The sequence below is a fragment of the Tenacibaculum sp. 1B UA genome, assembly GCF_033978845.1.
Classification (GTDB): Bacteria; Bacteroidota; Bacteroidia; order Flavobacteriales; family Flavobacteriaceae; genus Polaribacter.
Window position 1 is genome coordinate 1 of sequence record NZ_JAKVUA010000016.1, and the last position, 57,671, is coordinate 57,671.

The window sequence follows — 57,671 nt, forward strand, 5'->3', positions numbered from 1 at the left end:
TAAATTCTTCATCAAATCTGACCTAAATAATAATTATTTATCGAAATTAGAGGTGTCCTAAAAAGGGGAAGCCTACATTTTTTGGGAAGCCTACAATGGAATAAAAATCACTTCTGGTTATCTAAAAAATCTAAGGTAATAATATTACAAGATTAGCTACTGCTGAAGTGAACTATTATAATTAGTTGCGAAGCCTTAACGCTCTTTAATTTTAAACAAGTATATTATTAGTAATAACTGTCAGTCAATATAAAAAACTTACTACTTTTGTGTAACTGCTAAAAAAGAATAAATCTAACATTCTTATATTTTGAAGAAGAAAAAGAGCTACTATAAAATTATAGTATGGTAGCAGCCAATTTAAAAGTATAATACAATTCTTTCTTCTTATAACTATAAACGTGTTAGTAGCAGTTTTTAATTAAATTTATATATATGATTTTTAAACTGATATTTAGAAAAAAAATAAAAGAATTAAAAAAGAAAGAGCAAGGAATAGAACTTGAAAGAAACCGTTTAAAAAAAGTTAAGTATTTACTGGACGAACGAGTAGGTGAAGGAATAAAATGTGTAATAGAAACAACCAATAAAGGTATTTCCGTGTTGGTAACTATAAACTCTAAAGAAAATGAAATAGAAGTTTTTGACATCGATACTATGAACACACCTTTAGTAAAAGAATCTGGACTATGGGTAAAAATGTGGGACAAAATTAGAAGTAAAGAAGTTTTTTTACAAGATAGAAATGGAAAAGACAAAGGCTTCGAAGAAATTGCAATGATGTATTTATTTAGTCTTATTGATGAGAATACAAAAGAAAAAGTTAGTTGGAAAGTAAAAGATATTAAAGACTATAATGATAAAGATGAACTCATTACTTTATATGAAAATATGGGATTCAAAATAAAACATTTTTCAAAGACTTAATAAAAAGAAGGTAAAAGTCAACTTAACCAGTACTAGTCTTTGTTTACGAAAGACTGTTGTTTTTTTGAAAAAGAAGATAACAATTTATTTACATAAAAATTTGGAAGTAAGAAAACTATAACATATATTTACATCAGATAAGGCAATATTTGTTATCTTCTTTCTTCTTTATAGAATGGCGCCAAGAAATAAAAAAAGAGAAGGTTTTATATTGTTTAAAGCTTTCTCTTTTTTTATTGAGAAAACTCTAAAAAGTATTTTTAAATTAATTAGTTAACCCAAAAAAAGAAACTATGGGATCATTTAGAGCAAGTTTCGAATTCGGAGGAAAAGAATTCGACGTATTACAAGCTGAGTACAGCTTAAACAGAAACACAGATACAAAAGGTAAACCATCTTCAAGTGTAAATGGAGGAAGAGTTACTTTAACTATCGAATCAACATCAGATACCTCTGTAATTGAGGCAATGGTAAACAGCCAATTTAAAGCTGTAGACGGAAAAATTGTTTTTAAGAAAACAGATGAAGATTCAAAAATGAAAGAAGTGGAATTTAAAAACGCTTACATCGTTTACTTCAAAGAAGATTTAGATGTAAACAACGAAGTTCCAATGAAATTAACAGTTACTTTCTCAGCTGAAGAATTACTTATTGGTAACGCTAACTTAGATAACCGTTGGCCAGTAGCTTAATGAGAAGGACTAAATAACTTTTAGTTTTATATAATTTATTACTAAAGACCTTCTCTTTTTTAAAAGAAAGAAGGTCTTTTTTTGTTTCAAAAAAAGCGTTGATAGTTTTAACTATAACAAAGAAAAAACACCCCATGCATAAGATAAAAGAAGAAGCATTAGATAAACAAATTACCATAGATGGTAACTTTGTAAAGAGTTATAAAACAATTACAATAAACCAATTCTTATACCAGCACCATACTTTTGAAGTAGTGGTAGATATAGAAACTGTAGAAGAAGCAGGAAGCTACACCTTAGAAAAATCAAAAGAATGGTTAGGAAAACAGCTTACCACGAATGTCTCAGGTAAAGCCTTTATAGGAGTTGTGTTAGACGTATCAATGCGCCATAATGAAATAGGATTACATGGCGAGTTAATACTAAAAGGATTGTCTCAAACAGTTTTACTAGAAAATGGAAAACAACAGAAATCTTGGTTAGAAAAAGACTTAGGAAGTATTGTTTCAGAGATCATGGATACTACCGCCATAAAAAACAAGATTAATCCAGCATATACTACAGTAATTCCTTACCAATGTCAATACGCAGAGAGTGACTACAAATACCTGCAAAGATTAGCATATCAATATAACGAATGGTTTTATTTTGATGGAGTAGATGTTGTTTTTGGAAAACCCGAATCTGAAGGTCAAAAGCCAATAGAGCTAGAATACAGTAAAGATTTAAAAGAACTACAAATAAAAACGAAAACGTACAATCCTACTTTAGCAACCTACAGTTACGATTCGTTAAACGATCAATTCTTTGAAGGCGATTTAAAAGCAACTAATGAAGGGCTAAACGATTTAGCAAATACAGCACTTAAAGCATCAGAACAAGTTTATAAAGAAGTAAAAGACTTTGGAGTAAGCGATGTGTTTTTACAAGACAAATCATCATTAGATGAGTATTTACAAAAACGTTTACAAGGTTTAAGTGCAGGAGGTAATGTACTTAAGGCAAGTGGAGGAGCGAAAGGATTAAGTTTAGGAAGCGTAATAAAAGTAAGTGCAGCAAAGTATGACGAAGGAAAATATACTGTAAAACAGTATGGAGAATATATTATAACTCAAATAAGCCACTTTGCAGATGTAGGAGGAGCATATTCTAATACTTTTGAAGCTATCCCTGCAAACACAAAAAGTTTACCATTAAACGAAAACATAGCACTAGCAGTAGCTAACAATCAAGTAGCAACGGTGGTAAGTAATAACGACCCAGAAAGTAAAGGACGCGTACAAGTCCAGTTTTACTGGCAAGAAGCTATTGGAGCAAAAACAGACTTTATTCGTGTAATGACTCCTGATGCAGGAAGCAGTGATCTTACTAAAACTAATAGAGGTTTTGTTTTCATACCAGAAGTAGGAGACCAAGTAATGGTAGGTTTTGAGCATAACGATCCTAACCGTCCTTTTGTAATGGGAAGCATGTTTACAGGTAAAAATGGAGCAGGAGGAGATGAAGAAAATGTACGAAAGAGTATTATTACACGTGGTGGACACACTATTGAGTTAGATGACACAAAAGATAAAGAGAAAATAACTATAAAAGATAAAGATGGAAGTATCATAACCTTTGATACTAAAGAAAAATCATTGTTTGTTCAGTCTGCTGAAACTATGGAGTTTTCTGCAAAAAATGTAAAAATAATTGCAGAAGAGAACATTGAGCTACAAGCAAAAGGAGAGATTAAAACAGCATCAGAAAAAGATACTTCAATTTTGTCAAAAGGAGCAATTAACGCACAAGCTGACAAAGATACCAGTATTACAAGTAGTGCGAATATAACTATAGAAGCAAGTAGTAATACTGATATAAAAGGACAAAATACTACAATTGAGGGGCAAGCAGCAGCCGAGTTAAAAGGACAACAAACCAAAGTGCAAGGACAGATGACTGTTGTACAAGGAGCAAGTGGTAAGTTTGATATAATGTAATTTTAAAACATAATAATTATGCCAGGACCAGTTGCAACAGTAGGAAGCATGCACGTATGCCCTATGTGTAGTGGAACCGTACCTCATGTGGGCGGTCCTATTGCACAAGGAGAAGCAAATGTATTAGCCAACGGAAAACCTGTGGCCACTATAGGTAGTATATGTACCTGTGTAGGCCCACCAGATACCATAGCGCAAGGATTTCCTAATATTTTAATTAACGGAAAACCCGTAGCATGTTTGGGAGACTTGACAGCTCATGGAGGAACAATAACAGCAGGAGAAGCTAATATTATAGTAGGTAGTGCTGCACCAGTTCCTTCAGTTAATATGCCTGTAAACAAGATACCGTTTCCTAAAATTAGCATTGTAGATAGATTAGCCCATAATAGTAAAATAAAAGAAGCGGAAGAAAATCAAGAAAAGTTAAAAGAAGAAGAGCAAGGAGAACCACGAATTTATAACTTGCAATGGCTAAAAGAAAAGAATATAATACGTAAATCAAAAGTATTAAAAGAAGTAACACTACGAGCTTATGTGTACAATATACCTGACGGTGAAAGTATTACTTTTAAGGTGAAAAAACCTGTTGAAACTACCAATGAAAATGGTAGTACAACCACAAATGAAGAAGAAGTGGTAGAATTAACAGGAACAGTACAAGATAAAAAAGTAGAAGTTACTTGGGAGGTTGAAGATGCTACAGAAAAGGAAAAAGAATCTTCTAAAAATTAAAGAAACAAAAAATGGCTGACGATTTATTAGTAGAATATCAAGAAAAGGAATATCAAGAAGTAATTGCAGAATATTTTTTTGAATGTACAGGAGGTGGAGTTACAGAACCAGTAGCAAGTCCCAAAAAAGAAGCTTTGAAAAAAGGAATCAAACTTCACCTTTTTAGGTATGGTTTTTTTGAAAAAAAATCTACCGAAGATACTGCTATAGATATAGATGGTATATTGGAAGGAAAGAAAAAGTATAGTGTTGATGAGGTAAAAGTAGCTAATAATAAAATACCAGAAATTGAAAACTTTTACTTAGCTCGTACATTTTTAAGACTAGGATATATTTATATTATTAATAAGAGTGATAATAATAAATATAAAGAGTATCAAGTAAACGAATCAGGAAAATTAAAGGGTATTGTCTGGACTAAAGATAATAATGGAGATATAAGAAAAGCTACAGGTAATGCTAGATCCTTTATTACTATAAATACTCCAGGAGAATATTACATAGCTTATTCACCAGTTCAGTGGAGCAAGGCTTTTTTTAATGAAGTTAACGGTAGTGATGAAAAGAAGCAAAAGTTTATGCAAACTATTAATTGTGTAGGCATTGAAGTAGGATGTAACCCCGAGTCAGACGAAGTAGTTTCGTATAAAGATGTAAAAGTAGTTTCGTTTAAAAATCATCTTCAAGGTGGAGAGTTTAGAGATGATTTAAGAGAAATTCATGTTGATGAAAAAGAACAAACAGATGAAGGAAATAATGACTTTTATGAAGATATGTTTGTTACATTAAATGACCCTATTGGTTGTGCTAATGATATTGGAAGTGTACTTGTTACAAAACATCAGAAACATGAAGCGATTATTGAATCTATACAAACAGGACAAAGTAAAGAAGACATTTTTACTAGAATAGAAAAAGGAGAAAATAGATCTAGCACTTTTTCTGATTACGAAGAACAAGTAAGTGGACTCTTTTCAACAGCATTAACCACCTATCAACTTATCTATAATGATGAGAAAATGAAAGAAGAGTATGCTGAAACTACAGATAAAGACAAGTTATTAAAAATTTTAGCTGTTAAGGAAAGAAAAGAGTTACGAAAAGTAATTTCAAACATAAGAGGAGACTTTGGAACTTTTTTGTCAAATGATTATTATAAATGTTACTTGCCACTGTATACTGAAGGAGGGAATCAAGCAGTATTTGAAGGTAATTATATTCTAGCTTCTCATTTAGAGGTCTTATCTGCACATCCGCATGATAAAGATAGACATTTAGACCTAAAAAAAGATTACACAGGAAAAGAAGATAGTTGGAAAGATTTTTATATTAAAACGTTGGAAAATGATGATGATGAAATTTCAAAGTTATTAAGTAAAAAAGTTAAATTAGAAGAATTACAGGAAACAATTTTAGATGTTAGTAAAGGTTTTTCGCTGTCTAAAAAATTTATAGATACTCTTAAAAGTATAACAGAGAGTTATGCAAAATATGCAACTTCAGAATCAAGTTTTGAGGTAGTTTTAGGATATATAAAATCTTTTGAGTACGAAAATGAAGTTGTTATTCAGATAAAAAGAAAAGAGCTTGAAAACAGTATTTCAAAAAAAGGTTTTTTTCTAAATATGTCAAAATGGGTAGAAGAAGATCAGTTAGCAAATTATAGAAGTGGACATAGGCATATAAGGATAAAGGCTTCAGCGTTACAGGGAACACCAGAAGAAATTGTAGCAAATAAACGTTTTGAAGTTCCTATTAAAGGGGCGGGTAATAAAGCTAGTGAATGGATAACGAAAGCTCTAGAACACCCTAAGTTTAGAGCCTTTATGGCAGGTTTAGAAGTAATAAGTACTGCTGTTAGTGTAAATAAATTAAGTTCTCAAGCTAATATTAAAAATGGAATAGATACTACAGGTGGAGTGTTAAGTTTAATATCTGCTTCAACCAGTTATGCTGAGGCTAAAATGCTAGCAAATAAAGGAGGGGGGAGTGTAAGTGCTTTGAGATCAATAGGTAACATATCTAAAATAACAGGGTTTGTTGGGTCTGGTGTAGGTGTTACTATGTGTGTATGGGATAGTATAGAAACCTACCAAGCGCGAGATTATGATGCCTCACTTACATGGGCAATCACTGGAGCATTAAGTGCGGTGTTATTGGCAGATAGTATTGTTGCTTTTGCAACTGGAGCTGCGTTTGGTTTTTTAACTTTTTGGCCATTAGCTATTTTATTTGTCTTAGTGTTGGTAGGAGTAGCACTAGCTATTTACTTTACTGATACACCTCTAGAAAAGTTTTTGAAAAATAATGTATTAGGAAGCGAACATCAATTAGTTGCAGGAAATGAAGCTCCTTCTGTTTATATACAGCAAATATATAATGAACGAGATCGTCTGGTGGAGAGCGATTTTAAAGAGTGGCGTGATTTTAAAAAGGCTTCACAATTATTATATGATTTATTAATTAGCTATCGTGTAAAAGAAAATGTTACACAATTTTTCTACGAAGATAAACCAGATAAATCTTGGGGAGATTATATAAGAGATGCAATTCAATTGAGTGCGGGAGTTAAGTATAAAAAAGTAAAAAAAGTAACTCTAAAAGTACACTTACGTAAATTCTTATACAATAAGAGTAGCTTTGATTTTGCGATGAGACTTTTTGTAAAAGGTACTAAAGAAGTTTCAAGTTCAGATGAAATGTTGATTGCTGATAAAGTAGAAGTTACTTCAGATGATAATGGAGCAGATGTGCTTGAAGTTTCGTATACTTTATCCAAGGCTATTCTTAATAAAATTTCTTTAAGCTCAGAATTTGTATTTATAAGTAGAACCATTATAAACGAACAGTTAAATGAATATTGGCCACATAAAAATGGTAATGACCGTTATATGGGGTATAAATTATCAGCTACCGATTGGGTAGCTCCTACAGGTGATATGATTATAGCGGATAGGATTAATGATGTTTTAGATGAAGTGTGGGGAACAAATATTAGAATTGGAACTGAAGATGAAGTGTATAACCCTAATACTTGGAAAAGATAATGGAGTACTTATCAAAGACAATTAAAGAGAAACCGAAAGGTATTACGCAAGAAACAGTAGAAAGTAATAAGTATTTTATAGAGGAAGCCAACGATTTGTTTTACAAAGAAAAAAGAACAGCAAGAGGCTGGATGTCTTGGGGTATTGGTATAGTGTTAATAATTGTACCAATAATAATTTCTTTCTTTTTTAAGAGTGACGATTTTTGGCCAAAAATTATAATACTGACGATTTTTGGAATCCCAGGAGTTGTAACGGTTATCTATGGTTTTGTTGCACCTATTAAATACTTAGTCTTTGATAGGATGAATGGGGTTATAGTTATGCCTAGAAATTTTAGAAGTACAGTAACTATTCCTTTTAGTTCTGGTTTTGCAAGGGTTAAGCATATAAATTCTAGTCCAGGAGTTATTAGTGGTATGTTAGCTTTTGTATCAAGTAAAAGTAAAGATAGAGTTGGAGGTTTATTAACGGAATATAACATAAAGAACTATTGGGCATTTACTATTTGGTATATGGATAAAAATAGGCCTTTGCCTCCAGGAGATGCTTTTGATCCATATCGTCAACAAGATTTTGAACGTAGAAAGGCGGAAGGGTTTCCTAAACCTTTGTATCCAAGTAAAATTTCCACACCAGAGGCTACAAAAGAACAACAAGTAGAACGTAAACGTATTGGTGGTTGGTAATACTATACTTAGATAAATAACAGTTTTAATGGAGTACTTATCAAAGATAATTAAAGAGAAACCACAAGAGACAACACAAAAAAGCGTAGAGAGCAATAAATATTTTACAGAAGAAGCCACTGATTTATTCTACAAAGAAAAAAGAACAGCAAGAGGTTGGATGTCTTGGATTATAGGTGTTTTTTTTATTTTGATGTCTTTTTTTGGGTTGATTTCTGATGATTTCTGGACAAGAACTATCATATTAATAACTTTTGGGATTCCCGGAGTTGTAACGATTATCTATGGTTTTGTAGCCCCTATTAAGTACTTAGTTTTTGATAGGATAAATGGAGTTATAGTTATGCCTAGAAATTTTAGAAGTGCTGTAAGCATTCCTTTTAGTACAGGATATGCCAAAGTAAAATATATAAATTCTAGTCCAGGAGTAATTAGTGCCTTATTAGGTTTCGAATCAAGTAAAAAAAAAGGTAAAGTTGGAGGTTTACTAACAGAATACAATATAAAGAACTATTGGACATTTACTATTTGGTATATGGATAAAAATAGGCCTTTGCCTCCAGGAGATGCTTTTGATCCATATCGTCAACAAGATTTTGAACGTAGAAAGGCGGAAGGGTTTCCTAAACCTTTATATCCAAGTAAAATATCAACACCCGAAGCCATACCAGAACAGCAAGCAGAACGTAAACGTATAGGTGGATGGTAAAGAGATAAAATAGTAAAAGCCTAAGATTAGTAAAAAACAAAGTTTTAAAAATTTGTATCTTTGCAAGGCATGAAGAAATATTTTTCTAAAATAACAGCTATAACCTTAGCACTAACAGTGTTGCTATCTACATTCTCTTTTAATGTAGAAAAACATTTTTGTGGTGATTTTTTAGTAGCTGTTTCTTATGTAGGAAGTGTAGTCAGCTGTGATGATGTAGAAGAGGATAGTTGTGAGAGTAAAGCAATAGAAGCATCATGTTGTAAAGATGATGTAGAGCTTATAAAAGGGCAAACTCAAATTCAAAAATCTTCTGTAGAAAAAATAACTTTTATAAAGGTTGCTACAGCGGTTACGTCATATGTTTTTAACAATCTGTTATTTCAAGATTTAGAAAAACAGTTTGTTCCACATAAATTTTATATACCACCCAAACTGTTTTTTAATATACAGGTACTTCACGAAGTCTTTATCATATGATTTACAATTCTTACTTAAAAAAATAAGAATTGTATAATGTAGTATGATAAAATAAACAATGAGAAAAAACTTTATAATCAGTATTTTTTTACTGATTTCTCTATCACTTTTTGCTCAAGAAGAGTTAAAGGGAGTGATAAAAGATAATAATAATTTAGAAATATTAGGAGCCAATGTGTATTGGTTAAATACAAGTGTAGGAACAACCACTAATGAAACAGGAACGTTTAGTATTCCGTATAAAAAGGAGTACAAAAAATTAATAATAAGCTTTGTAGGATATAAAACAGACACAATAACTGTTAGTAGTACAAAGCCAATCAATCATTATTTAACAGAAAGTAATACGTTAGAAGAGGTCGCTATTTCAGCTAAAAAAAATGCTACTCAACGTTCGTATTTACAAACACAAAACTTGGTAACTATTAATAGTGATGAATTGTTAAAAGCGGCTTGCTGTAATCTGTCAGAAAGTTTTGAAACCAATCCGTCAATAGACGTTAACTTTTCTGATGCGTTAACAGGAACGAAACAAATTCAAATGTTAGGATTAACAAGTCCGTATTTGTTAATTACCCAAGAAAATATTCCGTCAATTAGAGGAGCTGCACAAGCATTCGGATTAACATTTACACCTGGAACCTGGGTAGAAAGTATTCAAATAACTAAAGGTGCTGGAAGTGTTGTAAATGGTTTTGAGAGTATTTCAGGTCAAATAAATACTGAGTTAGTAAAACCATCAACCAATCATAAATTTTACCTTAACGCTTATGGAGCAGTAGGAGGTAGATTAGAGTTTAATACGCATTTTAACCAAAAAGTGAGCGAAAAATGGCAAACAGGTTTGTATGTACATGGAGATTATAGAGGAGAGAAGTTTGATAAAAATAATGATAACTTTTTAGACAACCCATTAGCAGAACAAATTAATGTGATGAATCGTTGGCAATATACCGATGCCGAAAAAGGTTGGGTAAGTTTTATCAATTTTAGGTATTTAGACGATTCAAAACAAGTAGGAGAAGTTGGTTTTGACCCAGAAGTAGATAAAGGCTCAAGTACAGTTTGGGGAAGCGAAATTAAAACCAAACGTTTTGATACTTCTGTAAAAGTAGGTTATGTATTTCCTGATATGCCATTTCAAAATATGGGCTTTCAAGCAGCCTATAGTAGCCACAAACAAGATTCGTATTTTGGATTGAGAGATTACAATATTCAGCATCAAAGTTTTTATAGCAGTTTTATGTTTAGCTCTATTATTGGAGATACTCGTAACAAATTCAAAACAGGTGCTAGCTTTACCTATGATAACTACGAAGAGTTTATTAGTGAGATGTTGTCTCCGAATTTTAATAGAAAAGAAAACTCTGTAGGAACTTTTTTTGAATATGCTTATGATAATGCAGATAATTTAAGTGTTACAGCAGGCGTTCGATTAGATCATCATAACCTATTAGGAACTTTTGTAACACCAAGATTGCACATGCGTTATGTTCCTTGGGGAAGAGCAGTGCTAAGAGCTTCTGTAGGAAGAGGAAAACGAAGCGCTAATATTTTTGCAGAGAATCAACAACTTTTTGCTTCATCACGAGCAATTACTATTGAAAATACAGGAGGGAATATTTATGGTTTAGATCCAGAAGTGGCTTGGAATTATGGAGTGTCATTTTTACAAGGATATAAATTCTTTGGAAGAAAAGGAGATGTTACATTTGATTTTTATCAAACAAACTTTTCAAACCAAGTAGTAGTCGATTGGGAGAATCCACAAGAAATTTCTTTTTATAATTTAGAAGGACAAAGCATAGCGAATAGTTTCCAGATAGAAATGAATCAAAATATTATTCCATATTTCAATACCCGATTCTCGTATAAGTTTTACGATGTTTCTACAGATTATAAATCAGGAAACTTAGCGAAAGCTTTACAAGCAAAACATCGTTTTTTTGCCAATGTATCTTACGAAACTAAAAAAGAGGAAAGTGATGCCAGTTGGAAGTTTGATGTAACCTATAACTGGATAGGAGAGCAACGATTACCTAATACAAACAACCAGTTGCCAACATATTCAGATAGCTATAATTTGTTAAACACTCAAATAACAAAAGTGTTTTCAAAAAAGTTTGAAATGTATGCTGGAGCAGAAAACATTACAAATTACAAACAAAAAAATCCTATACTGGGAAGTGATAACCCTTTTGGAGCAAATTTTGATACCACTATTATATATGCACCAGTTTTTGGAAGTAACTTCTACGCAGGATTACGATTTAAAATAGATTAATTAATTCAATAAATAAAAACAAAGAACTTATGAAAAATATATTATTATTATTAGCAGTTGTTTTATTATTAAGCACATCAGCATTTGCTCAGAAAAAAAATGCAAAAGTATCTTTTGAAGTAGACGGTGTTTGTATGATGTGTAAACAACGTATAGAAAAAGCAGCATTAAAAACCAAAGGAGTAAAATTTGCAAAATGGGATGTAAACACTCATAAATTAAGCTTAATTATAGATGAACGTAAAACAACTGCAGAAACGGTTAAGAAAAGTGTGGCAGGTGTAGGGCATGATACGAAAGAGTTTAAAGCAACTAAAGAAGCCTATGACAATTTACATGAATGTTGTAAATATCGAGATGAAGAGGTACAGGAAGACCATAAAAAACCAAAAAAATAATCAAAAAGAAATCCCGAGCGTTAAACTCGGGATTTTTATTTTACAACATTTGTAATGTGTTAATTTCTTGTTGTGTTAATTCACGCCATCTACCACGAGGTAAATTCTTTTTGGTTAAACCAGCAAAGATAACTCTGTCTAGTTTTGTAACGGTATATCCGAAGTGTTCAAAAATTTTACGAACAATACGGTTTCTACCAGAGTGAATCTCAATACCAACCTCAGTTTTACGTTCGCCTTCAACATAAGAAACAGCATCAATAAATACTTTTCTACCTTCTATAATTACATCACCACGTAATTTTTCTAAATCAGCAATGCTTAATTTTTTATCTAAAGAAGCATGGTATAATTTACGAACATTATGTTTAGGGTGCGTTAATTTTTTTGCCAACTCACCATCGTTAGTAAATAATAATAATCCAGTAGTATTTCTGTCTAATCTTCCAACAGGATATATACGTTCTTTTGTGGCGTTTCCTACTAGTTCCATTACAGTTTTACGACCACGGTCATCTTCCATAGTAGTAATGTAATTTTTAGGTTTGTTTAATAAAACGTAACGCTTCTGCTCCATAGAAATTAAAGTTCCGTCAAAACGAACTTCATCACCAGGTTGTACTTTATAACCCATTTCGGTAACTAATTCCCCGTTAACAGAAACACTTCCGTGCTCAATGTAAGTATCTGCTTCTCTACGAGAACAAATTCCTGAGTTAGAGATGAATTTGTTTAAGCGGATTCCAGTACTTTCAGTTTTTTTCTGAGTAGGTTTGTTGCTTTTTGGTTTTCTGAAATCTTTTTTGAATTGATTTTTTTCTTGAGGATTGCTGTTGCGTCCAGCTTGTCGTCCTCTCGACGAGTTTTTTGAATTCATAATTAAATTTTAAAAAGTGGACAAAGTTACAGTAATTATTTGGTTTTTAATCTAAAACCTGTACTACTTTATCTACGATTAAAGATTTATCAATAAATAATAAGCTAAAAACACCTATTAATAATAATGCTTTTAAAATATTATGAGCTAATCGATATTGGTTGTTTTTTGTTGACTTCCATGTGTGAAAACCAACAAATATTAAGGTAATAGCAGCTAAATAAAAATAGTACTTCATATACTCAATAGCAGGATAATTAAATAAAACTCCAATTGGAACTAAAGTCAATACCATTAGTAAAATAATTAGTTTTTTGGTGTTCTGTTCTCCATATTTTACAGGAAAAGTAGTGTAATTATTAACAATAGCTCCTTTAATATTTTCTAAATCTTTCATGAGTTCACGAATCATAATGACTAAAAAAAGAAATATAGCATGCACAAAAATTACTTTAGAAAAATTTTTGTAGTGTACAAATATCACAAAAAAAGGAAGTATGGTTAATGTTGTGGCAGTTATTAAGCCTATTAACGGATGTTTTTTTAGCTTATGAGAGTAGAACCAAATTCCAAAAATATATATTGAAAAAAATAAGGCTGCACGCCATGATACCAACCACCCGAAGAAAAAACCAATAAAGTTTAGTGTAAAATATAAAGTTAGTTTAGTTTCTTGTTTTACGTAAGAGTCTAATCCTGTTTTTATGGGTCTGTTAATAATGTCGGCCTTTTTATCGTAAAAATTATTGATAATATACCCAGAAGCAACTACGCAAACGGTAGCAATAACTAAATAGAGTAAATGCCAGTCAAAAACTACAGGTTTAACTGATTTCGTATCAGAGAAAATAAAAATAGCAGCCAAATATTGGGCTGCTATTAATACTAAAATGTTGTAACCTCTTATAACAGATAAAAGGCTAAATATTTTTAAGAAAAATGTATTATTTTTAAATGTACTCATAGTAGCATTTTAAAAGCGATACACCAATTCTAATTTGTAATCTTTTAAACTGTTTTTTGCTTTTTCATAATCTTCAGTAAAACCCAAGATGTAACCTCCGCCACCTGAACCACAAAGTTTTAAGTAATAGTCGTTGGTTTGTATGCCTTGTTCCCAAACTTTATGAAAAGCTGATGGAATCATAGGTTTAAAGTTGGCTAAAACTACTTTTGATAATTTTTTTACGTTACCAAATAACGACTTAACATTCCCTTGTAAAAAATCTTCGATACAAGCGTCAGTATGTGTTGCGAATTCTTCACTAACCATTTTACGGAAACCTTCATTTTTCATCTTGTTCATAAAGATGTTAACCATAGGTTCAGTTTCACCAATTTGTTCAGAATCTAATAAGAAAACAGCACCTTTTCCTTCTTTTTGAGATGGAATCCCAGCAGGCTCAATATGCTCTTTTGAATTGATTAAAATAGGCAAACTTAAATAAGAGTTTAAAGGATCTAATCCAGAACTTTTACCGTGGAAAAAAGATTCCATCAAAGAGAAAACTTGTTTTAAGGTTAAAAGTTTATCTCTTGTTAAGTTCTCTAAAACTGTAATTTTATTATTAGCATACTTATCGTAAATAGAAGCTACTAAAGCACCCGAACTCCCTACACCATATCCTTGAGGTATTGAAGAGTCGAAATACATTCCGTCGTCAATATCATTTTTCAAAGAATCTAAATCAAAAGAAACTGTATTAGAGTTTAAGTTAGCTAAATATGTGTAGAAATTAGCCAAACTTTCATTTGATTTTTTGGCTTCTCCTGTTAAATTTCGTGCAGATTTTAACGCTCCTTTATAAGAACTAAAAGGTATTGCTAATCCTTTAGAATCTTTAATAATTCCGTACTCACCAAAGAGTAATATTTTTGCGTAAAATAAGGGTCCTTTCATAGGTGTTTTAATTACGATACAAACATACGAGTAAAACCACTAGTTTACAAACTAGTATACGTTTTTGTAAAAAGTTTTCCAAACACCAACTTTTTCATTATTACGGTATTTACCTTTTGTTTCTATTTTACCGTTTTTGTAAAAAGTTTTCCATACACCTTCTCTTTCACCTTCCTCATACTTTCCTTCCTCTTTTAACTCACCAGATTCATAATATACTTTTCGAATTCCGTGAAGTTTTCCTTTTTTGTAATTAGCTCTGTGAAAAGGCTTTCCATTTGCGTGATAATATAGTACTAAACCATCAAAGACTTCTTCGTTAGGAGTGTTCACTGTACTAAAACCTTCCATTTGAATCTGTCCATCTTTGTAGTAATCTACAATCCAAAATCCGTCGTTCATCCTTTTAGGAGCTGGTCTATAAAATTCATGCTCTCCTTTTGCTGTTTCGTGCCAATTTTTATCGAACCAAATAGTATCTTGTGCGATAACTGAATTGGTTATAAAGCCAATAAAAATGGCTATTATTAATGTTGAAGTTTTCATAATAGTAGGGAATTTAGGTTAAAATAGGTCTCGCGCCAAAACCCACACTATCACAAATATAATGATTTTTTTGGCAGTATGCAGCTAAATTATTCTTAATAAACACTTCAATTTCAGTCTTTTCCGATTCAGGGTATAATACATGTACGTTTGCGCCAGCATCTAAGGTAAAGCAAACATAGCTATCATTCTCTTGTCTGTATTCCCATATTTTATTGATAATTTCTAATGTGTTAGGTTTCATTAAAATAAAAAATGGATTACTTGTTAGCATCATTGCATGTAATGTTAAAGCTTCGCTTTCAACAAGGTTGATAAATGCTTTGATGTCTCCGTTTTGAAGAATTTTTGAAATTTTTTCCAGGTTTTCATTAGCTTGGGTAAAACGATTTTCAGCATACGGATGATCGTGCATTAAATTGTGACCAACAGTACTCGAAACTTGTTTTTCTCCTTTGTCTACTAACAAAATAGCGTCTTGGTAATTTTCAAAAATAGGATGAATTTTATATGGGAATTTTATACCGAATAAATCTGAACTTCCTTTAATTTCAGGATGACTTCCCCAAACAACTAAAGGTCCTTCAATACTTCTACTAGCGCTTCCTGATCCTAAACGAGCTAAAAAAGAAGCCTTTTTGTTAATATATTCATCAGTTAAATTCGGGTTTAACTCTTTTTCTAAATTCATTAAACACATAGCGATAGCACTCATCCCGCTTGCAGAAGAAGCAATACCACTACTATGAGGAAAAGAGTTTTCAGAGGAAATAACCATGTTATACTCTAAAATATAGGTACAGTATTTTTGAATTCTTTCAAAGAACTTGGCTATTTTAGGTTTAAAATCATCTTTCTTTTTTCCTTCAAAGTACAACTCAAATTCTGCTTGGTTTTTTGGTAATGTCTTTGTGAATTCAATTTTTGTAGTTGTATGACAATTATTTAATGTAAAACTTATTGAGGCATTTTTAGGAATTTGAGGCTCACTTTTCCCCCAATATTTTACCAAAGCAATATTACTAGGTGTTTGCCATGTAACGGTTAGGCTATCTACTTTTTTATCTTGAGAAAGAAATAAGAAATCTGATGTATTCAACGTGTAAAAATTTTGCCGTAAAGATAGAATTTCGCTTACACTTGTGCTAATGAATTTTTAATTAGGTATTTTTGTTCTATGAGAAAAATTAAACTGATTTGGGATTTTAAAGGTCCTGATGGATTGGAAACAGCAAAACACCATTGCATACATTTAAAAGAATTTGCTCAGATGGATAGTTTGCCTTACCATGAAGTAAATTTTGTATCTTTAAACGAAATGCACACCATTGCCTATATTGTGGTTGATGAGGAATATATGAAAATATTTAGAGATGCATTAAAACCTCACAGAGGAGAATTAGCTTAATTAACAGTAAAAAAAAATAGACCTATGTTTTTAATTAATGCCTTAGCAAAACCTAAAAAATCTTCTGAACATTACGATGAAGTTATCGGAGCTTACGTAAGCTTATATATCGATTATAAAGATATTGAAGGAGCTATGCGATTAGCGAAATTTTACATCAAAAATGAAGACTGGAAAGTAGTTGAAATAGAAGACGAATATTTTACGTTAGATTCTGTGGATGATGTAGAAGATGATGAACAAAAAGAATTATATGAAGAAGCTGTAGAGTACGGATATTCTATCATTTTTAACTGTTACGAAGAAGAAGGAGAAGACGAAGACTAAAAAAGTAAAGTCATTTCGAACGAAGAACTTTTAAAACTTTGTTCGAAATGATTTTTTATTTAGCAATCGCATTTGCACAAATAAAACCACCTGTCCAAGCATTTTGAAAGTTGAAGCCACCAGTAACGGCATCAATATTTAATACTTCACCTACAAAAAACAAGTTTTTATGTTTTTTACTTTCAAAACGTTTAAAGTTAATTTCTTTTAAATCTACACCACCAGCAGTAACAAACTCTTCTTTAAAAGTAGTACGTCCATTTGCATTAAATAATCCCTTGTTTAGCTCGTTTGCTAAGTTTTGAAGCTGTTTGTTGCTTAAATCTGCCCAATTTTGGTTGTTTTTTATTTCTGAAGCCGTAACCAAACGTTCCCACAATCGGCGAGGAATATCACTAAAAGGAGATTTTAAACTAACTTGTTTTTTAGCTTGTGATTTCTTTAGTCCTTGTAACTCTTCGAAAACAGAATTTGTATCTTGTCCTAGCCAATTTACCAGTACGTTGTATTGATAGTTTTTGTCGGCTAAAATACGAGCGCCAAAAGCGGATAATTTTAAAATAGCAGGACCACTCAAGCCCCAGTGGGTAATTAGTAACGGACCAGAGTTTTCTAAATTCGTTCCAACAAGTGTTACTTCAGCATTTGGCACAGAAATTCCACCTAAATCAATAATTCGTTTATCTTTAATATTAAAAGTAAATAAAGACGGAACAGGTTCTATAATTGTATGATCTAGCGTTTTACATAAATCCCATACTTTTTTACTGCTTCCTGCAGCAACCACTACGAAATCTGCTTCAAAATCTTGATTTTTTGTGTTGATAATCCATTTCTCATCTTGTTGATAAACAGAATTCACACCATGATTTTTTAACACTATGATTCCGAGGTTATCAACAGCATTTTGAAAACAATCTATAATTGCTTGTGATGTATTAGCTTCTGGGAATACTCGATTATCTTCTTCAATTTTTAAAGGAACTCCGCGATTTTCAAACCATTCAAAAGTATCACCCGTCATGAATTTATGAAAAGGGCCCAATAACTCTTTTTCCCCTCTTGGGTAGAATTTTGTTAGTTCTTTGGGTTCAAAACAAGCATGCGTAACATTACAACGACCTCCACCAGAAATTTTTACTTTTTGTAAAACCTCTTTTCCTTTCTCAAGAATAGTAATGTCCAATTCAGGATTAAGTTCTTTTGCATTAATTGCTGTAAAATAACCTGCAGCTCCGCCACCAATAATAATAACTTTTTTCATCTTTTTTATGTCAGTTCGAGTAATTTTCGGTAGAAAATTGTATCGAGAACCTTTTTTAAATCATCTCGATACAAATTTATTTCATTCTTCAATAAATTCACTCGATGTGACAGACTTAATTTTATAAAATCATTTCTTTATAGGTGAGGATAGTATTGAATCCTTTTTGTTGAAAATAGCTTGTAGTATCTTCATTTCCTGTAGCTAAAATAAAATCACCACCCCAAGCGCCTAAACTTTTTACTTCACCAAAATAGTCAGAAAATAATCGTTGTTTTACAGTGTCTTGTTTTATAATTGAACTAATGATGTGCTCATGCTCAATAATGATTTTTTCTAAATCTTTAGAAGTGTTAGCTTTTAAAAATTCTTGAGTTAAATTGTCAATCTCAGGAATTAATGTTTTTCCTTCTTCTTTGTGTTTTTTATAGTGAGCAATCCCTTCTCTGCTATTCTGTTTTTGGTTCAAATGCACAAAAAACAATTCTTCAGAAAAACGTGGATTTAAATTTACTTCTTTGACTATTGGTTGGTGACGGAGCGTAGGCGAAGTCACTTTTAATTGATATAAAATTGGTGTATTGTGTTTTGCACAAGCAATATCGTAACCACTCCCAGAAAAAGCGTTCCAAAGCAAAGTAAACGGATTTACATTTGCCCATGTAGCAATATTGTTAATTAAGGTTGATGAACTCCCTAACCCCCAGTTTTGAGGGAATGTTAGATTCGTTTTTACAACAAAACCGTGTTCAGTATTTAAAAACTTTGGATTTAAACGTTTAGCTTCTTTTAAAATATCTCGTAAAGTCTCAGCAATAAGTTCAGCACTTCCTTCTTTGTCAGAATTAAACGTTGCTGAGGTTAAACGTAGTTTTGGCAAATCAAAAGAAGCCTCGAACCAACATTCTCCAGTATGCGTAAAACTTCCCCAGATAAGTTGTGGTTCTTTGATAAGTTCAACGATTAAATCTTGTCCAAACTTAGTTGGGACAGCTAACGATGTTGCACCATCTAAAACAGCATATTCTCCAGTGAGTAATAATTTTCCGTTAGAATAGCTTCGACTACGCTCAGCTACCCATTGGTTTGTGTCTTCTTCCATGTTTAAACTAAACCTTTTCTTTTTTTAATTCTATAATGACTTTCGTTTTGACATTCGGAAAGTTTAGGTAGTATTTCATAATTATTATCGATTAAAGCTATCTTTTTAGCTCTAGACCAACCTTGAATTTGTTTTTCTCTATAAAAAGCTTGATGTATTTGTAGGAACTCTTCAACATAAACTAAGCTAAGAGGTGATCTTTTTTGAGTGTGGCGAGCACCTTCACCATTTTGGTGTTCGCTAAGTCTTTTTTCTAGATTAATAGTACTACCGGTATAGAAACTTCCGTCTGAGCACTCTAGTATGTAAACAAAACCTTTAGGCATTTAATAATTTTGATGTTAACCCGTGACTGAGCGTAGTCGAAGTCACAATCCAAATTGTTTAAAATGATGTGTAAAGTGTTTTACTTGAAACTTTTTCCAGTATTCGTAATCTAGTTCTCCAAAAAAAGGATGTACAACTGTTCGGTTTGGGTTTTCATTAAAAACACTTTCGAAGTGCTGCACTTGCTCAATCAAATCATCAATAGCTTCTTCCATTGAATTAAACTTCAAAGGAGTTGGGTCTTCAGATAAAAATGGAGCTTTAAACCCGATTTGTAATTCGCTATCAGAGTTTAAAAACGGCTTTCTTCGAGCCGCTTTATCGTCTGGAACATAAATATCAACATTCCAATTTCCGTTAGCAATTTGAGTAACTATGCTTAAATGCTCTACCATGTGTTGTCCTTTCATTTTTCCAAATAAAGGTTTAGCATCAGTTTTTAAATTAGCAAGTGTACTACGTACTCCTTCCTCACTTAAAAAATCTACCCATTGTACTTTGGGCTTACGTAACTCGTTGAGCTTTTCAACCACAGCACTATGTGAGGCTGTTCTGTCTTCAAAATAGGTAGCTACAACTTCTTTTTCTTCATTAGTAGCTTTGTGTTGATTTAAAATATTCATCAAGTGCATTTTCATATGCCCATGTTGAATTCCTTTAGTAGTTAAGGCACGTAAAGCAGCAAAATTCTGAGCTAAACCAGCGGAAGCAATAATTTGCATTAAGATGCGTGCGCTTGGTTTTTGCATCATGTCTAACGATAATTTTGCCATTGGGTGTAAGGCAGTTAAACCACCCACAGTTCCTAACGCTAAAGGAATTTCAATCCAAAATTTAAAAATTCCGTCTTTTACTTCACAGTGAGTTAGGCTTTTATATTGTCCGTCTTTTGATGCATACGCATGTGCACCCGCTTCAATCGCTCTAAAATCGTTACCTGTAGCCAATACAACAGCATCTATTCCGTTCATAATACCTTTGTTGTGCGTAACTGCACGGTAGGGTTCTACTTCTGCGATTTTAACAGCCTGTTCAAAATTTTGAGCAAACTTCTCAGGATTCTTTCCGCCTAATTCGGTTACTTTACAGCTTACTTCCGCTCTAACTAAACATTCAGGAACGTAGTTAGAAAGAATACTCATAACTATTTCAATATCGTCTTTTCTAAAAGTTCTTGCAATAGCTTCTAAACAAGAGTTGATGAAATTGGCTCCCATACTATCTTTTGTTTCAAAAGTAACATGTAATTGATAGTAATTTGCAAGCTTATCTGTTTTATCAACTAGTTGAATATCTAATATTCCGCCACCACGTTTTTCCATGTTTTTGGTAATGGATGCGGTAGCTGCGTATAATTCTGTTTTTTGTTGATTAAAATAGGTTTCTAACTCTTTTTTGTTACCAGCATACATAAAATGCACTTGACCAATTTTGGTAGTAGAAATCACCTCGGTTTTAAACCCACCACGAGTACTCCAAAATTTAGCAACTAAAGAAGCAGCAGCAACCACAGAGCTTTCTTCAACTACCATTGGTATTACGTAACTGCGTCCGTTAATAATAAAATTAGGAGCAATACCGTAAGGCATATAAAAGTTAGAAATTGTATTTTCAATAAAATCATCATGCAATTGTTGTAGCTTATCATCTACATTCCAATATTGCTTAATAGTTTGTGTAATTTCTGGTTGATTGTTAAAGTAAGTTTTTGCCAACCAGTCTATTTTTTCTTCTTTGGTAAGTTTAGAAAAACCAGAGATCGTTTTAGACATTCTCAATTCTTTTTTGATGGCTCAAAGATACGTGAATCATGTTAAAATGGTTGTGTTATTTGGTTTTTATGATTTTTTTGAGGGGATTTTTGGCTATTTTTCCGTAAACTTGGCAAACTTTTTAGATAAACAACAACTTAACATGAAGAAATTATTACTATTGTTTATAGGAATATCTTCGCTGGTACAAGCTCAAAAAAAAGATATTTCTTTAGAGGATATATGGCGAAAAGGCACGTTTAGAGCCGATTATATGAACTCTTTAAATTCTATGAATGGAGATTTTTATTCGCTATTGAATTATGGAGAAGGTAGTTCTACTGTAGATAAATATAGCTACGAAACTTTAGGAAAAGTAGCAACTATAGTTGATAGTAAAGATTTAGCTGGATTAGAATATTTTCAATCATATAGCTTTAACAACGATGAGACTAAGTTAATTTTAGGAACAAACTTCAAACAAATTTTTCGTCATTCATATTTAGGTACATTCTATGTGTATGATATAGCTACAAAATCATTAGACTTAATAGGAGAAGATATTCAGGAGCCAACTTTTTCTCCTGACAGTAAAAAAATAGCGTACGCTAAAGACAACAATTTATTTATTAAAGATTATTCAGACGCCAATATTGTAATTCAAATTACCAATAGTGGTAAAAAGAATGAAATCATTAACGGTATTACTGATTGGGTTTATGAAGAGGAATTTGGTTTCGTAAAAGCATTTGAATGGAGTAAAGACAGTAAAAATTTAGCATATTTACGTTTTGATGAAAGTAAAGTTAAAACTTTTTCAATGGACGTATATGGAAAAGAAAAGTATCCAACACAGCATGTGTTTAAATATCCAAAGGCTGGTGAAGAAAATGCTAAAGTAGCTTTGCGTATATTTTCATTAGCAACTAATAAAACGGCTGAAATTAGAGTTGGAGATTATGAATATATTCCAAGAATAAATTGGACAAACAATCCAAATATTTTAGCAGTTAGAACATTAAACCGTCATCAAAACGATTTAAAAATGTATTTTGTTGACGCAACTACTTTTAATAGTTCAGTTGTTTTAAATGAAACTGATAAAGCTTATGTAGATATTACAGATGATTTAACTTTCTTAGATGATAATAGTTTTATTTGGACAAGTGAAAAAGATGGATACAACCATATTTATCACTATGATAAGGACGGTGAGTTATTAAATCAGGTAACGAAAGGAAATTGGGAGGTTACTTCATACTACGGATATAATGCAGATAAGAAAACTATTTATTATCAATCAGTAGAAAATGGTTCTATCAATAGAGGAGTATATAGTGTTTCTTTAGAAGGAAAAAACAAAAAGTTGTTAAGCAACTCTTCAGGAACAAACAATGCTGCCTTTAGTAAAAATATGCACTATTTTATTAATACCTTTTCTGACGTAAATACACCACCAGTGTATACGTTAAGAAATGATGAAGGAAAGGTGTTAAAAACTATAAAAGATAATGCAGCTTTAAAAGAAACTATTGCAGGATATAATTTAAGTAAAAAAGAGTTTTCTACAATTAATGTAAATGGAAACGACTTAAATATGTACACTATTAAGCCTGCAAACTTTGATACTAATAAAAAGTACCCAGTTTTAATGTATCAATATTCAGGACCAGGTTCTCAAAATGTAAAAAATAGTTGGAATGGTTCAAATGATTATTGGCACCAAATGTTAGCACAAAATGGTTACATAGTTGTTTGCGTAGATGGTAGAGGTACAGGTTTTAAAGGTCGTGACTTTAAGAAAGTTACTTACATGAATTTAGTAAAGTATGAAACTGAAGACCAAATTTCTGTGGCTAAAGAGTTAGCAAAATTATCTTATGTTGACGCGAATAGAATTGGTATTTGGGGATGGTCTTTTGGAGGTCATATGAGTACAAACTGTTTATTAAAAGGAAATGATGTGTTTGCTGCAGCAATTGCAGTAGCACCAGTTACTACATGGCGTTTTTATGACACAATTTATACAGAACGTTACATGCGTACACCAGAAGAAAACCCAACAGGATATGATGATAACTCACCATTAAATTATCCAGAGTTATTAAAAGGGAAATACTTATTAATTCACGGAACAGGTGATGATAATGTACATGTGCAAAATGCTTATAGAATGGCAGAAGCGTTAATTCAAGCAAACAAGCAGTTTGAATGGGGAATGTATCCAGATAAGAATCATGGTATTTATGGAGGCAACACTCGTTTACACCTGTATACCAAAATGACCAACTTTATTAAAAACAACTTATAAACTAAAACAATATATTATGGCTAAAAATGTAGCAACCGAACGGGAAATATTTGGACACCCAGTAGGATTATTTATGTTGTTCTTTACAGAAATGTGGGAACGTTTTTCATACTACGGTATGAGAGCTTTACTGGTTTTATATTTAATTAGCGAAGTAGCAAGTGATAATCCAGGTTTAGGATGGACTAAAAGCGACGCTAGTAGTTTATACGGTTGGTATACAATGCTTGTTTATATTACTCCAATTATTGGAGGAATTATAGCCGATAAAATTTTAGGATTTAGAAAGGCAATTATCATAGGTGCTATATTAATGACTTTAGGGCACCTATCGTTAGCTTTTGAACCGATGCCAGCGTTTTACCTAGGACTTGGTTTATTAATTATAGGAAATGGTTTTTTTAAGCCAAATATTTCTTCAATTGTAGGGCAATTATACCCAGAAGGAAGTGATAAAAAAGATTCAGGATATACTATTTTTTATCAAGGAATTAACGTAGGAGCTTTCTTGGGATCAATTTTATGTGGTTATTTAGGAGAAACCCTAGGTTGGCATTATGGTTTTGGATTAGCAGGTATATTTATGTTTATAGGATTAATCCAGTTTCATTTAGCACAAAAAATGTTTGGAGAAATTGGATTAGCACCAAAGAAAGAAGTTTCTAAAGAAACTACAGAAACAGAAAAAAAGCCATTAACAAAAGTTGAAACTCAGAGGTTAATAGTTGTTGGTGTTTTAGCATTTTTCTCTATCTTTTTCTGGGCAGCTTTTGAGCAAGCAGGTTCAAGTATGAATATTTTTGCAAGTGAATATACCGATAGAAGTTTAGAAGGAACAGGAGTAATTGTTTTTAAAATTTTCGGAGCTTTACTATCAGCTTTACCAGTAATAATTTTAACATGGTTATTTATAGGAATGTTTAAAGCAATTGGTAAAATGTATGCTACAGCAATGATGTTTATGGCACTAAGTGTTGTTATTTTGTGGGGAATTATTGGGTATATGATTTATAATCAATTTTTTAACGAAAACCCTGAGGTGCCAGCAACATGGTTTCAAAGTTTAAATGCGTTATTTATCTTCACTTTAGCGCCATTATTTTCTTGGGTTTGGCAAAAATTAGCAAAAACAAAATACAACCCTAACGGACCTCAAAAGTTTGCTATTGGATTAATATTACTTGGATTAGGTTTTATACCAATGGTGTTTGGAGCAGCAAATGTTGGAGGAGATTCCATACAAAAGGCTAGTATGATCTTTTTAGTTTTAGCTTACCTATTACATACTATGGGAGAGTTAAGTTTATCACCAGTTGGACTTTCTTATGTAAATAAATTATCACCAAAAAGATTATTAGGTATTATGTTTGGTATTTGGTTTTTTGCCTCTGCCATGGGTAATATGATTGCAGGTACTTTTTCAAGTTATATGGAAAAGATAGCTCAAGAATCTTCTATGTCTGATTTCTTTAACATCTTAGTTTGGATTCCAATAGGAGGAGGTATAGTACTATTCCTTTTAAGTTTCCCACTTAAAAAGTTAATGCACGGAGTAAAATAATAAGGAACATTTAACCTCATGATAGTTTTTATCATGAGGTTTGTTATATATAAACGATAAATAAATATGAGTTCAGTTACATCAAATGATTTTTTTAAATCTAAGGTATTAGGTCATCCATCTGGGTTATTTGTCCTGTTTTTTACAGAAATGTGGGAGCGTTTTTCGTTTTATGGAATGCGTGTATTATTAATAAACTTTTTAACAGCAGCAGCAGTTGGAGCTAACCCAGGTTGGGAATGGTCTGCAGAAAACGCAGGGGCATTATTTGGTACCTATGCAATGTTGTTGTACTTAACACCAATTTTAGGAGGTATTATAGCTGATAAATTAACAGGATATCGTTGGGCAGTGGTTATAGGGTCGATAATTATGACTTTAGGGCATGCTGCTATGGCAATTGAAACAGAGTTTTGGCTATACGTAGGGTTGGCTTTATTAGTAATAGGTACAGGTTTCTTTAAACCTAATATGACTTCTATTATTTCTGAAATGTATAAAGATTTACCAGAAAAGAAAGATGGTGCTTATACCATTTTCTATATGGGAGTTAATGCGGGAGCATTTTTCGGAATGATGTTATGCGGATATTTAGCTGAAAAAGTAGGTTGGTCTTGGGGATTCGGTTTAGCAGGAATTTTTATGTTATTTGGGACTCTACAATTTTGGTTAGCGAAACCATTATTTGGTACTATTGGCGATGTTCCTTCTACAGAAGAAAAGGAAGAAAGTAGTGAAGTGTCTGTTGTAGAAACGACTAATGAAAGTGACAAAGCAAACCCTTTTACAAGCTTAGATAAAATTTTAATCGTTATTTCTTCAGTAATTGGTTTAGGGTATGCAATTAATGATCCATTATCAAAAATTGGAGGAATAGATGTTTTCGGTGCGTTAAAAGTAGGAGATTTTGATGGACAGTATGTAGCAGTGTTGTTTGGTTTAGCTGTCTTTTTGTTTTTAACAATTTCTCGTATATCTCGATATACAAAAGTTGTTAGAGACAGGATGATAGCAGTAATTATTTTCGCATTTTTCACAGTTTTCTTTTGGATGAGTTTCGAGCAAGGGGCAACTTCATTAATACTTTTTGCTCGTGATAATGTTGACAGAGTTTTAACAGGAAATGCACAAACAATTTTTAACATCGTAAATACATTATTAACAGTAATTCCTTTAGTAATTATTACATGGGTGTTGTATTTATTAGGAAAAGAGACAGGTAAAAGAATTCCAGTATCAAACTTTGTTTTAGCTATATGTTTCTTAGGAGTTTGGGTGTTAGTAGGATGGATGTTATATGCTGAGTTTTCTGCAGAAGCTTCAGAAATTACAGTATCATGGTTCTCAATCTTAAACTCATTTTTTATCATAGCCTTTGCTAATTTATTCTCTAAGTGGTGGGATTCAAAATACAATCCGTCTGCAGCTGTTAAATATGGCTTAGGTTTAATTATTATGGCTGTCGGATTCGGTTTGTTAGCTTTTGGAGCTTATGGAATTACCGATGGAGTAAAAGTAAGTATGGTATGGTTAATCTTAGCATATCTATTCCATACATTAGGTGAATTATGCTTGTCACCAGTAGGACTTTCTTATGTTTCTAAATTAGTACCAGCACGTATGATTGCATTTATGTTTGGTATGTGGTACTTAGCTATTGCAATAGGAAACAAGTTAGCAGCAGTATTTGGAGGTCAAATCGAAAATATTACTAAAGAATACAGTTTATCAACGTTCTTTTTAATTTTTACGATAGTACCAACAATAGCAGGTTTATTAGTTATAGCTTTAAATCCAGTAATTAAAAAATTAATGCATGGAGTTAAATAACTCTAAATAAACGTTAAAAGAATATTTTACAACCTGTCAACTTTAAATATTGGCAGGTTTTTTTGTAAATTTGGAACACTTATTGAGACTTAAGAAGTATGAAAAAAATAATATTAGTAGTAGTTTTAACCGTTATTTCACTAGGGGTAAAGGCACAGGATAAAGTAAATTGGTTAAGCTTTGAAAAGGCAATGGAAATGAGCAAGAAAGATCCAAAACCAATTTTAGTAGATATTTATACCGATTGGTGTGGTTGGTGTAAAAAAATGGATAAAACCACTTATAAAAATAAAACAATTGTTGAATATATCAATACGCATTATTATCCAGTAAAATTAAACGGAGAAGCAAAACACGATATTACTTTTCAAGGAAAAACTTTTAAGTTTGAAGCTCAAGGGAGAAGAGGATATCATCAATTAGCAGCAGCGATTATGAAAGGGCAGTTAAGCTACCCGTCAACAGCTTTTTTTAATGCTGAAAGACAATTGTTACAAAATGTACCTGGGTACTTAGAAGAAAAAAGATTTGAAAAAATACTAGCATATTTTAATAAGGATAATTACAAGAATACACCTTGGAAAGAGTTTGAAAAAAGCTTTAAAAGCGCTATGTAAAATCTATTCTTTAAAAATATAAGCACCATTTTGGCCAGTATACCAAAATGGTGTTTTTTGTTTATAACAAGTTTCTTTCCATCTAATAACATACGATTTGTAGTTACTGCCATCAGCAATAATTTGTTGAGGTTTTAGCGTAGAAATAAGTCTAGTTAAATTTATTTTGGGACTGTTTTGTAGAATAACTATTGGATTTTGAACGCCATTTATTTGATACACTCCTAAACTATCCACAATCAAAATTTGTTTGTTTTTGTATGAGATGATGTTAAAAACTGAATCAATACTTTTTGAGGAAACATCTTCACCAACCCTGTAAGATTGTAATAGTTTTTGCTGCAGAAGAACAGAGTCATTTAAAGAACTAAAAATTGATAATTCCTTACCACTTCTTTTTCCTAAAACAGACTGGCGGCTTTTATGAAACACAATGAACTCATCTTTGTTACTAATTTGATATTTTTCATAAAAATAGACTCCTTGTAGAACTATAATTGAAGTCAATAAGAAAATAGTACTTTTTAAAGTTTTTCGAACCCAAACTCGATATAAGAAAACAATAAAAACATACCAAGCTACCATAGTTGTTAAAGGCATAGAAATTTCCTTCAATAAAAAATGTTCTTGATGTGAAACCCAATCGACAAAACGATTCATTAAAGAAATAATAGATCCATAAACATCAGCGATGAATTGAGGTAAGCTGTTTAAGACAGCTAAAAGAATTACAACAATTCCTAGGAGTAAAATACTACTTAAAAAAGGAATGATAATTAAGTTTGATACAATAAACAACCCAGGAAATTGATGAAAGTAATATAAACTAATAGGTAAGATTCCTACTTGTGCTGCTACTGAAACCGTAAACAAGCTCCAACCTTTATCAAGTAACCAAAACTTAGGATTCCAAAGATTATAGAGTAAAGGCTGTACCCAAACAATGCCAAAAACGGCTAAATAACTCAATTGAAATCCGACATCAAATAAAAACATTGGCTTTATCAAAAGCAGGAAGAGCATAGAGCTGATTAAGGAGTACTCTATAATTTTTTTACGTTTAAACGATTGCCCGATAGCCACAAAAGTAAACATGGTTACGGCTCTAACTACTGACGCGGATAAACCAGCTATAAAAGCAAAACTCCAAAGAAACAATACTATGCAAACGGTTTTTATAAGCACCCCGTAAGGAAGCTTTTCTATAGGTTTAAACAAATAGGAGAGGAGTAACAGTAAAATACCAATATGTAGCCCAGAAATAGCTAGAATATGAATAGCGCCAGCATTTGTGTAGCTTTCTAACAAATCTTTTGAAATTTCTTGTCGTTGTCCTAACAACAAAGCATTAATTACAGCAAACTCATTATTTGAAAAATGATATTTTTTTAAAGAAGCCTGTACTTTCTCTCTGATATTAGCTGATAAACCAACTAAAGAAAAGTTAGTATTCTCTAATTGTTTGAACTGCTGCTTGTTTAAAAATACTTGATTATAAATATATTGTTTGGCTAAATACTGTTTATAATCAAACTGATGTGGATTTAAAGGCGGAATCAATTCTTTAAAAGGAGTTTTAATAAAAATTTGATAACCAACTTTTAAAGGATGGGATAAACTATCCTTTTGAATATTTAGAAGAATATATCCAGTGGTTTTAGTAGAATCAACTTGTGAAACTTTGGCAACATACTTTGTGTAGTAATTCCCGGGTTTTAATACTTTTTGTACATCAAGTATATAGGTAGAACTCTCAGTTAATTGATGTTCATAATAACTCGCATAATTTTTCGGATTGTGAATATACGTAGCGCTAATTCCTGTAAAAACAAAGAACAGCAGTCCAGCTATACTAAATGCTTTTCGCATTTCAGTTTTTTTTAAAAGATATAAAACAACTAGAAAACTTATTAAAAAGAAACTTAGGTATATAAAATTAAAGTGCCAAACTTGTATATAAAACTGGAGTGTTATACCAACAATAAGGCACACCAAAAAGTGAAAAGGAGAGTATTCTAACAATTTTTTCATAGTTCTTTAAAGTTATGAAAAATTGTTTAAAAGGAGAATCTCACTACTGGTAAAGAATATAAGTAGTAACTTGGATTGGTACTTAAACTTTATAAAGCTAAGAAATATACAGAAAAAAACAAGAAAATATTTTGTTACCTAATACAATTAGAATAGATTTGGTTTTATGAAGAGAAAAGATATAAAATTGCTGACTTCTCATTTATTAAAAATCAAGATTAAAATTTTATTATGATAATAGGCGGAAACCGAAAAGCCTTTTCATAGAGTAGGTACAATTAAATAATCGAAAAATAATGAAAAAAAAGATTTATTATTAGAACAATTTAGTCAATTTGAATGTAAAAGAACAAGTTTGAAGAACATTAATGGTGGAGTTGAACCTACTGAACACACGGAATGCACACAAACTAAAGAAGGGTCTGATGACTATACTTGGAGAGATAACTATCCAACATGGAATGATTTTAAAAAACTTTTCGAGTAAAGTAAATTAGTTAAAGTAATAGTAAAGTCGTTACTTTACTATTACTTTTTTTGTAAAAGATATATGCATGGTTTTAATTTTATCGGAAGAGAATGATACTTCCACCAATTTGGTTTTAGACCATTTTATTCACAATAAAAAATTAGTTAAAAGACATAATGGTGAAAATCAAAAACAGTTCGGATATATTTCTTTGTTTATCAATGATTTAAGTTTTAGTATAAAGTTAGAACAAGGATCAATAAAATTAACAGATAATAAAAGTAATAAAGAGTTAGATATAACTAGTGTTTGGTTTCGTAGACCATATAGTGGGGTAAATGATTTTAATATTTCATTAAACTCTAAAGATTCAATAAATAGTGAATCCGCTTACAGAAGTATATTGAATAATTATAAAATTTTTAAAGATTATCTTTTTAATAATATTGTTAAAAAATCATTGGGTAGTTATAATATAACAGGGTTAAATAAAATTAAGACACTTTCATTAGCTAAAGGGGTAGGTTTAACAATACCTAAAACAATTATTACGAATAATCGTGAAGAGGTAGTAAGATTTTTAAGTGTTTCTAGTAATGGGTTGATTTGTAAAGCGATTCATGAAGCTTTCCATGATAAGTCTTATCTAAATGAAGGGTTTTGGATATCTAATAAAACTACAGCCATATATGACATAAATGATGTTCCAGACTCGTTTGGCCCTTCAATTTTTCAAGAAAATATTTTTAAAGAATATGAAATTAGGACTTTCTACCTAAATGGTGAGTTTTTCTCATCATGTATATTTAGTCAGAATAATGAAAAAACCAAAATTGATTTCAGGAATTATGATGAAAAAAAGCCAAATAGAATGGTACCATATAAGTTGCCAAAAGAAATACAAAATCAAATAAAGAAATTGATGGAGTTATCTAAATTAAATACTGGTTCAATTGATTTTATTAAAAATAAAAAAGGGCAGTATATATTTCTAGAAATTAATCCAGTGGGTCAATTTGACTTTGTTTCGAAGAGTTGTAATTTCAATATTGATAAACGAATTTATAATTATTTAAGTAATGAGTGATGACTTTATAAAACTTGAGAGAAATTCTTCTATACCAGCAAATTTCTATTTTTTAAAAAAAGAAAAAATTAACAAAAATAAACCTACACATATTGCTTATTCTAAAAAGCATTCAGGAAACATTATAGTAGGAACTTTTTATAAACGAAACTCAAATATTTTTATTGATGATTGATAATGAGAAGTATTTCAAATTATTTGAATGCTGTCAGCCTGTTAAAGGTATTTCTTTTAGTGTAATAATGGATTTACAAAGAGATGAATATATAGAAATCCCGAATCTTTTATATAATACATTAGAAGTGAATAAAAAAAATAACTTTTCTATTGAAAAGTTAAAACTTTTTTTTTAAAAATGAGATTGATTTAGGGATTGATAAGTATTTAAAATTTTTAATTGATGAAGAGTATGGTTTTATTACATCTGAACCAGATAGTTTTCCAGAGTTGAGTACTGAGTTTAGTCAGCCCAATCAAGTAATATCTTCAGTTATTAATGTAACCAACGATAGTTCTTTTTCATTATCTAAATTGATTAAAGAACTTGATGAATTGGGCTGTTTAACCCTTCAAATCAGATTTTTTGAAGAGTCCTTTAAAAAGTTTTTTGTTGAAGTGATGAAGAAGTTTAATAAATCAGGTATTAAAGTTATTGAGTTGTATATAGAAGATAGTATTAATTTGAAGGAAAGTATACTTGAGGAGTTAATTAGAGAAAACTTAAGAGTTACTGTAGTAATATTTTCGTCTAAAAAAGAGATTAATTTGTCAAAGGGAAATCCTGAAAGTAAGATAATATATACTAGGAAAAAAATAGACAAGCGAGGGGAAGAGATTTACGATAAAAGATTACTGACTTCGAATACTAAATTTTTTTGTGAAGCTAAAAATTTTAATGTAGGCTTAAATAAAAAAGTATGTATAGATGAAACAGGAGCTTTTAAAAATTATATTTCTCATGAAAAAATATTTGGTAATGTGAGAGATTCCAAAATAACTGATATAATTAAATTAAAAGAATTTAAAAAAAAATGGAGAATTAGTAATGATATGGTAGAAAAGTGTAAAGATTGTCAGTTTAGATATATGTGTTTAAGTAATTCCGATATTAAAGAAGAAGAAGGGAAAATAATTAAATTGAATTATTGTAATTATGATCTTTGAAAACAAAAAACATCTATTGTTAGTTATTTTATTTGTATTAATCTTTTCATCATGCTCAAAATATAGAGAAAATAAACATGAATTAGTAATTAATGATTTAATTCAAAATTACGAGAAACCAAAAATTGATTTTGACTTATATGATATAGATTGTGAAAAAATAGATGATTTATTAACTGAAATATATAAAAATGACCAAGATGTTAGAAATAATGGAGTTGGAAATATGGAGGATGTTGATGATAAAAATTTACAAATATTCACATCTATAGTACTTAAATGTGGGTTTCCAAATAAACAACAGATAAAGAGTAAGGAAAGTGAAATTGCAATATTTTTAGTTATTCAACACTCTTCTCCAGAATGGATAGCATATTACTATAAGCAATTTATAAGCGCTGTAGAATCAGGTGTCTTAAATAAGAATTTTTTACCTTTTATACAGGATAGATTTTTATCATATAATAATAAACCTCAAATTTATGGGACTCAAATAAAAGATGAACATTTATACATGTTGTCTGACCCATATGGAGTTAATAAAAGGAGAAAAAAAATGGGGTTAGGAGAAATAGAAAGTTATTTGGAATCTTTTGGGTTAGATTTTGAAACAGAAATTAAGAGGTTTCAAAATAATTCGACTTTTAATTAAGAACATGTTTTTACTTTATATATACAATGTATAACTCTACTAAAAAGCAATCTTACTTCGGCTACGTTCAGTAACCAGTAAGATTGCTTTTCAATTCTATTTAGTTTTTGAAACCCCTTCGACTACGCTCAGGGTAAATTTATACAATTTCTACAAACAAACCTTCCTCAGTTTTTTCAACTTTTGCAAGACTATTTTTAGTTAATCCTTTAATGGTTTTATCCCATTTTTTATTAGATAAACCGCTTTGTGCTTTTAATTCGTTTAAATCTATTTTTTCTGCTTTTTCTAATAAGGTTAACAACGCTTTTTCATCATCGTTTAATTCAACCGAAGGAGCTTGCTTCTCAGGCTTCATTTGTGGGAAGAATAACACTTCTTGAATTGACGGATTGTTTGTTAAATACATAATCAAACGATCCATTCCAATTCCTAATCCAGAAGTAGGAGGCATACCATATTCTAACGCACGTAAGAAATCTTGATCGATAAATTCTCCTGCTTCGTCATCTCCACGAGCTGCTAATTTTAACTGTGCTTCAAAACGTTCACGTTGGTCGATTGGGTCGTTTAACTCAGAATATGCGTTGGCAATTTCTTTACCACATACCATTAACTCAAAACGCTCAGTTAATTCAGGGTTGTCACGGTGCTCTTTACATAACGGAGACATTTCCTTTGGGTAATCAGTAATAAACGTAGGCTGTATGTAGTTCCCTTCACATTTTTCACCAAAAATTTCATCAATTAACTTTCCTTTACCCATGGTATCATCTACTTCAATACCCATGTCTTGAGCAGCTTTACGAATTTCATCTTCTGATTTTCCGTTGATGTCAAAACCAGTAAAGTGTTTGATAGAATCTGCCATCGTAACACGTGCATATGGAGCTTTAAAGTTAACGTTATATTCTCCAAAAGTTGCTTCTGTAGTTCCGTTTACTGCCAAAGCACAATGCTCTAACAATTTTTCAGTGAATTCCATCATCCAGTTGTAGTCTTTATAAGCTACATAAATTTCCATTGCAGTAAATTCTGGATTGTGTGTTCTGTCCATTCCTTCATTACGGAAGTTTTTAGAAAACTCATATACACCATCAAAACCACCAACAATCAAACGTTTTAAGTATAACTCATTCGCTATACGCATGTATAATGGAATATCTAATGCATTGTGATGTGTAATAAATGGTCTTGCAGCGGCGCCACCTGGAATAGGTTGTAAAATAGGTGTTTCTACTTCAAAATATCCTGCATCATTAAAAAACTGACGCATGGCGTTGAATAACTTTGTACGTTTTACAAACACGTCCTTTACTTGCGGATTTACCACTAAATCAGCATAACGCTGACGGTAACGCATTTCAGGATCAGTAAAACCATCAAACATATTTCCTTCCGAATCTACTTTAGGTAGTGGTAATGGTTTTAAAGATTTACTTAATAATTTAAAATCTTTTACCATTACAGTGATTTCTCCAACTTGAGTTTTAAACAACTCTCCTTCAATACCTACAAAATCACCAATATCTAATAACTTTTTGTATACCTCGTTGTACAAAGTTTTGTCTTCACCTGTACAAATTTCATCTCTGTTAAAATATACCTGAATGCGTCCTTCACTATCTTGCAATTCAGCAAAAGAAGCTTTTCCTTGAATACGACGAGACATTAATCTACCAGCAATTACTACCTTTTTACCTTCCTTAAATTCCTGTTTAATCTGTTTGGAATTTGAATTGAATGGAAATAAATCTGCTGGATATGGATTGATACCCAGTTCACGTAATTTTGATAGTTTTTCTCTACGTACAACTTCTTGTTCTGATAATTGCATTGACTTAATTTTTAAGTAATTTTAATTTAAAGGTGCAAAGATACAATCAATTACAAAATTAGACAATGGTAGTATCACATAGATTTTATAAAAAAGTAAATTTTTATTTGTGAGTTTCTAAAAAGGATGTATATTTGCAGGCTGTCTAATTTTAAAAAGACAGCATTTAGTTGTGTTGTTAGATACTTTAAATAGTATCATGGTTTTGTTAACCAATGGAAAGCTTCCCTTAGATGGGTTGCTTTTTTTTTGCAGTTTAGTTACGTGTTTTAGTGACTATTTCCCACTTTCCGTACTCTCTCTTTTTGAGGAACTCAAATAAATGCTCCAATCGGGGCTAAGTGTATTTGCTAACTTTTTAAATTATGAATACCTGTCATTCCGAACGAGGTACGAGGAGGAATCTCATGATTGGAAGTAAAAAGCTAAATATAATGAGCTTATTCCTAAAAGAAAGCGGCTTTATACTCCCAGAACTTAACAAAAAACAGTACTAAGAATACTATAGATATAGAAAACTTAATAGTTGCAGAAGCTAAAAAACCTAAAAAGGCACCAAATGATGCCTTGATAGCTCTGTTAGTATCTTTACTATCATAAATTAATTCACCAACCAAAGCACCTACGAAAGCGCCAATTAAAATCCCGAAAGGAATAGGAGAGAGTAATCCAATAATTAAACCAATAGTAGTACCGTATACTCCATATTTCGTACCTCCAAAACGTTTGGTCCCCATAGCTGGAATAAAATAATCAAGAAAAAATATAATGACAGCAATGGCTAAAGTGATTCCTAAAAATGTCCAATTTTGAGGGATAGCTTCTGTTAAGTGTAATAATAACAAACCTACCCAGCTAGTAATAGGGCCAGGTAACACTGGTAAAAATGAACCAATAATCCCTAAACAAGCAAATACAAAACCGAGTATAACTAAAAATATATCCATTAACTTTTTTATAGATAAGACGAAGATAAGAAAGCTTTGTTACATATTTATTAACTAAAAAATTAGTTTAAACTAATTTTTTAGTTATATTTGTTTCAGAACATTTCATAAAAATATATAATGAGTAAACAATTAACGAAGGCAGAAGAGCAAATAATGCAGGTGTTATGGGAGTTGAAAAAAGCTTCAGTAAAAGAAGTTATAATAGAATTACCAGAACCAAAACCAGCATACAATACAGTTTCAACTATTATAAGAATTTTGGAGACTAAAGAATTTGTAGGGCATGAGCCAAAGGGTAGAGGTTATGTGTATTATCCGTTAGTGGAAAAGTCAGAGTATAGCAATGAGAGTTTGCACAAGTTAATGAATGGTTATTTTGGAGGGTCATTTAAGAGTATGGTATCATTTTTTATGAAAGAAAACAAAATGGATATTCAAGAATTAGAAAGTATTTTAAAAGAGGTGAATAAAAACAAGAAGCCATGATTAATTATATCATTCAAGTCATATTATTTCAAGTACTTTTTGTAGCAGTGTATGATTTCTTTTTAAGTAAAGAAACCTTTTTTGTAAAAAACAGATGGTATTTGTTAGGTACAGCAATACTTTCTTTCATATTACCATTGTTAAAAATTTCTACAGTTCAAAAAGCGGTGCCGCAAGAGTACTATATTTTATTACCAGAAGTAGTTTTATCTCCACAAAAAGTGATTGAAAAAGCTGCTTGGTATCAATCCTTCAATTATTTAGAGATATTGTTTTGGAGTGGTTGTATCTTCTTTTTTGTAGTGTTTTTAGTAAAGCTGGAGCGCATCGTCCGATTAGTTTTACAATATGGCGTTGCAAGAAAAGAAAATTATAAGTTGGTTTTATTGCCAAAAGAAACGAAGGCGTTTTCATTCTTCAATTATATTTTTTTAGGAAATGACATTTCTTCTCCAAAAAGAGAAAAAATCATTCAGCATGAGTTAGTGCATAGTGACCAAAAGCATACGATAGATTTATTGTTTTTTGAGTTTTTGAAAATAGTTATGTGGTTTAATCCTATGGTGTATGTGTATCAGAGTCGTATATCGTTAGTTCATGAATATATTTCAGATGCTGTTGCTAGTAAATCTGACCAAAAAGAAAATTATATCAACCATTTACTCTCTGATATTTTTCAGGTCGAGCATATTTCATTCATTAATCAATTTTATAAACATTCATTAATCAAAAAACGAATTATTATGATGACGAAAACACAATCAAAAAAAGTAAAACAACTAAAGTATTTGTTGTTAATTCCACTCTTAGGAAGCATGATTTTATATACGGCTTGCTCAGACGAGAATAAAAGTAGTGAAGCTATTGCGAAAAAAGAATTAGTAACAATTTATAACAGTAAAGATGGAGAAATTACTTCAGTTAAAGGAGAAAAAAGTACGTATTTAGATCGTTACTTTGGAGAGAAGATAGACTTAGGTAAAGAATTGTCAATTAATGATTTGTCTGAAGAAGAGAAGAATGAGTTTTTAGCTCTTAAAGAGAGTTTAGAGGACGAGGGTTCAGTGTTGGGAGTTAAAGTATATAAAGGAACAAGTAATAGGAAGATTATAGCTTATGACTTAGTTAAAATAAAAATAAAGGAAATGGTTGATAAAGGTGGAAGTATACCTTTTTCACTTTTAGAAAAAGTACCAACTTTCCCAGGATGTGCTGAAGGCGATAAAGATTGTTTTAATAGAAGTTTACAGGAGTTTGTAAAAGAGAATTTTGATACATCTATAGCAAATGAATTAGGTTTAGATTCAGGTAAGAAAAGACTTTATGTTCAATTTAAAATTGATAAAGAAGGTAACGTAATTGATGTAAAGGCAAGAGCACCACATTCAATACTACAACAGTATGCCGAAGAATTGGTACAAAAATTGCCACAAATGCAGCCAGGAGAGCAAAGAGGGAAAAAGGTACGAGTAGGCTATACATTACCCATCACATTTAACATCCAATAAATTAAGTATCTTGGTCACCAACAACCAACGAATAATATCAAAAATAGAAACGTGAGAAATAAAATTTTACTTATTGTTTTCGTAATAGTATTTCTAAAAGTCGAAGCGCAAGTTTCGACTTTTAAAACTATTGATAGTTTAGTGAATATAGGACGCTATCAAACAGCGTTATTAAAGTTACAGGAGTTGCCGTCTACATTTCAATCAACTTCAAAGGTAGCATCAATTTATGCTTCAATTGATAATTATAAAAAAGCCTCTTTATATTATGAAAAGGCATTAGAATTACAGGATAATTACTCAGTAAAAGTAAAGTTAGCGAAAGCTTATAAAAAAGAGAAAAAACCACAAAAAGCTATTGATGTTTATGAAGGTGTTATAAATAATGATGCTGAAAACTTACTTATTAAGTATCAGCTAGGGAAATTGTACGCACAAACAAAACAACCAGCCAAAGCAATAGATATTTTTAAGAACATCATTCAACAAGATAGTACGAATGCAAATTACCATTACCGGTTAGGAGTTGCTTATGGAATGTTAAAAAAGAGAAATCTAAAAATAAATAGTTTTTTAGAAGCCTATAAAAATGATACAACCCACATTAAATCTATTCACCACTTAGCATTAGCCTATACTTTATTACACGATAAAGATTCAGCAAATATTTTTATAAATAGAGGTTTGGCGGTAGATCCGAATCATATTAATTTGAATAAGTTAAAAATCAATAATTTATATAGAGAAGAAAAGTTTACAGAAGCTATTCAATTTTTACAACGATTAGATACTTTGGAACCCAACGAACATTACACGCAAAAAATGCTAGGGCGTAGTTATTTTAATCTAAAGAAATACGAAGAGGCAAAAAAGTATTTTAATAAGGCCATAAGAATAGATAAATCAGATTTTAAAGCATATACCTATCTAGGTGATATTAATTTTGAAAAGAAAAAATTTTACAAAGCCCAGTTAGACTATATGGTGGCAACTTTTGCTGGTAAAGAACCCAGAGATGTTGAATATTATCAATTAGCAAGAGTCTATAAAGAATTAGGTAACCCTAAAGAAGAACTTAAATCATATAAAAAAGCTTTTGAGGAAAATAGGAAAAATTATAAGGCTTTATATCAATTAGCTAAAACTAGCGAGGATTATTATAAAGATAAAAGAATAGCTTATAAACACTATAAAAATTATATAAATCGTTTTGAAAGAAAAGATTCAGTTTTAACGAAATATGCAAAAACGCGACTAAAAGAAATTAAAAAGTACTATTTCTTACAAGGAGAGATTTTACAATAGTATTTAATTTTGTATATTCATCTTAAAATCAACAAGATGAGTTTTCGCTATGTGACTTTTTTAGTTTGTGCTTTGCTATGTTTTTCTTGCGACTTTTTTTCATACTCAAAAAAGGATAGCGCTCAAGTTGTAGATACAGTAGTTGATTTTACAAAAGTAGATGAGTCTCCTTCTTTTAGTAAATGCAAAAACTTACTTAAAGAAGATAGAGTTAGTTGTTTTAGGGATGAAATTCATAAAAGAGTAACAGCGAGTTTAAAGGAATATAACTTTGTCACTAAAAATAGCCTAGATGAAGAAGTTTTAATTGATATTCTGATTAATAAAGAGGGAAAGTTTGTTTTAGGAAAGGTCACTACTTCTGATGTTGTTATCAATCAATTACCAGAATTAGATAGCATAATAAAGTTGGCAATAGAAAAATTACCAATTATAAGTCCAGCTACAAAAAGAGGGATTCCTGTAGTGACGAAATATCAGTTACCTATTAAAATTAAAATAGAATAGAGCGCTTATAATTTTAAAAGTTCTTCAACAAAATCACGATTATTTGATAAACGAGGAATTTTATGTTGTCCACCAAGTTTTCCTTTTTCTTTCATCCAATCGTAAAATAAGTCTTCACGAGCTTGATGTATTTTAGGCATTGCTAAAGTCATATTATTATAACGTTTAGCTTCATAGTCAGAATTATAGTTTTTTAAAGCATTATCTAACTCTTCAGTAAAAACGGTAAGGTTTTCAGGAGCTTTTTTAAACTCAATAATCCATTCATGGGCACCATTCTCTTTACCATTCATAAAAATAGGGCCAACAGTGTATTCTTTAATTTCACAGTTGGTTTTATCACTCGCTACTTTTAAAGCATCTTCAGCATTTTCAATAATTAACTCTTCACCGAAAACATTGATATGGTGTTTAGTACGTCCTGTAATTTTTACACGATAAGGTTTGGTTGAGGTAAACTTAACAGTATCACCAATTAAATAACGCCATAAACCACCATTAGTGGTAATAATAATGGCGTAATTAACATCTTTTTTTACTTCTGAAAGAGGAATTGCTACAGAGTTTTCTCCATTATAGTCACTCATAGGAATAAACTCATAAAAAATCCCATAGTCTAGCATGAGTAACATTTCATCGGAATTGTTTCTGTCTTGAATAGCAAAAAAACCTTCGGAAGCATTATAAGTTTCGTAATATTTAAAATCGTCTCTTGGAATGAGTTTCTTATACTGTTCTCTGTATGGGTTGAAGTTTATTCCTCCGTGAAAGTAAACCTCCAAATTAGGCCATACTTCCAAAATATTATCCTTACCAGTTTTTTCTAATACTCTATTCAATAAAACCAACATCCATGAAGGAACACCAACTAAGCTTGTAATATTTTCATGAATGGTTTCGTTAATAATAGCTTCCATTTTTGCCTCCCATTCACCCATCAATGCAGTTTCTTGTCTTGGAGCAGAGCTAAAATCTGCCCAAAAAGGCATGTTCTCAATGATTATGGCCGATAAATCACCAAAGTAAGTATTGTTATCTTCATATACAGCTGAGCTTCCACCTAAACGTAGTCCCTTACCAGTAAAAAGCTTTGCGTTTTCGTTATTGTTTATATATAAACATAACATGTCTTTTCCTGCTTTAAAATGACAATACTCAATGGCTTCATCACTTACAGGGATAAACTTACTTTTTGCATTAGTAGTACCACTTGATTTTGCAAACCAACGTATAGGCGTAGGCCAAAATAAGTTTTGCTCTCCTTTTCTACAACGTTCAATAAGCGGTTCAATACTTTCATAACGTTGAATGGGAACACTGTTAGCGAAGTCAGTATAATTTTTAATAGAAGAGAAATCTTGTTGTTTCCCAAACTCAGTATTTTTAGCAGCACTTACAAGCTTTAGTAATAGCTCATTTTGAACATCAATGGGGTATTTTAAAAATAGCTCTACTTGATGTTTGCGCTTTTTTAGGAACCAAGAAATGATTGAATTTATAAATGGAAACGTCATAGATTAACTCTTAATTCAATTTTTTTACTGTAATTTTGTGAAGCTAAATGTAACAAAATTTAAGACATGCAGTACCAAGGAGTTTTAAAAAAAATGCCCACTGAAAATTTAAGCACAGTTCAATATTATTTAAACATGGGGGCTGATTTTTTGAATATGAACCAGTTATTGAATAAAGAGTTAACCTTAAGTTTTGTTACTTACGAGTGTTTAAATTGCCATTTAGAAAAAAAAATATATCGTCAAGGATTTTGTAAAAAATGCTTTTTTGAAATTCCAACTGCAGGAGATTGGATTATGCGTCCTGAATTGAGTAAAGCGCATTTAGGAGAGGAAGATAGGGATTTAGAATATGAAAAAAAGGTACAGTTACAACCGCATATTGTGTATTTAGCAAACTCCAGCAATGTAAAGGTAGGGGTGACGAGAAAGCAACAAGTTCCGACTCGTTGGATAGATCAAGGAGCACATGAAGCTATTGAGATTGTAGAAGTACCTAATCGTTATTTAGCAGGAATTACCGAGGTAGCTTTAAAAGAACATGTAGCTGATAAAACAAATTGGAGAACCATGTTGAAAAATGATATTAAGGATGAAAACTTGGTGGAGTGGCGAGAAAAACTAAAAGAATTTATTCCTGATGAAGCAAAAGAATATTATATAGCCAATAATACTGAAACTAATATTCAGTTTCCTGTTGAAAAATTTCCTAAAAAACCTAAAAGTTTAAATTTAGAAAAAGAAGAAACATATACAGGGAAATTGGTGGGTGTTAAGGGACAATACTTGATTTTTGAGGACGAAACAGTGTTTAATGTCCGTTCTAATGAAGGATTGGTCGTTAAAATTGAATTATTATAATAACTCAATTTCTCGTTGAATATTTTTGCGAGCAGTTTCTTCGAACTTTTGATAAAAATATTCGGTTTTGAATATATTTTCCATTGTTAAAAAATGTTGTAGTGCTTTTTTACGCCCTGAGTTATAAACTAAATTAGGGTAAAGAGCATATTCTTTTCGAACATTTTTGTAATACTGGGTATATACTTCCCAGTCTTGCCCCAAGATAGATAAATCCGCATCAGTAAAGTAGTTGGTATCTAAATCTTCGGAGTTTTTATGAGATTTAGTTGCTAAAATCTGAGCATAACAATTGTCTATAATTTCTTTAGGAACTGAAAGTTGATTCATTCTTTTGTAAGCTAATTCTGCACTTTTTTCTTCATTATTGCTCTTTAAAGAGCTGTAGATACTATCGTGATAAAATAGCGTGAAAAGAATTGTGTTCCAACTACTTATTTTGGTTCTTATAGGAGTTAATTGAAAAAGTAAGTTTTCAAGATGTTCTAATGTGTGATAATGTCTTTTTTTACTGGTATAATGCTCTTCTATTTCTTGCCACAATAAAATATTGAAGCTATTATCGTTTGAGCAAGTAGCCAACAAGTTTAAAAAAGTGTTCTTTAACATAAAATGAGTAAAAAAGAAAAAGGGTTCGAAAGAACCCTTTTTTTAATGTTTTACAGCAACATGATTGTTGTTCATTTTTAATTCGCTTAGTACGTTTAGCGCTTCATTTACATAAATATCTTTCTGAAGATTTTTATGCCATGCAACTCGCTTTCCTTCTAAAACAGTATCCTTTTTAAATAAATTTAATTCGTATTTAGGAGATACAAATGTTAAGTTAGAATCAAACTTAAAAATATCTTTAAACTGTTTTCCTTCTTTAGTTTTTGTTTCACTTTCTTTTTTAAAGGTGTCGTAGTTTAAAGAATACACTCTTTCATCTTGGTTTTTCTTTAACCACTTAGCGTAGTCGTTTATTTTATTAAACCTATTGTTATTCATAACACGTTGCTTACTGTTGTAAACTACATCAGCAAAATTACTGTAAGAATTAGTAGCGGTATATTTTGCTTGTTGTACCTTATCCCAAGGTAAAGCGCCATCTAAATCACGCTCCCCAAAATCCATATAACTATATCGGGTAGGTAAAGAAATATCAGAATAAACTCCTTCAATTTGAGTAGAACCACCATTAATTCTATAAAACTTTTGAATCGTCATTTTTAAAGCCCCTAAATCGTTAGGATACTGTTCGTAAAAGCGGTTTATAGGTAACACGTTTTGTACAGTTCCTTTACCATAAGTTTGTTTACCTCCAATTATAACACCACGCTTATAGTCTTGCATAGCAGCAGCAAAAATTTCAGAAGCAGAAGCAGAAAATTCATTTACCATTACTACCAAAGGTCCTTCCCATTGAATTTTTGGATCAGTATCAGCTTTTACCAAAGGATCTTCACCACGATATTTTACTTGAACAATTGGTCCTTTGTTAATGAATAAACCACCAATTTCAATAGCTGTTTTTAATGACCCACCACCATTGTCACGTAAATCAACAATTAAACCTTGAACATCTTCTTCTTTTAAACGTTCAATTTCTTTTTCCATGTCTTTGGCAGCATCTCTACGGCTCAAGTCATTAAAATCTATATAGAATCTCGGAAGGTTGATAACTCCGTATTTTTTACCATTCTTTTCAACAATACTCGACTTCACAAAAGTTTCTTCAAGCTCAACCACATCTCTAATAATTGGAATAATTTTAATAGATCCATCAATTTTTTTCTTTACGGTTAAACGAACTTCTGTCCCTTTTTTTCCTTTGATAAATTTTATGGCATCATCTAAACGCATTCCAACAATATCTAAAGGCTCCTCATCACCTTGTGCAACTTTTAAAATAATATCGTCAGCTTCTAATTCACCTTGTTTCCAAGCAGGTCCCCCAGAAATTAACTCAACAACATGAGTGTAAATTCCTTTTTTTTGTAAACGAGCTCCAATACCCTCTAGTTTACCAGACATTTCTTGGTCGAAACGTGTTTTAATACGAGGAGACATGTAGGTTGTATGCGGATCAAAACCACTAACAACACTGTTTAAAAAAGTAGAATACCAATCAGAATTCTCAAGTTCACCAATACGCATGTACAAGTCATCCATATTTTTTAAGACCTTTTTTCTTGCTTCAGATTCTAATTCTTTAAAGCTTTTCTTTTTAAAGATTTTATCTTTTTTAAATTTTTCGTTCTGTTGATTTTCAGCATCTTCAATATTACTTAAAATCGATAATTTTAATTGTTTTCTCCAATAATTGATCAATTCAGTTTCGTTTTTAGCATACGGAACCTTATCATAATCAACATCAATAACCTCTTTCTTTTTATAATTGAAAGGTTGTTTTAATAAAGAACGATAGGTCTTTTTACCTGATTCCATCTTTTCTAAAAAACGTTTATACACCAATTTGTAAAAATCAATGTTAGATTCTTTTAATTGATTGTCGATTTGATATTTGTATTGAGAAAACTCTTTTAAATCTTCTTGAGTAAAATAACGTTTACTAGGATCTAATCCATCAATAAATGTAGTATATACATGCTCAGAAAAATCATCATTTAAGTTTTTTTGAACGTAATGATATCTACTTAAAATATTTTTTAAAACGTAAACAATTACACGATCTTTTTCTGGATCGCTGTTAGGAACTGTATTTGAACTAACAGAATTAGAAAATAAAAGTGTGATTGCTAAAAATGGTATAATAAACTTCGTCTTCATAAAACCTTCTGTCTTTTTAATTTGTGTTGAGTCGTTGTGTTGCTAAGCTACTAAAATAATGCCAATTTTTTAACATTATTACTTTTTATAAATGCCTCTAAAAACTTCTTTAATCTTTTTATCATCTTTCATTAAGAAAACTCTAAACTTGAGTTACAGAACCATCTTAATTTTTTGTCCATGTAAATTTATTGTAATAATTGTAACTAATTATTTTTCTTTTAAATGTTTTTGAGTTCCAATTTTTTGAACAGCACAAGCATTTGGCATTTTTATAACGTTGTTATTACCAATTAATTCTCCTTCAGTGTTATAAATATTCCCATTTTCGACCCAAAAATCAAATTGGGTATAATCTATTTCGTTACATGGTATTGTGGGGACGTTTTGTGCTGAAATGATTGAAAAAAAAGAAGAAATTATAAAAATAGTTATATAAACAATAATCCGTACCATAATGCTTGGGTTTGATTACCACAATTTTACACATAAAATGAACCAATTTGTCTTTACAAAATGTTAAAAAAAGAATCCAATTTTTATGTTACATTTGTTGTAAAACTTACTTACTATGCAAGATAGACCTTTGATTTTAGTTACGAACGATGACGGAATTACAGCTCCTGGTATTCGAATGTTGATTGAAATTATGAATAAAATAGGAGATGTAGTAGTGGTGGCTCCTGATAGTCCACAAAGTGGAATGGGACATGCAATTACGGTGAATAACGTGTTGCATTGTAATCCTATAACCATTGATGAAGGTCCGCAAATTGAATATAGTTGTTCTGGTACACCAGCAGATTGTGTTAAAATGGCAAAGAATGAGATTTTAAACCGTACACCCGATTTATGTGTTTCAGGAATTAATCATGGAGCAAACTCATCAATTAATGTTATTTATTCAGGGACAATGAGTGCTGCAGTAGAGGCAGGAATTGAAGGAATTCCTGCAATAGGTTTTTCGTTGTTAGATTTTGATTGGCATGCTGATTTTAGAGCTGCACGTAAGTTTATAGAAAAAATAGCGTTGAATGTTTTATTAAACGGATTACCAGATGGTGTAATTTTAAATGTAAACATTCCGAAGTTAAAAGAAGACGAAATTAAAGGGGTTCGTATATGCAGACAAGCGAATGGTTATTGGAAAGAAACGTTTGATAAACGTAAAAGTCCGTTTGGTAAAGAGTACTATTGGCTTTCAGGAGAGTTTATTAATAGAGATAAAGGACAAGATACTGATATTTGGGCATTAGAAAATGGTTTTATATCGGTAGTGCCTGTTCAATTTGATATGACAGCGCATCACGCAATTCAAAAGTTACACACATGGGACATATAAAAAAAGAAATACTAATAGGAATCATAGTCTCATTGTTGGCAACAACTTGCGGCTTCTTTATTTATTTAGAGTACATTTCAGAACTCAGTATTTCAGAAACGATCTCTAAAATAAGAGAAGGAGGCGTATTAGGGTCTGTAATAGCTCTGGCAGCAATACCTAACTTATTTGTTTTTTGGGTGTTTTTAAAGAAAAAACAAGACTATAGAGCGAGAGGAGTATTAATAACTACAATTGCTGTAGCTTTATTAACAGCATTTTTAAAGTTTTTCTAATTTTAATACATGAAATATTACATTCTTGTAGGTGAAGCTTCGGGTGATTTGCACGGAGCTAATTTGATGAAGGCCTTGTTAAAGGAAGATCCGAAAGCAGACATTCGTTTTTGGGGAGGTGACCTAATGCAAGAAGTTGGCGGTACACTTGTTAAGCATTACAAAGAGCGTGCTTTTATGGGCTTTGTTGAGGTGTTGATGAATTTACGAAAGATTTTAGGAATGATTTCTTTTTGTAAAAAAGATATTACTCAATTTAACCCTGATGTAATAATTTTTATTGATAACTCAGGTTTTAACCTTCGTATAGCTAAGTGGGCAAAAAAACAAGGTTTTAGAACCAACTATTATATTTCACCTCAAGTTTGGGCAAGTAGAGCGGGCAGAGTAAAAGATATTAAGCGAGACATTGATCAAATGTTTGTTATTCTTCCGTTTGAAAAAGAGTTTTACAAAAAACATGGTTATAATGTTCGTTTTGTAGGGCATCCTTTAATTGATGGAATTGCAGGAAGGGAACAAGTTTCTATCGAAAAGTTTAGAAAAGAATACAACTTGGGTCATAAAGAGGTGATAGCACTGTTACCAGGAAGTAGAAAGCAGGAAATAACAAAAATGCTATCGGTAATGCTTTCATTGGTAAAAGATTTTCCACAGTATCAGTTTGTAGTGGCAGGAGCACCAAGTCAATCGTATGAGTTTTACAAAGAAATTATTGGAGATATGAATGTGAAATTCATCAATAATAAGACTTATGATTTGTTAAGTGTTTCACATGCTGCTTTAGTGGCTTCAGGTACAGCAACTTTAGAGACAGCTTTGTTTAAAGTGCCTCAGGTAGTGTGCTATAAAGGAAGTAATATTTCTTATCAAATAGCTAAGCGAATAATAACATTAAAATATATATCGTTAGTAAATTTAATAATGGATAGAGAAGTGGTAAAAGAGTTGATACAAAATGATTTTACCAAAGAGAATTTAGAGCACGAATTAACACGTATTTTAGAATCAGAGCATCGTCAGAAATTATTTTTGTCATACTTTGATTTGGAGCAAAAATTAGGAGGTAAAGGAGCCTCCGAAAAAACAGCGAAGTCGATTGTTGCTGGATTAAAAAGTAAAGAATAGCATGATAAAAAAAATCTTATTTATATGTATAGTATCATTTTTAATGATTTCTTGTGGGTCATCAAAAAATGTAAGTAATACATACCAAACAAGAACAAAAAAAGTAGCAAAAGTTAAGAAAAAGACACATTTAGCAACAACTAAATCGTCAAGTAAAGTTACAGTTGCAGATAAAATAGTATGGACAGCAGTTACTTATAAAGGTGTGCCATATCGTTTTGGAGGAATGACAAAAAGAGGAATGGATTGTTCAGGATTGATTTTTACTTCGTTTAAGCAACGAAACATGCCTATCGCAAGAACGTCTCATCAAATGTATTTACAAGGAGAAAATATTTCTTTACGAGAAGTTCAAAGAGGAGATTTGTTATTTTTTAAAACCTCAAGAAAAAGAGGAAGAGTAAATCATGTAGGGTTGGTAACTTCTGTAGATAATGGAGATATTCGTTTTATACACTCAACTACATCACGAGGGGTAATTGTAACCTCACTACATGAGAATTATTGGAAACGTGCTTTTATTAAAGCAAAGCGAGTGTTGTAATTTATCTTTTATAACTGTACTACTACTCTTTAAAAATATAACTATATCATTTTTAAAGCTTCATTCTTTTTTGGACAGTGTTATGTGTTGTAGTAAACTATTTTAGTTTCGTACATAATCTGGTATTTTTACTTTATGAAATTTACAGAATTTTAAAACTTTTTGATTAAAATCTTCGTATTTGTTCATCATTTCTAAAAAATCGTCAATCAATATTTTGGATTCAGAGAAACTTTCACCTAGCTTGTTAATTTCTGTGTTAATACTGTCTGTATTGACATCAGACATAGATTCATTATTCTGTTGTTCTATTTTCGAAATCAATAGCTGACTTTCTTTTACAAATTTTTTAAAAGATAAAAGTATTTGAATGCTTTCATGCTTAAGACCAAAATCATTTTTTATATCCTCTAGGCTTTCAAGTTCTTTTAAGCTTTTGTCTATAGTGCTATTGATTTTATTAAATGAAGTAGAAGTTTTTTGTTCTTGAATTATAGTATTTAAAAAATTAGTATCAAAATTATTTATAAGACTAACAGTTATAACATTTAAATATTCTTCTTTAGTTAGTTTTTGTTGTGACATGCAGGACACAAAACAAATTGATAAGAGTAAATTAATAATTTTCATAGTATTTATTTAGTTTTTATGGTTGACTCAACCATACTTAATGGTTTTATATAGTAAATTTAATTTTTAATTAGAGCTGGTAGAACCATCACTATACATAATAAAATCTAAATTAGATAATTCTCCAAATGATATATGTATATTCTCTAAAGGAGACTCAATAGATAAATATTCCCTTTCTACGGCAGGAACTCCTTCAAACTTTTGTGTAAACGTTCTTTTTTTTGCCTTTGCCAGTATTCTGTTAAAAACTTCAATATCGGTGTCTTTATTAAGAGGTACACCGTCAATTAACATATAATCGTTATCTAAAATTTTAAGAGGAAACCCCCACGTTTCATTATCTGATTTATGATTAAGCATTTCTTGGTTGTAATAATACAGTTCTATACGAATGTTGTCTACTTGATCGTCAATACCTTTATTCATAGAAATGGGGAGGTTTTTATAATCTATAATTCTACCTCGATCGTTAACCAAATAATCTTTTCCAAATATGGCTTCATAGTACGCCATATTTTGGTCTAGCTTTACATGTGTATCATTATAAAATAGTTTTTCTTCTTTAAACTCTAAACGATGTTGTTGGTTGTTAAAGTGTTTAAGTTGATTTTTTATACTGTTAGCTTCTTTGTTTTGTCCGTTGCACTGGGTGCATATAATGGCGCAAAAGAAAATAAAAAGTTTTTTCATAGGGATACTATTTAATTTTTAATCAGAACTGGTAGAACCATCACTATAGGATACGTAGTCTAAAGAAGATAGTTCTCCAAAGGATATTGAAATGGTTTCACCATAACTATCAGGTTTGTAGTATTGTCTAACAACTGCATTAACCCCCTCAAACTTTTGTGTAAACGTTCTTTTTTTAGCATCAATAAGTAGTCTGTTAAAAGCTTCAATATCGGTGTTTTTATTAAGAGGTACACCGTCAATTAACATATAATCGTTATCTAAAATTTTAGGAGGAAACCCCCACGTTTCATTATCTGATTTATGATTAAGCATTTCTTGGTTGTAATAATACAGTTCAATACGAATGTTGTCAATAATGTCATCGGCACCTTTGTTTATGGAAATGGGAATGTTGTTGTATTTAATTATATCTCCGTATGAATCACCAAGAATATAATCTTTACCAAAAATAGCTTCATAGTACGCCATATTTTGGTCTAGTTTTACATGTGTGTTATTATAAAATAGTTTTTCCTCCTTAAATTCTAAACGATGTTGTTGGTTGTTAAAGTGTTTAAGTTGATTTTTTATACTGTTGACTTCTTTGGTTTGTCCGTTGCACTGGGTGCATATAATGGCGCAAAAGAAAATAAAAAGTTTTTTCATAGGGATACTATTTAATTTTTAATCAGAACTGGTAGAACCATCACTATAGGATACGTAGTCTAAAGAAGATAGTTCTCCAAAGGATATTGAAATGGTTTCACCATAACTATCAGGTTTGTAGTATTGTCTAACAACTGCATTAACCCCCTCAAACTTTTGTGTAAACGTTCTTTTTTTAGCATCAATAAGTAGTCTGTTAAAGGTTTCAATATCGGTGTCTTTATTAAGAGGTACACCATCAATTAACATATAATCGTTATCTAAAATTTTAGGAGGAAACCCCCAAGTTTCGTTATCTGATTTATGATTAAGCATCTCTTGGTTGTAATAATACAGTTCTATACGAATGTTGTCTACTTGATCGTCAATACCTTTATTCATAGAAATGGGGAGGTTATTATAAACTACAATGTCAATTGAGTTAATTGTATAATCTTTACCAAAAACAGCTTCGTAGTACGCCATATTTTGGTCTAATTTTACATGCGTGTCATTATAAAATAGTTTTTCTTCTTTAAACTCTAAACGATGTTGTTGGTTGTTAAAATGTTTAAGTTGATTTTTTATAGTGTTAGCTTTCATATTATTTTTTTTTGTTTGTCCGTTGCATTGAGTAAGTAGCCCAATGACACAAAAGAAAATAAAAAGTTTTTTCATAGTACTAATAGCTGTTTTTTAATCAGAAGTTGTTGCACCATCACTATACATAATAAAGTCTAAATTAGATAATTCTCCAAATGATATATGTATATTCTCTAAAGGAGACTCAATAGATAAATATTCCCTTTCTACGGCAGGAACTCCTTCAAATTTTTGTGTAAACGTTCTTTTTTTTGTTTTGGCAAGTATTTTGTTAAAGATTTCAATATCGGTGTCTTTATTAAGAGGTACACCATCAATCAAAATATAATCGTTACCTAAAATTTTAGGAGGAAACCCCCACGTTTCGTTATCTGATTTATGATTAAGCATCTCTTGGTTGTAATAATACAGTTCTATACGAATGTTGTCTACTTGATCGTCAATACCTTTATTCATAGAAATGGGGAGGTTTTTATAATCTATAATTCTACCTCGATCGTTAACCAAATAATCTTTTCCAAATATGGCTTCGTAGTACGCCATATTTTGGTCTAGTTTTACATGCTGGTTGTTGTAAAAAAGTTTTTCTTCTTTAAACTCTAAACGATGTTGTTGGTTGTTAAAGTGTTTAAGTTGATTTTTTATACTGTTAGCTTCTTTGTTTTGTCCGTTGCACTGGGTGCACATAATGGCGCAAAATAATATAAAAATTTTTTTCATAACAAAATGTTTTCTAATCAGAAGTTGTCGCACCATCACTATACATAATAAAATCTAAATTAGATAATTCTCCAAATGATACGTATATGTTTTTATCTCCTAAATAACCTCTTTGAACAGAATTTGCTCCTTCAAACTTTTGTTTAAACGTTCTTTTTTTTGCCTTTGCCAGTAGTCTGTTAAAAGCTTCAATATCGGTGTCTTTATTAAGAGGTACACCGTCAATTAACATATAATCGTTATCTAAAATTTTAGGAGGAAACCCCCAAGTTTCGTTATCTGATTTATGATTAAGCATTTCTTGGTTGTAATAATACAGTTCTATGCGAATGTTGTCTACTTGGTCGTCAATGCCTTTGTTCATAGATATGGGAATGTTTTTGTAACGAATAATTGTTCCGTATCTCTTTGTATCATAATCCTTACCAAAAATAGCTTCGTAGTATGCCATGTTTTGGTCTAGTTTGACATGCTGGTTGTTGTAAAATAGTTTTTCTTCTTTAAACTCTAAACGATGTTGTTGGTTGTTAAAGTGTTTAAGTTGATTTTTTATACTGTTAGCTTCCATATTATTTTTTTTTGTTTGTCCGTTACATTGGGTAAACAGTCCAATAATTAAGAGGTACGATAAATATTTGTACATAGTTACTTAAATAATTTTTTAATGTTGTTTAATTGTTCGTTTATGGTTTTCGATATTTTTAAATCTTCTTCCATATCTTTTGCTTTTTCATACAATTTTTTTAACTCTTCCATTCCTTCTGAAATTTCTTCTAAAATTTTGTAGCTACTATCCTTTAACTTTTCAATATGTTCGTGGTGCTTTTTTTGAAAAGCGTCGAGATAGCCTTTGTTCTCAGAATCTTTTATCTTACCTATATGAGTACTTGCCCACTTCATAGTGGTTACATTCATCCAATCTACATCAGCAGGATGTGATAAATATTCTCTAGCAATATTGAGTACATTATCACTAGTAGTAAATCCAAGTTTAAATTTTTCATACTGCATACCAATATCAGCAACTGCAATTCGCGCCAAATTCCCTGCTAATAGATGTAGGGGATGTTCCATTTCGTCTTTGGCAATTTGTGTATGGGTAGGGTTGGTATCTAATTTTTGTAAGTTTTGTGTTTCTCTTATGCCAATAGCTATACCGTGTATAATATATTGTATTGTTTTTTTAACTACATTCAGTAACGCTTTTTCTAAGATGTTTATTATAGATATTAGTATCCAAGCACCCACAGCTAACCAACCTTTTCCTCTTTTCGCTTTTTCTAGTACTCCTAATACAACGCCCCTAAAGGTAATAACGTACTCATAAAACTCTATAATGGTAGCATAATTTACTCCTTTGTGTTTTTTGTTTTTAGGATCTTCTGTTTCTTGTGCGTATTTTAAATCAGTTAAAACAGTAAGTACCAATAAATCTATAATTCGTACTACGGGTTTTCCTTCCCATTCAGATGATATTGCGTCTTTCCAAGAAAACGATTTGGTTTTAAACATACCTTCTATTTTATCGGAAAGTGAGTGAATCATATCTAACGTACCAAATTTACCCGTAACTATAGGTAAATGGTTTATATAATCACCCGCGCGTTTTTTATCTTTTATATAGGTAGCTCCTCTTAAAATATGCAATTCGCCACTAAGAGGAATTGTGAGTTTTTTGTAGATAAACTCATATGCTGCGCCTCCTTTTTCAAACAAAAAAGAATGTTTATTTTTTAAAATAGGTTTTTTGGCTTCTGGATAAGTGGTGTATAATTTATCGAGACTGTAATCGTCAATTTTTGTTTTACTATCAAAATAGTTTTCGTTTTCAAGACGGTTGTCAAAAGCATCTACCGTACGTGGTGTTTTATTAAAAGTTTTCGCTTTGGGATCGTTACGGTTTACCCAAGGAATTACCTCACTATACCCTAATTTAATTAAAGATAGTTCTACAAAATTAGAGTGCGCAAAATAGTCTTCAATGGTATGCATAGCGTTACCAAAATGTAGTAAGGATAGTTTTTTATTTCCTTGTTTATGTGCTGCAAAGCTTTTTTGTAACTGTGTTGTTAAATAAGCACTAGCAGTTGTTAGTTTTTGTGTTTGGGGTTTTACACCGTTTTCAGTAGTTTTAAAAGCTTCGTTGTTATTTTTTTCAGGATCGTAATTACGAATGTAATTTTTCATCCCAAAATAATTGTTAATACCAGGATCTACGTTAGTAGGCCAATAGAGAAACTCGTTTTTTTCTAGGTCAACAACACAGGCACCCATGGGGTTGTCAATATGTTCTTCAGGGCGATATACCCCAATTAAGTCTGAGGTAATTTTAGGAAAATATTTATTGAAGATATAATATTCTGCAGAAAACTTAATTGCTTTTATACCTAAGTCTTCACTTTTACTTACAATCCACTGTTTAATGGAAGCGCTATCGCTAGTTGCTTCAGCAACGGTGTCTGTAATTTTTTTGGGGTTTACATCAATCCATTTATCACCACTACCCGAGCCAATTTGTTCTTTTTTTAAGTCGTCACCAACCAATTCGTGGCAGGCAATAAGCTCTATAACAAAAGACAGGTGTTTTCTAGAAAGTTTAATGGGGTTTAAAAATTCTAAGCCAAAAAAAGTTTTCTTTTCTTCATCTGTAAGCCCAAGCGATTCGGCGATACAGTCTTTTTGGTCTTTTGTATAACGTTCGGTACTAGGAGTAATTAATTGCGACCAATCTCTTAATAAGTTACCTAAGTAAATGTAGTTTAAGTCTTCTGCGCTCTTTAAAATTTCTTTATCTAGTAAAACTTCTTCAATACCATAATGGGTAAACCCGCCTGCTTGTTTTAGTGTTTTTTTACCTGCCGAGAAGTATTCTTCGTCGTCTTGTTGTTCATCTCTTTTAATGCGTTCTTGGGTTACAAGCTCGTTTATTTGTTGCTTAATTTCGGTAAGTTCTATTTTTAACTTATAGGTAGTACCATCAATAGTAGCAGTGCCAAAATTAATGGTATCTTCTTCAAAAATATTAAATGTGGTTAAACAGTAGCCAAAAACAGCACCTTCATCAAGTTTCGCATCGCCCCCAAGTGTAGTGTAATGATTTCGTAATTGCCAATCAATAAAATGGCCAAACTCTTCCATTATAGCATGAAACAGTTTTCCCATGGCTTCAATATCTTTTTCTTCTGTAGCTTTTATAATAAGGTATTGAGCAATCCATATTGTATTTTCACTAGACTTGTATTTTGCTTCTGGGTGTTTGCCGGTATGTATTTTTATTTCAGGCATTTCTACCTTTTGCTCACTTAAATCTCTATATAAATAATCAAAAGCATGTAAAGGGAGGTTTTTTCCTTGTGCAGATTCTCCAAAAATAGCTTGCATAGCATACATAAAAAAAGAAGCTCCAAATTGTTTGGCATATTCATTTAATTCATCAAGAGGATAGGTTGTTGTAAGGGTAATTTCTCTTTTTTCTTCTTGAGTTTCTTCTGCTAGTTTTTTTATCTTTTCTTGATTTTTTTCAGCTTCTTTAAGTTTTTTACTATTACCAGTAACGGAAGCTCCTAAACGATCTTTAATGGTAATTGTAGGAAAAGGAATATGCTCAATTGAAGCAGCTACTTTAGGAGGTGTAATTGTACCGCTGCTAATAATAACATTGGTTTCTCCAGAAATTATAACTCCACCATGTGCTGTCATATCTCCAACAGCAGCTACGGGTTTTCCATTAACAAGAATGTTAGGAGCTCCTGTAACAACTACATCTGGAGGGCCAGAATAGGTACAAGCACTTCCTATGGTTGCCACAGGTTTTCCGTTTACTAAAACATTTGATTCTCCTTTGGTAATAGGGCCTCCAACATGTGGTGTTGATCCACTACACATTGGGCATTGATGATTACTTCCTAAAACAGCGACTGGTTTTCCTGACATACTATTTTTCTTCTTTTTCAATACTCATAACAAAGGTGTTTACCTAAGTGTAGGTGTTATTTTTCGTAGCTAAATTAATAAAATACAATATGATAGTCAAACAAGAAAACGCTATTTGTTTTATAAATTAGCATAAACATAACCTTTAGTTAAAGATAAAAATAATTTAATACTTTTGGAGAACCCTCTTAAATCTCTATAAAGTAAATGAAAATATTAGATGTAGTAATAATTGAAGATGAAGATTTAGCAGCAACTTCTTTAGAAAACTTATTGCAGAAAAGTCCTTATCCAATTTCTGTAAAAAAGCGGTTGGAAAGTGTAGAAGATTCAATTCTTTGGCTTAAAGAAAACACCTGTGATTTAATTTTAAGTGACATTCACCTTGGTGATGGTTATAGTTTTGAAATTTTTGAGAATTTAAAAATTTCAATTCCTATTATTTTTACAACAGCTTTTGACGAGTATGCAATCAAGTCTTTTCAGTTTTTTGCTATAGACTACTTATTAAAGCCCTATAGTGAAGAGTTACTTAACAAAGCGATAGAAAAATACATAAACCTTAATGAAAATAAAGGGTATACTGATAAGCTAGAGCAATTACTATTGCAAATGAATAGCAAAATACAGCATCAAAAAGAAAAAGAACGTTTTTTGGTGTCAAAAGGAAGTTTATCTATTTCTATAAAACGAGAAGATGTAGCTTATTTTATGGCACAGGGAAAATACTTGTTCTTATTTACTTTTGATAACGAAAGTTATCTTTATGACGGAACAATTTCTAGTTTAGAAGAAGAGCTATCTGAAAAATACTTTTTCAAGATTAATAGGAAATATATTTTACAGCATTCAGCGATTAATAACATATCAAAATACAGTAATAATCGTATAAAAATAGAATTACAACCAAACTTAAATGTAGAAGAGATGCTTTTAGTGAGTGCTCAAAGAATTAAAGAGTTTAAAAAATGGTTGGATAATTAGTTCTTATGAAGTTTCCATTAAAAAAAAGAAAACATCAATACTACCTGCTGGTAAGTGTATCGTTAATAATGTTATTTTTTATTGGATACGAATTAATAACAAATAAAATTACGTCAGAAGCAGAGAGGTTAGTAGAAGAAGCAACAACCCAAAACCTAAGAGAGAAGAGAGGGGTACTGCAATTTGATTTTAACGAGTTTGATAAGTTTATTTCAGGAGCAAAAAATATTTTAGAAAATAGTACTGTTTTAAAGAGAGATCAACTTAAAAATAGGTTGATTTTTAATAGTGAGCTAGCTTTTTCTGAGGAAATGATTGATGTAAGTTTTATTTATTTTTTTAAAGAAAATGAGATTATATATACTTCTTTTTTAGGAGAAAAAAAATTTGAAGAAGAAACGCTACATAGAATTAGAAAATTAAAAAAAGAGAGTCAAGTCTTTGAGGTTGTTTTAACATTAAACAATACTACATACTATCAAAAAATTATTATAAGCAAACAACCAGATGATACTACAATAGTATATGGCTACAGTATTAATTTGTTAAAATATTGGAGTTATTTTTCACAAAAATATAGTGTTTATGGAGGGTATGTTATTGTAACAGATAAAACAGGTGTTTGTGTGTTGCATCCAGATACTAATTACATAGGAAAATATGAAAAGACATTTTTTAATACTATTTCACCCCAAAACATAATTAAAAAAACGAAGAGTAGTGAATTTAAAAATAATAAGCCAATAAAAGTAACAGTAAAATCAGAGTATTTAAACCTAGAAGTGGTAAGATATTATGATGTGTTACAAGTAGGTAACTCTGAGTTAATTTTAATAACAAGTTTCCCTTTAAATATTTCAATTAGAGAATCTGTTAACGATATTAAACAATATTTACTGTGGATGAGTTTGTTAGCATTGTTAACCTTTATGTTGATATTTGCTTTTTCTAGAAATCAGCTAAGGAATCAATATTTAAAAACGCTTCAGTACGAGCAAGAAAGAAAACGATTGGCTATAAGTAACGAACAATATCAACAAAAAAATGCACGATTACAGTTAAGTCAGTTGCGAAAAAAATTAAACCCTCATTTTCTATTCAATACCCTAAATTCTTTACATGTTTTAATAGGTTTAGATAAAACAACATCTCAACAGTTTGTACTAAAACTATCTGAAGTTTATAGGTACTTATTAAAAGAAAGAGAAGCTAATTTAGCAACGGTAAAAGAAGAGTTATATTTTTTAGAGCAATATTTCTTTTTGCAAAAAATCAGATTTAGTAATAG

54 protein-coding genes (1 of these 54 running past the window's edge) are annotated in these 57,671 nt (G+C 31.1%); 31 read left to right on the forward strand and 23 right to left on the reverse strand.

The features are described 5' to 3' along the window. The first annotated feature begins 435 nt into the window (after positions 1 to 435). The 10 genes from MK851_RS12005 (at position 436) to MK851_RS12050 (ending at position 11,940) form a co-directional block, all read left to right on the forward strand. Entirely contained in the window at positions 436 to 927 is a 492-nt protein-coding gene (locus MK851_RS12005) for a hypothetical protein (protein ID WP_303510441.1), read from the forward strand. A gap of 293 nt (positions 928 to 1,220) precedes the next feature. Then, a complete protein-coding gene (gene tssD / locus MK851_RS12010; RefSeq protein WP_115901738.1) occupies positions 1,221 to 1,619 on the forward strand; it encodes a type VI secretion system tube protein TssD in 399 nt (132 codons plus the stop codon). Between the two features lie 134 nt (positions 1,620 to 1,753). Beyond that, positions 1,754 to 3,598 (forward strand): type VI secretion system Vgr family protein, encoded by a 1,845-nt coding sequence (locus MK851_RS12015; RefSeq protein WP_320244163.1) that lies wholly within the window; start codon positions 1,754 to 1,756, stop codon positions 3,596 to 3,598. 18 nt (positions 3,599 to 3,616) lie between these two features. Then, the gene (locus tag MK851_RS12020) at positions 3,617 to 4,333 is read left to right on the forward strand and encodes a PAAR domain-containing protein (RefSeq protein WP_320244164.1); all 717 of its coding nucleotides are present in this window, start codon (positions 3,617 to 3,619) and stop codon (positions 4,331 to 4,333) included. Positions 4,334 to 4,344: 11 nt separating this feature from the next. Next, positions 4,345 to 7,380, forward strand: coding sequence for a toxin VasX (locus MK851_RS12025; protein ID WP_320244165.1), 3,036 nt, complete (start codon positions 4,345 to 4,347; stop codon positions 7,378 to 7,380). Next, the gene (locus tag MK851_RS12030) at positions 7,380 to 8,069 is read left to right on the forward strand and encodes a hypothetical protein (RefSeq protein ID WP_320244166.1); all 690 of its coding nucleotides are present in this window, start codon (positions 7,380 to 7,382) and stop codon (positions 8,067 to 8,069) included. Before MK851_RS12025 ends, MK851_RS12030 begins: the two co-directional genes overlap by 1 nt. 28 nt (positions 8,070 to 8,097) lie before the next feature. Then, positions 8,098 to 8,778, forward strand: coding sequence for a hypothetical protein (locus MK851_RS12035; protein ID WP_320244167.1), 681 nt, complete (start codon positions 8,098 to 8,100; stop codon positions 8,776 to 8,778). 69 nt (positions 8,779 to 8,847) lie between these two features. Further along, on the forward strand, positions 8,848 to 9,258 hold the full coding sequence (locus tag MK851_RS12040) for an HYC_CC_PP family protein (protein ID WP_320244168.1): 411 nt from the start codon (positions 8,848 to 8,850) through the stop codon (positions 9,256 to 9,258). A gap of 58 nt (positions 9,259 to 9,316) precedes the next feature. Next, entirely contained in the window at positions 9,317 to 11,542 is a 2,226-nt protein-coding gene (locus MK851_RS12045; RefSeq protein ID WP_320244169.1) for a TonB-dependent receptor, read from the forward strand. Positions 11,543 to 11,571: 29 nt separating this feature from the next. Further along, the gene (locus MK851_RS12050; RefSeq protein ID WP_320244170.1) at positions 11,572 to 11,940 is read left to right on the forward strand and encodes a heavy-metal-associated domain-containing protein; all 369 of its coding nucleotides are present in this window, start codon (positions 11,572 to 11,574) and stop codon (positions 11,938 to 11,940) included. 40 nt (positions 11,941 to 11,980) lie between these two features. Here MK851_RS12050 and MK851_RS12055 read toward each other — a convergent pair whose 3' ends face one another. From MK851_RS12055 to MK851_RS12075, 5 genes are read right to left on the reverse strand one after another with little or no spacing between them, the layout of a single operon-like run. Further along, on the reverse strand, positions 11,981 to 12,817 hold the full coding sequence (locus MK851_RS12055) for a pseudouridine synthase (RefSeq protein WP_320244171.1): 837 nt from the start codon (positions 12,815 to 12,817) through the stop codon (positions 11,981 to 11,983). Positions 12,818 to 12,863: 46 nt separating this feature from the next. Then, positions 12,864 to 13,781, reverse strand: coding sequence for a geranylgeranylglycerol-phosphate geranylgeranyltransferase (locus MK851_RS12060; protein ID WP_320244172.1), 918 nt, complete (start codon positions 13,779 to 13,781; stop codon positions 12,864 to 12,866). Positions 13,782 to 13,790: 9 nt separating this feature from the next. After that, positions 13,791 to 14,717, reverse strand: coding sequence for a mevalonate kinase (locus tag MK851_RS12065; RefSeq protein ID WP_320244173.1), 927 nt, complete (start codon positions 14,715 to 14,717; stop codon positions 13,791 to 13,793). Between the two features lie 51 nt (positions 14,718 to 14,768). Next, the gene (locus MK851_RS12070; protein WP_320244174.1) at positions 14,769 to 15,263 is read right to left on the reverse strand and encodes a hypothetical protein; all 495 of its coding nucleotides are present in this window, start codon (positions 15,261 to 15,263) and stop codon (positions 14,769 to 14,771) included. A 13-nt stretch (positions 15,264 to 15,276) separates the two neighbouring features. Beyond that, the gene (locus MK851_RS12075) at positions 15,277 to 16,362 is read right to left on the reverse strand and encodes a diphosphomevalonate decarboxylase (protein ID WP_320244175.1); all 1,086 of its coding nucleotides are present in this window, start codon (positions 16,360 to 16,362) and stop codon (positions 15,277 to 15,279) included. A 78-nt stretch (positions 16,363 to 16,440) separates the two neighbouring features. On the opposite strand from MK851_RS12075, the gene MK851_RS12080 reads away from it, so the two are divergent. Beyond that, positions 16,441 to 16,671: a hypothetical protein gene (locus MK851_RS12080; RefSeq protein ID WP_303509484.1), complete on the forward strand. Its 231-nt coding sequence runs from the start codon at positions 16,441 to 16,443 to the stop codon at positions 16,669 to 16,671. 24 nt (positions 16,672 to 16,695) lie between these two features. Beyond that, positions 16,696 to 16,998, forward strand: coding sequence for a hypothetical protein (locus tag MK851_RS12085; RefSeq protein WP_115901716.1), 303 nt, complete (start codon positions 16,696 to 16,698; stop codon positions 16,996 to 16,998). A gap of 55 nt (positions 16,999 to 17,053) precedes the next feature. On the opposite strand, the gene MK851_RS12090 is transcribed toward MK851_RS12085, so the two are convergent. The 4 genes from MK851_RS12090 to MK851_RS12105 all read right to left on the reverse strand — a co-directional run bounded on the left by MK851_RS12090 (position 17,054) and on the right by MK851_RS12105 (position 21,463). After that, complete coding sequence (locus MK851_RS12090; protein ID WP_320244176.1) at positions 17,054 to 18,262, reverse strand: NAD(P)/FAD-dependent oxidoreductase; 1,209 nt, start codon at positions 18,260 to 18,262, stop codon at positions 17,054 to 17,056. Between the two features lie 121 nt (positions 18,263 to 18,383). Continuing rightward, positions 18,384 to 19,364, reverse strand: coding sequence for a GYDIA family GHMP kinase (locus MK851_RS12095; protein ID WP_303509480.1), 981 nt, complete (start codon positions 19,362 to 19,364; stop codon positions 18,384 to 18,386). Between the two features lie 2 nt (positions 19,365 to 19,366). Next, a complete protein-coding gene (locus MK851_RS12100; protein ID WP_303509478.1) occupies positions 19,367 to 19,690 on the reverse strand; it encodes a GIY-YIG nuclease family protein in 324 nt (107 codons plus the stop codon). A gap of 42 nt (positions 19,691 to 19,732) precedes the next feature. Further along, a complete protein-coding gene (locus MK851_RS12105) occupies positions 19,733 to 21,463 on the reverse strand; it encodes a hydroxymethylglutaryl-CoA reductase, degradative (RefSeq protein ID WP_320244177.1) in 1,731 nt (576 codons plus the stop codon). A 142-nt stretch (positions 21,464 to 21,605) separates the two neighbouring features. Between MK851_RS12105 and MK851_RS12110 the strand changes: the two genes are divergently transcribed. The 4 genes from MK851_RS12110 to MK851_RS12125 all read left to right on the forward strand — a co-directional run bounded on the left by MK851_RS12110 (position 21,606) and on the right by MK851_RS12125 (position 27,761). Then, entirely contained in the window at positions 21,606 to 23,753 is a 2,148-nt protein-coding gene (locus tag MK851_RS12110) for a S9 family peptidase (RefSeq protein ID WP_320244178.1), read from the forward strand. 16 nt (positions 23,754 to 23,769) lie between these two features. Further along, a complete protein-coding gene (locus MK851_RS12115; RefSeq protein WP_320244179.1) occupies positions 23,770 to 25,314 on the forward strand; it encodes a peptide MFS transporter in 1,545 nt (514 codons plus the stop codon). A gap of 66 nt (positions 25,315 to 25,380) precedes the next feature. Further along, positions 25,381 to 27,144: a peptide MFS transporter gene (locus MK851_RS12120; RefSeq protein WP_303509468.1), complete on the forward strand. Its 1,764-nt coding sequence runs from the start codon at positions 25,381 to 25,383 to the stop codon at positions 27,142 to 27,144. Positions 27,145 to 27,242: 98 nt separating this feature from the next. After that, positions 27,243 to 27,761 (forward strand): thioredoxin family protein, encoded by a 519-nt coding sequence (locus MK851_RS12125; RefSeq protein ID WP_303509466.1) that lies wholly within the window; start codon positions 27,243 to 27,245, stop codon positions 27,759 to 27,761. Between the two features lie 3 nt (positions 27,762 to 27,764). Here the strand turns inward: MK851_RS12125 and MK851_RS12130 are convergent, their stop codons facing one another. Further along, positions 27,765 to 29,792, reverse strand: a complete 2,028-nt coding sequence (locus tag MK851_RS12130) for a ComEC/Rec2 family competence protein (protein WP_320244180.1) — start codon at positions 29,790 to 29,792, stop codon at positions 27,765 to 27,767. Positions 29,793 to 30,147: 355 nt separating this feature from the next. Here MK851_RS12130 and MK851_RS12135 point away from each other — a divergent pair, with 355 nt between their 5' ends. The 4 genes from MK851_RS12135 (at position 30,148) to MK851_RS12150 (ending at position 33,164) form a co-directional block, all read left to right on the forward strand. Next, positions 30,148 to 30,279: a hypothetical protein gene (locus tag MK851_RS12135; RefSeq protein ID WP_320244181.1), complete on the forward strand. Its 132-nt coding sequence runs from the start codon at positions 30,148 to 30,150 to the stop codon at positions 30,277 to 30,279. A gap of 67 nt (positions 30,280 to 30,346) precedes the next feature. After that, entirely contained in the window at positions 30,347 to 31,348 is a 1,002-nt protein-coding gene (gene gwsG, locus MK851_RS12140) for a grasp-with-spasm system ATP-grasp peptide maturase (protein WP_320244182.1), read from the forward strand. Between the two features lie 531 nt (positions 31,349 to 31,879). After that, positions 31,880 to 32,512: an SPASM domain-containing protein gene (locus MK851_RS12145; RefSeq protein WP_320244183.1), complete on the forward strand. Its 633-nt coding sequence runs from the start codon at positions 31,880 to 31,882 to the stop codon at positions 32,510 to 32,512. After that, positions 32,502 to 33,164 (forward strand): DUF6624 domain-containing protein, encoded by a 663-nt coding sequence (locus MK851_RS12150; protein WP_320244184.1) that lies wholly within the window; start codon positions 32,502 to 32,504, stop codon positions 33,162 to 33,164. Before MK851_RS12145 ends, MK851_RS12150 begins: the two co-directional genes overlap by 11 nt. 139 nt (positions 33,165 to 33,303) lie before the next feature. Here the strand turns inward: MK851_RS12150 and lysS are convergent, their stop codons facing one another. Together lysS and MK851_RS12160 are read right to left on the reverse strand one after the other, a co-directional pair. Further along, entirely contained in the window at positions 33,304 to 35,001 is a 1,698-nt protein-coding gene (gene lysS, locus MK851_RS12155) for a lysine--tRNA ligase (protein ID WP_320244185.1), read from the reverse strand. Positions 35,002 to 35,447: 446 nt separating this feature from the next. Beyond that, entirely contained in the window at positions 35,448 to 35,948 is a 501-nt protein-coding gene (locus MK851_RS12160; RefSeq protein ID WP_320244186.1) for a DUF456 domain-containing protein, read from the reverse strand. A 120-nt stretch (positions 35,949 to 36,068) separates the two neighbouring features. Here MK851_RS12160 and MK851_RS12165 point away from each other — a divergent pair, with 120 nt between their 5' ends. From MK851_RS12165 to MK851_RS12180, 4 genes are read left to right on the forward strand one after another with little or no spacing between them, the layout of a single operon-like run. Then, entirely contained in the window at positions 36,069 to 36,437 is a 369-nt protein-coding gene (locus MK851_RS12165) for a BlaI/MecI/CopY family transcriptional regulator (RefSeq protein WP_303509457.1), read from the forward strand. Beyond that, positions 36,434 to 37,945, forward strand: coding sequence for a M56 family metallopeptidase (locus MK851_RS12170; protein ID WP_320244187.1), 1,512 nt, complete (start codon positions 36,434 to 36,436; stop codon positions 37,943 to 37,945). The genes MK851_RS12165 and MK851_RS12170 overlap by 4 nt, the downstream gene beginning before the upstream one ends. Positions 37,946 to 37,996: 51 nt before the next feature. Then, positions 37,997 to 39,250, forward strand: coding sequence for a tetratricopeptide repeat protein (locus tag MK851_RS12175; protein ID WP_320244188.1), 1,254 nt, complete (start codon positions 37,997 to 37,999; stop codon positions 39,248 to 39,250). 36 nt (positions 39,251 to 39,286) lie between these two features. Continuing rightward, positions 39,287 to 39,757, forward strand: a complete 471-nt coding sequence (locus MK851_RS12180; protein ID WP_320244189.1) for a hypothetical protein — start codon at positions 39,287 to 39,289, stop codon at positions 39,755 to 39,757. A gap of 5 nt (positions 39,758 to 39,762) precedes the next feature. Here MK851_RS12180 and MK851_RS12185 read toward each other — a convergent pair whose 3' ends face one another. Then, the gene (locus MK851_RS12185; RefSeq protein WP_320244190.1) at positions 39,763 to 41,271 is read right to left on the reverse strand and encodes a GH3 auxin-responsive promoter family protein; all 1,509 of its coding nucleotides are present in this window, start codon (positions 41,269 to 41,271) and stop codon (positions 39,763 to 39,765) included. A gap of 66 nt (positions 41,272 to 41,337) precedes the next feature. Here MK851_RS12185 and MK851_RS12190 point away from each other — a divergent pair, with 66 nt between their 5' ends. Then, positions 41,338 to 42,132 carry a DUF2797 domain-containing protein gene (locus MK851_RS12190; RefSeq protein ID WP_320244191.1) on the forward strand — a complete coding sequence of 265 codons (795 nt, stop codon included), beginning with the start codon at positions 41,338 to 41,340 and terminating at the stop codon, positions 42,130 to 42,132. On the opposite strand, the gene MK851_RS12195 is transcribed toward MK851_RS12190, so the two are convergent. From MK851_RS12195 to MK851_RS12205, 3 genes are all read right to left on the reverse strand, one after another. Next, positions 42,127 to 42,741, reverse strand: coding sequence for a hypothetical protein (locus tag MK851_RS12195; RefSeq protein ID WP_320244192.1), 615 nt, complete (start codon positions 42,739 to 42,741; stop codon positions 42,127 to 42,129). The genes MK851_RS12190 and MK851_RS12195 overlap by 6 nt on opposite strands. A gap of 42 nt (positions 42,742 to 42,783) precedes the next feature. Further along, positions 42,784 to 44,904 carry a carboxy terminal-processing peptidase gene (locus MK851_RS12200; protein ID WP_320244193.1) on the reverse strand — a complete coding sequence of 707 codons (2,121 nt, stop codon included), beginning with the start codon at positions 44,902 to 44,904 and terminating at the stop codon, positions 42,784 to 42,786. Positions 44,905 to 45,114: 210 nt separating this feature from the next. Beyond that, positions 45,115 to 45,360 carry a hypothetical protein gene (locus MK851_RS12205; protein WP_320244194.1) on the reverse strand — a complete coding sequence of 82 codons (246 nt, stop codon included), beginning with the start codon at positions 45,358 to 45,360 and terminating at the stop codon, positions 45,115 to 45,117. A gap of 115 nt (positions 45,361 to 45,475) precedes the next feature. Here MK851_RS12205 and surE point away from each other — a divergent pair, with 115 nt between their 5' ends. Genes surE through MK851_RS12225 form a run of 4 tightly spaced genes read left to right on the forward strand, consistent with a single transcriptional unit; the run spans position 45,476 to position 48,193 of the window. Continuing rightward, positions 45,476 to 46,246 (forward strand): 5'/3'-nucleotidase SurE, encoded by a 771-nt coding sequence (gene surE, locus MK851_RS12210; RefSeq protein ID WP_115901697.1) that lies wholly within the window; start codon positions 45,476 to 45,478, stop codon positions 46,244 to 46,246. Beyond that, positions 46,234 to 46,521 (forward strand): hypothetical protein, encoded by a 288-nt coding sequence (locus tag MK851_RS12215; protein ID WP_320244195.1) that lies wholly within the window; start codon positions 46,234 to 46,236, stop codon positions 46,519 to 46,521. Before surE ends, MK851_RS12215 begins: the two co-directional genes overlap by 13 nt. 9 nt (positions 46,522 to 46,530) lie before the next feature. Then, positions 46,531 to 47,649 carry a lipid-A-disaccharide synthase gene (gene lpxB / locus MK851_RS12220; protein ID WP_320244196.1) on the forward strand — a complete coding sequence of 373 codons (1,119 nt, stop codon included), beginning with the start codon at positions 46,531 to 46,533 and terminating at the stop codon, positions 47,647 to 47,649. Position 47,650: 1 nt separating this feature from the next. Then, positions 47,651 to 48,193 carry a C40 family peptidase gene (locus MK851_RS12225; RefSeq protein ID WP_320244197.1) on the forward strand — a complete coding sequence of 181 codons (543 nt, stop codon included), beginning with the start codon at positions 47,651 to 47,653 and terminating at the stop codon, positions 48,191 to 48,193. A 102-nt stretch (positions 48,194 to 48,295) separates the two neighbouring features. On the opposite strand, the gene MK851_RS12230 is transcribed toward MK851_RS12225, so the two are convergent. The 7 genes from MK851_RS12230 to MK851_RS12260 form a co-directional block, all read right to left on the reverse strand. After that, positions 48,296 to 48,823, reverse strand: a complete 528-nt coding sequence (locus MK851_RS12230) for a hypothetical protein (RefSeq protein ID WP_320244198.1) — start codon at positions 48,821 to 48,823, stop codon at positions 48,296 to 48,298. Between the two features lie 66 nt (positions 48,824 to 48,889). Further along, the gene (locus MK851_RS12235; RefSeq protein WP_320244199.1) at positions 48,890 to 49,516 is read right to left on the reverse strand and encodes a hypothetical protein; all 627 of its coding nucleotides are present in this window, start codon (positions 49,514 to 49,516) and stop codon (positions 48,890 to 48,892) included. Between the two features lie 18 nt (positions 49,517 to 49,534). Next, entirely contained in the window at positions 49,535 to 50,164 is a 630-nt protein-coding gene (locus MK851_RS12240; protein WP_320244200.1) for a hypothetical protein, read from the reverse strand. Positions 50,165 to 50,182: 18 nt separating this feature from the next. After that, entirely contained in the window at positions 50,183 to 50,746 is a 564-nt protein-coding gene (locus MK851_RS12245) for a hypothetical protein (RefSeq protein WP_320244201.1), read from the reverse strand. Between the two features lie 93 nt (positions 50,747 to 50,839). Then, positions 50,840 to 51,466, reverse strand: coding sequence for a hypothetical protein (locus MK851_RS12250; protein ID WP_320244202.1), 627 nt, complete (start codon positions 51,464 to 51,466; stop codon positions 50,840 to 50,842). Positions 51,467 to 51,479: 13 nt separating this feature from the next. Then, on the reverse strand, positions 51,480 to 52,109 hold the full coding sequence (locus tag MK851_RS12255; RefSeq protein ID WP_320244203.1) for a hypothetical protein: 630 nt from the start codon (positions 52,107 to 52,109) through the stop codon (positions 51,480 to 51,482). 2 nt (positions 52,110 to 52,111) lie between these two features. After that, positions 52,112 to 55,399 (reverse strand): HET-C-related protein, encoded by a 3,288-nt coding sequence (locus MK851_RS12260; RefSeq protein ID WP_320244204.1) that lies wholly within the window; start codon positions 55,397 to 55,399, stop codon positions 52,112 to 52,114. A 207-nt stretch (positions 55,400 to 55,606) separates the two neighbouring features. Between MK851_RS12260 and MK851_RS12265 the strand changes: the two genes are divergently transcribed. Both MK851_RS12265 and MK851_RS12270 read left to right on the forward strand, forming a co-directional pair. Continuing rightward, positions 55,607 to 56,383 (forward strand): LytTR family DNA-binding domain-containing protein, encoded by a 777-nt coding sequence (locus MK851_RS12265; protein ID WP_320244205.1) that lies wholly within the window; start codon positions 55,607 to 55,609, stop codon positions 56,381 to 56,383. Between the two features lie 5 nt (positions 56,384 to 56,388). After that, positions 56,389 to 57,671, forward strand: partial view of a histidine kinase gene (locus MK851_RS12270; protein ID WP_320244206.1) — the 5' portion only. 325 nt of this gene lie beyond the right edge of the window; the window shows 1,283 of its 1,608 coding nt (coding positions 1–1,283); its start codon is at positions 56,389 to 56,391; the stop codon falls past the right edge of the window.

Coding starts and splice junctions, on each gene's coding strand:
- MK851_RS12005 (WP_303510441.1), top strand. CDS start 436: ATGATTTTTAAACTGATATTTAGAAAAAAAATAAAAGAATTAAAAAAG.
- tssD (WP_115901738.1), top strand. CDS start 1,221: ATGGGATCATTTAGAGCAAGTTTCGAATTCGGAGGAAAAGAATTCGAC.
- MK851_RS12015 (WP_320244163.1), top strand. CDS start 1,754: ATGCATAAGATAAAAGAAGAAGCATTAGATAAACAAATTACCATAGAT.
- MK851_RS12020 (WP_320244164.1), top strand. CDS start 3,617: ATGCCAGGACCAGTTGCAACAGTAGGAAGCATGCACGTATGCCCTATG.
- MK851_RS12025 (WP_320244165.1), top strand. CDS start 4,345: ATGGCTGACGATTTATTAGTAGAATATCAAGAAAAGGAATATCAAGAA.
- MK851_RS12030 (WP_320244166.1), top strand. CDS start 7,380: ATGGAGTACTTATCAAAGACAATTAAAGAGAAACCGAAAGGTATTACG.
- MK851_RS12035 (WP_320244167.1), top strand. CDS start 8,098: ATGGAGTACTTATCAAAGATAATTAAAGAGAAACCACAAGAGACAACA.
- MK851_RS12040 (WP_320244168.1), top strand. CDS start 8,848: ATGAAGAAATATTTTTCTAAAATAACAGCTATAACCTTAGCACTAACA.
- MK851_RS12045 (WP_320244169.1), top strand. CDS start 9,317: ATGAGAAAAAACTTTATAATCAGTATTTTTTTACTGATTTCTCTATCA.
- MK851_RS12050 (WP_320244170.1), top strand. CDS start 11,572: ATGAAAAATATATTATTATTATTAGCAGTTGTTTTATTATTAAGCACA.
- MK851_RS12055 (WP_320244171.1), bottom strand. CDS start 12,817: ATGAATTCAAAAAACTCGTCGAGAGGACGACAAGCTGGACGCAACAGC.
- MK851_RS12060 (WP_320244172.1), bottom strand. CDS start 13,781: ATGAGTACATTTAAAAATAATACATTTTTCTTAAAAATATTTAGCCTT.
- MK851_RS12065 (WP_320244173.1), bottom strand. CDS start 14,717: ATGAAAGGACCCTTATTTTACGCAAAAATATTACTCTTTGGTGAGTAC.
- MK851_RS12070 (WP_320244174.1), bottom strand. CDS start 15,263: ATGAAAACTTCAACATTAATAATAGCCATTTTTATTGGCTTTATAACC.
- MK851_RS12080 (WP_303509484.1), top strand. CDS start 16,441: ATGAGAAAAATTAAACTGATTTGGGATTTTAAAGGTCCTGATGGATTG.
- MK851_RS12085 (WP_115901716.1), top strand. CDS start 16,696: ATGTTTTTAATTAATGCCTTAGCAAAACCTAAAAAATCTTCTGAACAT.
- MK851_RS12090 (WP_320244176.1), bottom strand. CDS start 18,262: ATGAAAAAAGTTATTATTATTGGTGGCGGAGCTGCAGGTTATTTTACA.
- MK851_RS12095 (WP_303509480.1), bottom strand. CDS start 19,364: ATGGAAGAAGACACAAACCAATGGGTAGCTGAGCGTAGTCGAAGCTAT.
- MK851_RS12100 (WP_303509478.1), bottom strand. CDS start 19,690: ATGCCTAAAGGTTTTGTTTACATACTAGAGTGCTCAGACGGAAGTTTC.
- MK851_RS12105 (WP_320244177.1), bottom strand. CDS start 21,463: ATGTCTAAAACGATCTCTGGTTTTTCTAAACTTACCAAAGAAGAAAAA.
- MK851_RS12110 (WP_320244178.1), top strand. CDS start 21,606: ATGAAGAAATTATTACTATTGTTTATAGGAATATCTTCGCTGGTACAA.
- MK851_RS12115 (WP_320244179.1), top strand. CDS start 23,770: ATGGCTAAAAATGTAGCAACCGAACGGGAAATATTTGGACACCCAGTA.
- MK851_RS12120 (WP_303509468.1), top strand. CDS start 25,381: ATGAGTTCAGTTACATCAAATGATTTTTTTAAATCTAAGGTATTAGGT.
- MK851_RS12125 (WP_303509466.1), top strand. CDS start 27,243: ATGAAAAAAATAATATTAGTAGTAGTTTTAACCGTTATTTCACTAGGG.
- MK851_RS12130 (WP_320244180.1), bottom strand. CDS start 29,792: ATGAAAAAATTGTTAGAATACTCTCCTTTTCACTTTTTGGTGTGCCTT.
- gwsG (WP_320244182.1), top strand. CDS start 30,347: ATGGTTTTAATTTTATCGGAAGAGAATGATACTTCCACCAATTTGGTT.
- MK851_RS12150 (WP_320244184.1), top strand. CDS start 32,502: ATGATCTTTGAAAACAAAAAACATCTATTGTTAGTTATTTTATTTGTA.
- lysS (WP_320244185.1), bottom strand. CDS start 35,001: ATGCAATTATCAGAACAAGAAGTTGTACGTAGAGAAAAACTATCAAAA.
- MK851_RS12160 (WP_320244186.1), bottom strand. CDS start 35,948: ATGGATATATTTTTAGTTATACTCGGTTTTGTATTTGCTTGTTTAGGG.
- MK851_RS12165 (WP_303509457.1), top strand. CDS start 36,069: ATGAGTAAACAATTAACGAAGGCAGAAGAGCAAATAATGCAGGTGTTA.
- MK851_RS12170 (WP_320244187.1), top strand. CDS start 36,434: ATGATTAATTATATCATTCAAGTCATATTATTTCAAGTACTTTTTGTA.
- MK851_RS12180 (WP_320244189.1), top strand. CDS start 39,287: ATGAGTTTTCGCTATGTGACTTTTTTAGTTTGTGCTTTGCTATGTTTT.
- MK851_RS12185 (WP_320244190.1), bottom strand. CDS start 41,271: ATGACGTTTCCATTTATAAATTCAATCATTTCTTGGTTCCTAAAAAAG.
- MK851_RS12190 (WP_320244191.1), top strand. CDS start 41,338: ATGCAGTACCAAGGAGTTTTAAAAAAAATGCCCACTGAAAATTTAAGC.
- MK851_RS12195 (WP_320244192.1), bottom strand. CDS start 42,741: ATGTTAAAGAACACTTTTTTAAACTTGTTGGCTACTTGCTCAAACGAT.
- MK851_RS12200 (WP_320244193.1), bottom strand. CDS start 44,904: ATGAAGACGAAGTTTATTATACCATTTTTAGCAATCACACTTTTATTT.
- MK851_RS12205 (WP_320244194.1), bottom strand. CDS start 45,360: ATGGTACGGATTATTGTTTATATAACTATTTTTATAATTTCTTCTTTT.
- surE (WP_115901697.1), top strand. CDS start 45,476: ATGCAAGATAGACCTTTGATTTTAGTTACGAACGATGACGGAATTACA.
- MK851_RS12215 (WP_320244195.1), top strand. CDS start 46,234: ATGGGACATATAAAAAAAGAAATACTAATAGGAATCATAGTCTCATTG.
- lpxB (WP_320244196.1), top strand. CDS start 46,531: ATGAAATATTACATTCTTGTAGGTGAAGCTTCGGGTGATTTGCACGGA.
- MK851_RS12225 (WP_320244197.1), top strand. CDS start 47,651: ATGATAAAAAAAATCTTATTTATATGTATAGTATCATTTTTAATGATT.
- MK851_RS12230 (WP_320244198.1), bottom strand. CDS start 48,823: ATGAAAATTATTAATTTACTCTTATCAATTTGTTTTGTGTCCTGCATG.
- MK851_RS12235 (WP_320244199.1), bottom strand. CDS start 49,516: ATGAAAAAACTTTTTATTTTCTTTTGCGCCATTATATGCACCCAGTGC.
- MK851_RS12240 (WP_320244200.1), bottom strand. CDS start 50,164: ATGAAAAAACTTTTTATTTTCTTTTGCGCCATTATATGCACCCAGTGC.
- MK851_RS12245 (WP_320244201.1), bottom strand. CDS start 50,746: ATGAAAGCTAACACTATAAAAAATCAACTTAAACATTTTAACAACCAA.
- MK851_RS12250 (WP_320244202.1), bottom strand. CDS start 51,466: ATGAAAAAAATTTTTATATTATTTTGCGCCATTATGTGCACCCAGTGC.
- MK851_RS12255 (WP_320244203.1), bottom strand. CDS start 52,109: ATGTACAAATATTTATCGTACCTCTTAATTATTGGACTGTTTACCCAA.
- MK851_RS12260 (WP_320244204.1), bottom strand. CDS start 55,399: ATGTCAGGAAAACCAGTCGCTGTTTTAGGAAGTAATCATCAATGCCCA.
- MK851_RS12265 (WP_320244205.1), top strand. CDS start 55,607: ATGAAAATATTAGATGTAGTAATAATTGAAGATGAAGATTTAGCAGCA.